Annotated in this window: 56 protein-coding genes and 1 tRNA gene (2 of these 57 cut by a window edge); 26 read left to right on the forward strand and 31 right to left on the reverse strand. The window is 69.8% G+C overall.

Translation table 11 applies throughout. The features are described 5' to 3' along the window. Together AB0I69_RS08280 and AB0I69_RS08285 are read left to right on the forward strand one after the other, a co-directional pair. Positions 1 to 400, forward strand: partial view of a GAF domain-containing protein gene (locus tag AB0I69_RS08280; protein ID WP_363094759.1) — the end only. 1286 nt of this gene lie to the left of the window's left edge; only the last 400 of its 1686 coding nucleotides appear in the window; the start codon falls outside the window, past its left edge; it ends in the stop codon at positions 398 to 400. Positions 401 to 515: 115 nt separating this feature from the next. Beyond that, positions 516 to 1559: a M23 family metallopeptidase gene (locus tag AB0I69_RS08285; protein WP_363094760.1), complete on the forward strand. Its 1044-nt coding sequence runs from the start codon at positions 516 to 518 to the stop codon at positions 1557 to 1559. Between the two features lie 59 nt (positions 1560 to 1618). Here the strand turns inward: AB0I69_RS08285 and AB0I69_RS08290 are convergent, their stop codons facing one another. The 8 genes from AB0I69_RS08290 to AB0I69_RS08325 all read right to left on the reverse strand — a co-directional run bounded on the left by AB0I69_RS08290 (position 1619) and on the right by AB0I69_RS08325 (position 9133). Next, the gene (locus AB0I69_RS08290) at positions 1619 to 2506 is read right to left on the reverse strand and encodes a Cof-type HAD-IIB family hydrolase (protein ID WP_363094761.1); all 888 of its coding nucleotides are present in this window, start codon (positions 2504 to 2506) and stop codon (positions 1619 to 1621) included. A gap of 96 nt (positions 2507 to 2602) precedes the next feature. Further along, positions 2603 to 3505, reverse strand: a complete 903-nt coding sequence (locus AB0I69_RS08295) for an LLM class flavin-dependent oxidoreductase (protein WP_363094762.1) — start codon at positions 3503 to 3505, stop codon at positions 2603 to 2605. Positions 3506 to 3547: 42 nt separating this feature from the next. Then, on the reverse strand, positions 3548 to 3994 hold the full coding sequence (locus AB0I69_RS08300) for a hypothetical protein (protein WP_363094764.1): 447 nt from the start codon (positions 3992 to 3994) through the stop codon (positions 3548 to 3550). A gap of 70 nt (positions 3995 to 4064) precedes the next feature. Continuing rightward, positions 4065 to 4613: an RNA 2'-phosphotransferase gene (locus tag AB0I69_RS08305; RefSeq protein ID WP_363094765.1), complete on the reverse strand. Its 549-nt coding sequence runs from the start codon at positions 4611 to 4613 to the stop codon at positions 4065 to 4067. Positions 4614 to 4735: 122 nt separating this feature from the next. Further along, positions 4736 to 5689 carry a MerR family transcriptional regulator gene (locus AB0I69_RS08310; RefSeq protein WP_363094766.1) on the reverse strand — a complete coding sequence of 318 codons (954 nt, stop codon included), beginning with the start codon at positions 5687 to 5689 and terminating at the stop codon, positions 4736 to 4738. Then, positions 5686 to 6540, reverse strand: coding sequence for a metal-dependent hydrolase (locus AB0I69_RS08315; RefSeq protein ID WP_363094767.1), 855 nt, complete (start codon positions 6538 to 6540; stop codon positions 5686 to 5688). The genes AB0I69_RS08310 and AB0I69_RS08315 overlap by 4 nt, the downstream gene beginning before the upstream one ends. Further along, a complete protein-coding gene (locus AB0I69_RS08320) occupies positions 6537 to 8294 on the reverse strand; it encodes an SDR family oxidoreductase (RefSeq protein ID WP_363094768.1) in 1758 nt (585 codons plus the stop codon). Before AB0I69_RS08320 ends, AB0I69_RS08315 begins: the two co-directional genes overlap by 4 nt. Then, complete coding sequence (locus AB0I69_RS08325) at positions 8291 to 9133, reverse strand: M24 family metallopeptidase (protein WP_363094769.1); 843 nt, start codon at positions 9131 to 9133, stop codon at positions 8291 to 8293. The genes AB0I69_RS08320 and AB0I69_RS08325 overlap by 4 nt, the downstream gene beginning before the upstream one ends. Positions 9134 to 9379: 246 nt before the next feature. On the opposite strand from AB0I69_RS08325, the gene AB0I69_RS08330 reads away from it, so the two are divergent. From AB0I69_RS08330 to AB0I69_RS08350, 5 genes are all read left to right on the forward strand, one after another. After that, positions 9380 to 10354: an ABC transporter ATP-binding protein gene (locus AB0I69_RS08330; RefSeq protein ID WP_363095034.1), complete on the forward strand. Its 975-nt coding sequence runs from the start codon at positions 9380 to 9382 to the stop codon at positions 10352 to 10354. Continuing rightward, a complete protein-coding gene (locus tag AB0I69_RS08335; RefSeq protein ID WP_363094770.1) occupies positions 10344 to 11252 on the forward strand; it encodes an ABC transporter permease in 909 nt (302 codons plus the stop codon). Before AB0I69_RS08330 ends, AB0I69_RS08335 begins: the two co-directional genes overlap by 11 nt. Then, the gene (locus AB0I69_RS08340) at positions 11249 to 12160 is read left to right on the forward strand and encodes an ABC transporter ATP-binding protein (protein ID WP_363094771.1); all 912 of its coding nucleotides are present in this window, start codon (positions 11249 to 11251) and stop codon (positions 12158 to 12160) included. The genes AB0I69_RS08335 and AB0I69_RS08340 overlap by 4 nt, the downstream gene beginning before the upstream one ends. 11 nt (positions 12161 to 12171) lie before the next feature. Further along, entirely contained in the window at positions 12172 to 12891 is a 720-nt protein-coding gene (locus AB0I69_RS08345) for an ABC transporter permease (RefSeq protein WP_363094772.1), read from the forward strand. A gap of 80 nt (positions 12892 to 12971) precedes the next feature. Then, positions 12972 to 13211, forward strand: a complete 240-nt coding sequence (locus AB0I69_RS08350; RefSeq protein WP_363094773.1) for a hypothetical protein — start codon at positions 12972 to 12974, stop codon at positions 13209 to 13211. A 310-nt stretch (positions 13212 to 13521) separates the two neighbouring features. Here the strand turns inward: AB0I69_RS08350 and AB0I69_RS08355 are convergent, their stop codons facing one another. The 9 genes from AB0I69_RS08355 to AB0I69_RS08395 all read right to left on the reverse strand — a co-directional run bounded on the left by AB0I69_RS08355 (position 13522) and on the right by AB0I69_RS08395 (position 23473). Then, positions 13522 to 14325, reverse strand: a complete 804-nt coding sequence (locus AB0I69_RS08355; protein ID WP_363094774.1) for an HAD family hydrolase — start codon at positions 14323 to 14325, stop codon at positions 13522 to 13524. Continuing rightward, on the reverse strand, positions 14322 to 15599 hold the full coding sequence (gene serS, locus AB0I69_RS08360; protein ID WP_363094776.1) for a serine--tRNA ligase: 1278 nt from the start codon (positions 15597 to 15599) through the stop codon (positions 14322 to 14324). Before serS ends, AB0I69_RS08355 begins: the two co-directional genes overlap by 4 nt. A gap of 562 nt (positions 15600 to 16161) precedes the next feature. Beyond that, complete coding sequence (pheA, locus tag AB0I69_RS08365) at positions 16162 to 17094, reverse strand: prephenate dehydratase (protein ID WP_363094777.1); 933 nt, start codon at positions 17092 to 17094, stop codon at positions 16162 to 16164. A 71-nt stretch (positions 17095 to 17165) separates the two neighbouring features. After that, complete coding sequence (gene efeB / locus AB0I69_RS08370; RefSeq protein ID WP_363094778.1) at positions 17166 to 18464, reverse strand: iron uptake transporter deferrochelatase/peroxidase subunit; 1299 nt, start codon at positions 18462 to 18464, stop codon at positions 17166 to 17168. An 8-nt stretch (positions 18465 to 18472) separates the two neighbouring features. Further along, entirely contained in the window at positions 18473 to 20536 is a 2064-nt protein-coding gene (locus AB0I69_RS08375) for a copper resistance protein CopC (protein WP_363094779.1), read from the reverse strand. A gap of 16 nt (positions 20537 to 20552) precedes the next feature. Beyond that, positions 20553 to 20999 carry a copper chaperone PCu(A)C gene (locus AB0I69_RS08380; protein WP_363094780.1) on the reverse strand — a complete coding sequence of 149 codons (447 nt, stop codon included), beginning with the start codon at positions 20997 to 20999 and terminating at the stop codon, positions 20553 to 20555. Beyond that, entirely contained in the window at positions 20996 to 21646 is a 651-nt protein-coding gene (locus AB0I69_RS08385; RefSeq protein ID WP_363094781.1) for an SCO family protein, read from the reverse strand. The genes AB0I69_RS08380 and AB0I69_RS08385 overlap by 4 nt, the downstream gene beginning before the upstream one ends. Before the next feature lie 93 nt (positions 21647 to 21739). Beyond that, positions 21740 to 22474, reverse strand: coding sequence for a YcnI family protein (locus AB0I69_RS08390; protein WP_363094782.1), 735 nt, complete (start codon positions 22472 to 22474; stop codon positions 21740 to 21742). 153 nt (positions 22475 to 22627) lie between these two features. Then, positions 22628 to 23473, reverse strand: a complete 846-nt coding sequence (locus AB0I69_RS08395) for a hypothetical protein (RefSeq protein ID WP_363094783.1) — start codon at positions 23471 to 23473, stop codon at positions 22628 to 22630. A 236-nt stretch (positions 23474 to 23709) separates the two neighbouring features. Between AB0I69_RS08395 and AB0I69_RS08400 the strand changes: the two genes are divergently transcribed. The 4 genes from AB0I69_RS08400 (at position 23710) to AB0I69_RS08415 (ending at position 26611) form a co-directional block, all read left to right on the forward strand. Next, on the forward strand, positions 23710 to 24156 hold the full coding sequence (locus AB0I69_RS08400) for an ATP-binding protein (protein ID WP_363094784.1): 447 nt from the start codon (positions 23710 to 23712) through the stop codon (positions 24154 to 24156). A gap of 55 nt (positions 24157 to 24211) precedes the next feature. Beyond that, positions 24212 to 24769: a GNAT family protein gene (locus AB0I69_RS08405; RefSeq protein ID WP_363094785.1), complete on the forward strand. Its 558-nt coding sequence runs from the start codon at positions 24212 to 24214 to the stop codon at positions 24767 to 24769. A 66-nt stretch (positions 24770 to 24835) separates the two neighbouring features. Beyond that, complete coding sequence (locus AB0I69_RS08410) at positions 24836 to 25768, forward strand: intradiol ring-cleavage dioxygenase (protein ID WP_363094786.1); 933 nt, start codon at positions 24836 to 24838, stop codon at positions 25766 to 25768. A 9-nt stretch (positions 25769 to 25777) separates the two neighbouring features. Beyond that, positions 25778 to 26611 carry a triphosphoribosyl-dephospho-CoA synthase gene (locus AB0I69_RS08415; protein ID WP_363094787.1) on the forward strand — a complete coding sequence of 278 codons (834 nt, stop codon included), beginning with the start codon at positions 25778 to 25780 and terminating at the stop codon, positions 26609 to 26611. Between the two features lie 57 nt (positions 26612 to 26668). On the opposite strand, the gene AB0I69_RS08420 is transcribed toward AB0I69_RS08415, so the two are convergent. From AB0I69_RS08420 to AB0I69_RS08435, 4 genes are all read right to left on the reverse strand, one after another. After that, positions 26669 to 27904, reverse strand: coding sequence for an MFS transporter (locus AB0I69_RS08420; RefSeq protein ID WP_363094788.1), 1236 nt, complete (start codon positions 27902 to 27904; stop codon positions 26669 to 26671). Positions 27905 to 28007: 103 nt separating this feature from the next. Continuing rightward, complete coding sequence (locus AB0I69_RS08425) at positions 28008 to 29375, reverse strand: PLP-dependent aminotransferase family protein (RefSeq protein ID WP_363094789.1); 1368 nt, start codon at positions 29373 to 29375, stop codon at positions 28008 to 28010. Positions 29376 to 29451: 76 nt separating this feature from the next. Then, positions 29452 to 30927 (reverse strand): aminopeptidase P family protein, encoded by a 1476-nt coding sequence (locus AB0I69_RS08430; RefSeq protein ID WP_363094790.1) that lies wholly within the window; start codon positions 30925 to 30927, stop codon positions 29452 to 29454. A gap of 93 nt (positions 30928 to 31020) precedes the next feature. Then, on the reverse strand, positions 31021 to 32448 hold the full coding sequence (locus AB0I69_RS08435) for a PP2C family protein-serine/threonine phosphatase (protein ID WP_363094791.1): 1428 nt from the start codon (positions 32446 to 32448) through the stop codon (positions 31021 to 31023). 577 nt (positions 32449 to 33025) lie between these two features. On the opposite strand from AB0I69_RS08435, the gene AB0I69_RS08440 reads away from it, so the two are divergent. Together AB0I69_RS08440 and AB0I69_RS08445 are read left to right on the forward strand one after the other, a co-directional pair. Continuing rightward, positions 33026 to 33691, forward strand: coding sequence for a bifunctional DNA primase/polymerase (locus tag AB0I69_RS08440; protein ID WP_363094792.1), 666 nt, complete (start codon positions 33026 to 33028; stop codon positions 33689 to 33691). A gap of 56 nt (positions 33692 to 33747) precedes the next feature. Then, complete coding sequence (locus tag AB0I69_RS08445) at positions 33748 to 34299, forward strand: hypothetical protein (protein WP_363094793.1); 552 nt, start codon at positions 33748 to 33750, stop codon at positions 34297 to 34299. Positions 34300 to 34543: 244 nt separating this feature from the next. Here the strand turns inward: AB0I69_RS08445 and AB0I69_RS08450 are convergent, their stop codons facing one another. From AB0I69_RS08450 to AB0I69_RS08460, 3 genes are all read right to left on the reverse strand, one after another. Beyond that, positions 34544 to 35509 (reverse strand): DUF5926 family protein, encoded by a 966-nt coding sequence (locus AB0I69_RS08450; protein WP_363094794.1) that lies wholly within the window; start codon positions 35507 to 35509, stop codon positions 34544 to 34546. Between the two features lie 150 nt (positions 35510 to 35659). Next, complete coding sequence (locus AB0I69_RS08455) at positions 35660 to 36169, reverse strand: ATP-binding protein (RefSeq protein WP_363095035.1); 510 nt, start codon at positions 36167 to 36169, stop codon at positions 35660 to 35662. A 272-nt stretch (positions 36170 to 36441) separates the two neighbouring features. Continuing rightward, complete coding sequence (locus AB0I69_RS08460; protein ID WP_363094795.1) at positions 36442 to 37287, reverse strand: glycerophosphodiester phosphodiesterase; 846 nt, start codon at positions 37285 to 37287, stop codon at positions 36442 to 36444. Positions 37288 to 37545: 258 nt separating this feature from the next. Between AB0I69_RS08460 and AB0I69_RS08465 the strand changes: the two genes are divergently transcribed. From AB0I69_RS08465 to AB0I69_RS08480, 4 genes are all read left to right on the forward strand, one after another. Beyond that, positions 37546 to 39081 carry a trypsin-like peptidase domain-containing protein gene (locus tag AB0I69_RS08465; RefSeq protein ID WP_363094796.1) on the forward strand — a complete coding sequence of 512 codons (1536 nt, stop codon included), beginning with the start codon at positions 37546 to 37548 and terminating at the stop codon, positions 39079 to 39081. 216 nt (positions 39082 to 39297) lie between these two features. Next, entirely contained in the window at positions 39298 to 39930 is a 633-nt protein-coding gene (locus AB0I69_RS08470; RefSeq protein ID WP_363094797.1) for an RNA polymerase sigma factor, read from the forward strand. Further along, a complete protein-coding gene (locus AB0I69_RS08475) occupies positions 39923 to 40903 on the forward strand; it encodes a CU044_5270 family protein (protein ID WP_363094798.1) in 981 nt (326 codons plus the stop codon). Before AB0I69_RS08470 ends, AB0I69_RS08475 begins: the two co-directional genes overlap by 8 nt. 102 nt (positions 40904 to 41005) lie before the next feature. Beyond that, the gene (locus AB0I69_RS08480) at positions 41006 to 41881 is read left to right on the forward strand and encodes a GNAT family N-acetyltransferase (RefSeq protein WP_363094799.1); all 876 of its coding nucleotides are present in this window, start codon (positions 41006 to 41008) and stop codon (positions 41879 to 41881) included. Positions 41882 to 41917: 36 nt separating this feature from the next. Here the strand turns inward: AB0I69_RS08480 and AB0I69_RS08485 are convergent, their stop codons facing one another. From AB0I69_RS08485 to AB0I69_RS08500, 4 genes are all read right to left on the reverse strand, one after another. After that, the gene (locus AB0I69_RS08485) at positions 41918 to 42748 is read right to left on the reverse strand and encodes a hypothetical protein (RefSeq protein WP_363094800.1); all 831 of its coding nucleotides are present in this window, start codon (positions 42746 to 42748) and stop codon (positions 41918 to 41920) included. Positions 42749 to 42878: 130 nt separating this feature from the next. Next, positions 42879 to 43724 (reverse strand): protein kinase, encoded by an 846-nt coding sequence (locus tag AB0I69_RS08490; protein WP_363094801.1) that lies wholly within the window; start codon positions 43722 to 43724, stop codon positions 42879 to 42881. A gap of 78 nt (positions 43725 to 43802) precedes the next feature. After that, positions 43803 to 44258 carry a hypothetical protein gene (locus AB0I69_RS08495; protein WP_363094802.1) on the reverse strand — a complete coding sequence of 152 codons (456 nt, stop codon included), beginning with the start codon at positions 44256 to 44258 and terminating at the stop codon, positions 43803 to 43805. 195 nt (positions 44259 to 44453) lie between these two features. Further along, positions 44454 to 44696 carry a hypothetical protein gene (locus tag AB0I69_RS08500; protein WP_363094803.1) on the reverse strand — a complete coding sequence of 81 codons (243 nt, stop codon included), beginning with the start codon at positions 44694 to 44696 and terminating at the stop codon, positions 44454 to 44456. Positions 44697 to 44809: 113 nt separating this feature from the next. Here AB0I69_RS08500 and AB0I69_RS08505 point away from each other — a divergent pair, with 113 nt between their 5' ends. Then, positions 44810 to 46150, forward strand: coding sequence for a hypothetical protein (locus AB0I69_RS08505; RefSeq protein WP_363094804.1), 1341 nt, complete (start codon positions 44810 to 44812; stop codon positions 46148 to 46150). On the opposite strand, the gene AB0I69_RS08510 is transcribed toward AB0I69_RS08505, so the two are convergent. Then, entirely contained in the window at positions 46128 to 46661 is a 534-nt protein-coding gene (locus tag AB0I69_RS08510) for an NUDIX hydrolase (RefSeq protein ID WP_363094805.1), read from the reverse strand. The two genes, AB0I69_RS08505 and AB0I69_RS08510, sit on opposite strands and share 23 nt — an antisense overlap. An 829-nt stretch (positions 46662 to 47490) precedes the next feature. Between AB0I69_RS08510 and AB0I69_RS08515 the strand changes: the two genes are divergently transcribed. Both AB0I69_RS08515 and AB0I69_RS08520 read left to right on the forward strand, forming a co-directional pair. Next, positions 47491 to 48342 carry a hypothetical protein gene (locus tag AB0I69_RS08515; RefSeq protein WP_363094806.1) on the forward strand — a complete coding sequence of 284 codons (852 nt, stop codon included), beginning with the start codon at positions 47491 to 47493 and terminating at the stop codon, positions 48340 to 48342. 321 nt (positions 48343 to 48663) lie between these two features. Next, positions 48664 to 48750, forward strand: a tRNA-Ser gene (locus AB0I69_RS08520). Positions 48751 to 48808: 58 nt separating this feature from the next. Here AB0I69_RS08520 and AB0I69_RS08525 read toward each other — a convergent pair. Both AB0I69_RS08525 and AB0I69_RS08530 read right to left on the reverse strand, forming a co-directional pair. Then, a complete protein-coding gene (locus tag AB0I69_RS08525; RefSeq protein ID WP_363094808.1) occupies positions 48809 to 49015 on the reverse strand; it encodes a hypothetical protein in 207 nt (68 codons plus the stop codon). A gap of 113 nt (positions 49016 to 49128) precedes the next feature. Further along, positions 49129 to 50031 carry a bifunctional DNA primase/polymerase gene (locus tag AB0I69_RS08530; protein WP_363094809.1) on the reverse strand — a complete coding sequence of 301 codons (903 nt, stop codon included), beginning with the start codon at positions 50029 to 50031 and terminating at the stop codon, positions 49129 to 49131. A 370-nt stretch (positions 50032 to 50401) separates the two neighbouring features. Between AB0I69_RS08530 and AB0I69_RS08535 the strand changes: the two genes are divergently transcribed. From AB0I69_RS08535 to AB0I69_RS08560, 6 genes are all read left to right on the forward strand, one after another. Then, positions 50402 to 50713, forward strand: coding sequence for a hypothetical protein (locus AB0I69_RS08535; RefSeq protein WP_033285529.1), 312 nt, complete (start codon positions 50402 to 50404; stop codon positions 50711 to 50713). Positions 50714 to 50969: 256 nt separating this feature from the next. Further along, positions 50970 to 52178: an acyl-CoA dehydrogenase family protein gene (locus tag AB0I69_RS08540; RefSeq protein WP_363094810.1), complete on the forward strand. Its 1209-nt coding sequence runs from the start codon at positions 50970 to 50972 to the stop codon at positions 52176 to 52178. Positions 52179 to 52189: 11 nt separating this feature from the next. Further along, entirely contained in the window at positions 52190 to 53155 is a 966-nt protein-coding gene (locus AB0I69_RS08545) for a bifunctional MaoC family dehydratase N-terminal/OB-fold nucleic acid binding domain-containing protein (protein ID WP_363095036.1), read from the forward strand. A 1-nt stretch (position 53156) separates the two neighbouring features. Next, on the forward strand, positions 53157 to 54269 hold the full coding sequence (locus AB0I69_RS08550; RefSeq protein WP_363094811.1) for an acyl-CoA dehydrogenase family protein: 1113 nt from the start codon (positions 53157 to 53159) through the stop codon (positions 54267 to 54269). Next, complete coding sequence (locus tag AB0I69_RS08555) at positions 54266 to 54658, forward strand: MaoC family dehydratase (RefSeq protein WP_363094812.1); 393 nt, start codon at positions 54266 to 54268, stop codon at positions 54656 to 54658. The genes AB0I69_RS08550 and AB0I69_RS08555 overlap by 4 nt, the downstream gene beginning before the upstream one ends. Further along, on the forward strand, positions 54655 to 55407 hold the 5' portion of the coding sequence (locus tag AB0I69_RS08560; RefSeq protein ID WP_363094813.1) for a lipid-transfer protein. Its footprint extends 423 nt past the window's final position; only the first 753 of its 1176 coding nucleotides appear in the window; its start codon is at positions 54655 to 54657; the stop codon falls past the right edge of the window. Before AB0I69_RS08555 ends, AB0I69_RS08560 begins: the two co-directional genes overlap by 4 nt.

Below are 55407 nucleotides of genomic sequence, written 5' to 3' on the forward strand. Positions count from 1 at the left end.
GCTGCGCACGCGGGTGCTGCGGGAGATCAACATGGCGGCCGTGCCGCTCGGTTTCAAGCCCGCGCACCGTTTCGTCGGCGCGGTCGACACGGCGGTCGGCGACCTCACCGGCAAGAACCTCATCGCGGCCCTGCGCGAGGCCCTCTCCAACGCGTTCCGGCATGCGGAGGCCGCCCGGATCGAGGTCGTCGTGGACGCGACGGTGATGCTGCCGGACGGCCGGCCGGGTGTACGGCTCACCGTCGCGGACGACGGAGTCGGCATCCCCGCGGGCGGCCGACGCAGCGGCCTGAAGAACCTCAAGCGCCGGGCCGAATCCCTGGGCGGCGACAGCTGGTACGGGCCGGGCATCGGCGAGGACGGCGGCGGTACGACGGTGGTGTGGCAGGCGCCCCACTGAGCCCTGTGGAGGCCTTGCCTGCTGTGCCTTCCGCTGAGCCGTTCGCAGCAACGCGTCCCCCATGCGTACGACTTGAACAGGGCCCCTGTCCACCGCTCGGGTCACGATCGCTGACATGGGCTCATCTCGCCGTCATCCGCTGCTCGTTCCGGTGCTGCTGTGTGCGCTCGCCGTGCTGGCGGCCAGGCCCGGCGACGACGACACCCATGCCTCCTCCGGTGCCGGCGCGGAGGTGGCGCGGCTGTACCAGGACGCGGCCGTCGCGGCGCAGCGGTACGAGGCGGGCCGGCAGCAGGCCGACGCGCAACGGGCCCGCGCCCAGCAGGTAGAGGGGCAACTGGACCGTGAACGGCGGGAAATCGCACGGCTGCACGAGGACCTGGGCCGGATCGCCCGCGCCCAGTACCGCAGCGGCGGCGGTATCCCGATGGCGGCCCGGATCATCCTCGCGGACAGCCCCGAGGACCTGATGCGCGATCAGCACGTCTTCTCCCAGGCGGACCTGGCCGTCGGCAACGCGATCGGCAGGAGCCACCGGGCCGAGGTACGGCTCGCCGCCGACGAGGCGAAGGCCACGTGGGCGTGGCGGACACTGGAGAAACGGAACGCCGAACTCGCCGACCTGAAACAGGGCATCCAGCGGAAACTCGACGAGGCGCGCGGCCAGTTGCAGGGCCAGGCGGACGCCTCGGTCGCGGCGGGCAGTTGCCGGGGCGCCGTCCGCCTCGACCAGCCGCCGACCCAGGTCACCGCCCCGTGGGTCGCGCCGGTGGAGAACGTCGAGCTGTCCGCCGGATTCGGCAGCGGCGGTTCCCGCTGGGCGAACCGGCACACCGGCCAGGACTTCGCGGTGCCCATCGGCACGCCGGTCCGGGCGGCCGGAGCGGGCCGGGTGGTGCGGGTGTCGTGCGGAGGAGCCTTCGGCATCGAGATCGTGATCGAGCACCCGGGCGGCTACTACACGCAGTACGCCCACCGCGCCGCCGTCACTGTCGACCAGGGGGACCGCGTGACCACCGGCCAGTGGATCGCCCAGTCCGGCACGACCGGCAACTCCACCGGCCCACACCTGCACTTCGAGGCGCGGGTCACCCCGGACATGGGATCGGCGGTCGATCCGGTGCCCTGGCTGGCACAGCGAGGAGTCCCGCTCGACTGAGGGCACTCGTCGTGTAAGGGGCGTGCTCCAGGACGACGCCCGTTACTACCCGGCCGTCGTTACCGCCGCTCCGCCAGCATCCGCTCGATCACGACGGCCACGCCGTCCTCGTTGTTGTCGACGGTCCGCCCCGAGGCCGCGGCGAGCACGTCGGGGTGCGCGTTGCCCATCGCGTACGACTGCCCTGCCCAGGTGAGCATCTCGACGTCGTTCGGCATGTCACCGAAGGCGACGACCTCCTCGGGCGCGATACCCCGCTCGGCGCAGCACAGGGCGAGGGTGCTGGCCTTGGAGACGCCGGGCCCGCTGATCTCCAGCAGGGCGCTGGGGCTGGAGCGGGTGACGTTCGCCCGGTCGCCCAGGGCGAGGCGGGCGCTGGTCAGGAAGGCGTCCGGGTCGAGCTCGGGGTGGTACGCGAGGATCTTCAGCACCGGTTCATCGGCCCCCGGGGCGTCCGGCGCCAGGAGCTTCTCGGCGGGCGCGAGGTTGTCCGGGATCTCCATGTGCAGCTTCGGATACGCCGGCTCCTGGTAGAAGCCGTAGGTCTGCTCGATCGCGTACACCGTCCCGGGCGCCGCCTCGCGCACCAGCCGTACGGCGTCGAGGGCGTTCTCCCGGGCCAGCTCGCGGACCTTCACGAAGCGGTGGGCGCCGGGGCCGCCGTGCAGGTCGACCACGGCGGCGCCGTTGCCGCAGATCGCCAGACCGTGGCCGTGGACGTGGTCGCTGACCACGTCCATCCAGCGGGCCGGGCGGCCGGTGACGAAGAAGACCTCGATACCTGCCTCCTCGGCTGCCGCCAGGGCCGCCACCGTGCGGGGGGACACCGACTTGTCGTCGCGCAGCAGAGTGCCGTCCAGGTCGGTGGCGATCAGCCGTGGCGGGACGGCGGAGGCCGGGGTCTCGGGCTGTCGAGTCGCTGAGGTCACCGGGCCATTCTCCCGCATATGCCCGCACGGCCGTGCGGGAGTGCGCACAGGTGAGTGGTTACCGCCCCTATCAGGGCCGTTGCACTCCCGGTCCAGGCGAGCCGGGGCTCCGACTCAGCGGAGCTGCGTCGGAGCCTCCATGGCGATCTGCTCGAAGATCTTCTCGTCGGCGGCGAAGTCGGAGTCCGGGATGGGCCAGTGGATCACGATGTCGGTGAAGCCCACTTCCTGGTGCCGGCCCGCGAAGTCGACGAAGGCGCCGAGGGACTCCAGCGGACGGCCGCGGTCCGGGGTGAAACCGGTGAGCAGGATCTTGTCGATCCCAGCCGCGTCCCGGCCGATCGCCGCACAGGCGTCGCCCAGCTTCTCGACCTGCCCACGAATGGCGTGAACCGACTGCTCAGGGGTGCCGTTCTCGAACAGCTTGGGGTCGCCGGTGGTCACCCAGGCCTGTCCGTACCGGGCGGCGAGCCGCAGCCCGCGCGGACCGGTGGCCGCCACCGCGAAGGGCAGCCGGGGCCGCTGCACACAGCCCGGGATGTTGCGCGCCTCGTGCGCCGAGTAGAAGTCGCCCTTGTACGACACCGAGTCCTCGGTGAGCAGCCGGTCCAGCAGCGGAACGAACTCTCCGAACCGGTCGGCCCGCTCACGCGGGGTCCATGGTTCCTGCCCGAGCGCGGTGGCGTCGAAGCCGGTGCCGCCCGCGCCGATGCCGAGGGTGACACGGCCGTCGGAGACGTCGTCGAGGGAGATGAGGTCCTTGGCGAGGGTCACCGGGTGCCGGAAATTCGGCGAGGTGACGAGGGTGCCCAGACGCATCCGATCGGTGACGGCAGCGGCGGCGGTCAGCGTCGGGACGGCACCAAACCACGGGCCGTCCCGGAAGGTGCGCCAGGACAGATGGTCGTAGGTGTACGCCGTGTGGAAGCCGAGCTGCTCCGCGCGCTGCCAGGCTTCGCGGCTCCCCTCGTTCCAGCGGCGGTACGGGAGGATCACGGTGCTCAGACGCAGACTCATGATTCCCAGGCTATGTCGCCGCCCGTGTTTCACGTGAAACCGTCACTGTATGCGGCTGTTGAGCCACGGCGTGAGGACGATCATCGAGATCCACTCCTTGTGCGCGCGGTCGCCGGGCAGCGGGACGACCAGGTTGCATCCGGGTGGGAAACGGCGGGCCTTGACGTAGGCGAAGCCGTCGAAGACGGAGCGGAGGAAGGCGGGGACGTCGTCGCGGGCGATGTCGGGGCAGTCGATGCCCTCGACCGTGATCAGCGCGTCGTCATCGGGATAGAGCCGCACGCTCACCCGCGGCAGTCCGCCGAACTCGATGAAGGCCTCGTGCGGGAGTGAACCGTCCGGGTCGGTGGTGACGCCGAAGCCCGCGGAGGTGCGGCGTGAGGTCTGGTCGGCGCCGATGGCATGGGTGACCTCGATCTCACGCGCGTACTCGGCCGCGATGGCGCGGAGGGCGGTGACGGCGGCCTCGGTGGTGGGGAAGTGGTCCATACCACTGATGATGGCGGGGGTGGTGCGGTCGAGGCCATACCGGGGGCGGTACTCCTCGGGGCGTGCGAGGTCAGTGGGGCGCGGGGAACCGCAGGTAACGCACGGGTACCGCCTCCGTGAGCCACACCCCGTTCTCGCTGATCCGGAAGACGTGGCCGTCCTGCTGCATGGCGTCGGCGTCCACGGAGAGCACGACCGGCCGTCCGCGACGGGCGCCCACGCGGGTCGCGGTCTCACGGTCGGCGGAGAGGTGCACGGCGTGGCGGTTCATGGGCTTGAGCCCCTCGGCCCGGATCGCGTCCAGGTTGCGTGCCACCGTGCCGTGGAACAGGTACGGCGGCGGGGTGGCCGGCGGCAGTCCGAGATCTACCTCGATGCTGTGGCCCTGACTGGCGCGGATACGGGTGCCCTCGATCGCGAAGCGGCGCTTGTCGTTCGTGGCCACCACGTGGTCGAGCTCTTCGCGGTTGAACCGGAACCCGTGTGCGGCACAGGCGGCGATCAGCGTGTCGATCTCGACCCAGCCGGCCTCGTCGAGGGTGAGCCCGATCCGCTCGGGCTGGTGGCGCAGATGCTTGGAGAGGTACTTCGACACCTTCACGGTGCGTCTTTCATCCATCCACTCAGCATGACGCGCGAGACGTGGATCACGCATTTAATTTTGCGGCCGATGTTTGATCCACAACCAACTGTAGTTATCCACAGGGGAATTGGCGTTTCTGTGGATAACTCCCTGTCATGTCACACCTGTTCGTCAAGATCAGCTGGGGGCCCATCACTTGGCATGAGCGCATCCAACGCCCTTGCCCGCAGCTCCCGTTCAGCCGCCAGCGCGATGAACTCGGCCGCCCTAGCAGGCCCAACCAACCCCTCCACACCCCGCATTGTCGTCTCGGGAACGGCCACGGAACGTGACGAAGACACCGGCTGCGAAGGATCGGCCGTCCCGAGGTGCTGACGCAGCGAACGGTTGGCGAACAGGCGCATCGCGCGCGCGAGTTCGGCGTCCACGGTCTGCTGGGCGAGCGGGCGCAGCCGTCGTACGAGTGAGGCCGCTTCGGTCGCGTCCGCGTCCGTCGGGCGGTGCGGGCCGTCGAGGTAGCGGGCGAAGACGTGCTCGGTGGTGAACTCCAGGAAACGGGAGGCGATGTGCTCGACCTGGACCCTCAACTCCCGCAGATGGGACGAGATCGCGGACAGCGGGACCCCGGAGGCGTACAACTCGACGGCCACCGCCAGCTCTTGAGGGCTCGGCACGAGGAAGGTGTCGGCGTCTCCGGGGACCGGCTCCAGCACGCCGAGCTCGACGGCCTCGGCGACGGCCGCGTCGTCCGGGCCGCCGCCGAACCGCTGCTCCAGTTCGGCGCGCGAGATCCGGGCCGCCTCCTCGTCGGTCCACGGTCCGTCGACCTCGGCGACCAGCCCGAGCACCCCGCCCAGGCCCCGGCCCGCGTCCCAGGCCTCCAGGAGTTCCTTGATGGAGGCCAGGGTGTAGCCGCGGTCGAGCAGGTCCGCGATCTGGCGGAGACGGGCGAGATGCACGTCCGCGTACACGTTGGCCCGGCCGCGGCGCTCGGGGCGGGGGAGCAGGCCGCGGTCCTGGTAGGCGCGGATGGTGCGGACGGTGGCCCCGCTGAGATGCGCGAGGTCCTCGATCCGGTAGCTGGTCCCACCGGACCCGGTCCCGGAGCTCACGCAGCACCCGCCCGCGCCGCCGGTGACCGTCTCAGGTACTCCACCGCACGGCTCAGTGATCCCTCTCGCGACGGATGGTAGGAGCGCCGCAGATAGCGCGGGACGGCCGCGCCGAGGGACTGCCAGGTGGGCAACAGGCCTTTGCGTACGGCCTTGTTGTGCTCGGCGAGCGAGTAGCGGACGCGCCCGGCGAGTTGGGGGTCGTGGAGTATTTGTTGGGCGGCGCCCCCGCGTCTACAGGTGTAGCTCCGGTGACGCGGGGACCGCCCTGCCCGTGAACCGCCGGGCGTGCGGGGGCAATTCATTGCCCTGCTGGGGCCTCCTGGCCCATGAACCGTTCCTTGGCGGTGGCAGACGCGAGTCTGGTCTCCGGCGCACTCCGAACGGTCTTGAGTGCGCTGGTCGCCCGCTTTCGCAGCCGCGCAGCGACACGGATCCTGTCCGTGGTCCGCTTTCGACCGGGCGGGGTCCCTTACAACCGGGTTTGCTGCACACGGCCAGTAGCGCTTGGGAAGCCCTGAACCATCACTCTGGTGGGAGAGGGGCCCGAACGCCGGCGTCGTGTTCGGCCGATCCGATCGCATGAGCGACGCTAGCTGAACGTGACCCCCGCCCTGCAAGCCGACTATCCGATGTTCACTCCAACGTGGCAATGGCTGCGTTGGTGTTGACGGCAGGCCCTCCTTGAAGACCTTCACGAACCACCGCTCCCCCGCCGGCAGCAGCAGATGCAGCACGTTGATGACATGGGTGGCGGTCGGCTCGTCGGGAATCCAGTGCAGGGGTGTGTGCGACCAGTCGAAGGAGACCCGGCGCGGGACGATCGCGTGGTGCTCGCTCGCGGAGGTCACAGCGGCGGCTCCAGGCGGGCCATCGCCCGCAACGCGCGCGGGGCGAACCGGGACATCAGATGGGCGCCGCGTGCCTCCGGGGTGACCGGTACGACGGCCTCGTTGCGTACGACCGCCCGCACGATCGCGTCGGCGACCTTCTCCGGCGGGTAGTTCCGCAGCCCGTACAGCCGCGCCGACCTCTTCTGGCGCCGTTTCTCCTCGTCGGCGTCGACCCCGGCGAAGTGCGCGGTCGAGGTGATGTTGGTGTTGACGAGGCCCGGGCAGATCGCCGAGACGCCGATCCCGTGCCCGGACAGCTCCGCGCGCAGGCACTCGCTGAGCATCAGCACGGCCGCCTTGGACGTGCTGTAGGCGGGCAGCACCTTGGAGGGCTGGAACGCCGCCGCCGAGGCCGTGTTGACGATGTGGCCGCCCTGGCCGCGCTCGGCCATCTGTTTCCCGAAGAGGCGGCAGCCGTGGATCACGCCCCACAGGTTGACGTCCAGGACCTTCTTCCAGTCCTCCGGGGTGGTGTCGAAGAAGGAACCGGAGAGTCCGATTCCGGCGTTGTTCACCAGGACGTCCACCACGCCGTACTCGGTGGCGACCTTCTGGGCGAGCTTCTCCATGGCCTGCCCGTCGGAGACGTCGACGGTCTCCGCCCAGGCCTCGGGGGCGCCGATCAGCCGGGCCAGCTCGGCGGTGCGGGCCGCGCTCTCCGCGTCCCGGTCGACGGCCACCACGCGTGCGCCGGACTCGGCGAACGCGAACGCCGTGGCCCGCCCGATGCCGCTGCCCGCGCCCGTGACCAGCACGAGCTGCCCGCCGAACCGCTCGGCGTACTTGCCGGTCGCCGGCGTCGACCTGGGTCGCTCGCCCTCATGGGTGGTCACGAACTCCGTGATCCAGGACGCCAGTTGATCGGGGCGTGTGCGCGGGATCCAGTGCTTGGCGGGCAGCGTGTGGCGCACTGCCCCCGGCGCCCACAGCTCCAGTTCGTCGTAGAGCCGCTCCGACAGGAACGCGTCCCCCAGGGGCGTGACGAGCTGCACGGGCGCGTGCGCGTACGCGTCGGGGCGTGGCCTGCGCAGCCGGGCCCGGATGTTGTCCCGGTACAGCCAGGCGCCGTGGGCCGCGTCCTGGGGCAGTGACGAGGTCGGGTAGTCGCCGCTCGGGACCTTCTCGACGCGTTCCAGGATCTTCGGCCACCGCTTGCCGAGGGGGCCGCGCCAGGCGAGTTCGGGCAGCACGGGCGTGTGCAGCAGGTACACGTACCAGGACTTGGCGCCCTGGCCCAGGAGTTGACCGACACGGCGCGGGGTGGGCCGGGTCAGGCGCTTGTTGATCCAGTGGCCGAAGTGGTCGAGGGACGGCCCGGACATCGACGTGAAGGAGGCGATACGGCCCACCGTGCGCTCGACGGTGACGAACTCCCAGGACTGCACCGAGCCCCAGTCGTGCCCCACCAGGTGCACCGGCCGGTCCGGGCTGACCGCGTCCGCGACCGCCAGGAAGTCGTCCGTGAGCTTCTCCAGGGTGAACCCGCCCCGCAACGGCTGCGGGGCGGTGGACCGGCCGTGGCCCCGGACGTCGTAGAGGACGACATGGAAGCGGTCGGCGAGGCGGCCGGCCACCTCCGACCAGACCTCCTTGCTGTCGGGATAGCCGTGCACCAGGACGACCGTGGGGCGCGAAGGGTCCCCCAACTCGGCCACGCACAGCTCGACTCCGCCGGTCCGCACCCAGCGCTCCCGCGCACCCTCAAGCGTCACTTGTCCTCCGCCCAGCGCCGCACGTGCGGCAGATCGTCGTCCAGCCAGAAGGCGCTCTGTTCGGGGTCCTTGGAGTCCGTGACGACCAGGATCTCCTCGAACTTGGCGCCCGTGCCCCGGAATCCGAGATGTGGTTCGACCGCCCACAGGCCCGGGTGCGGCGGGTGGTCGGAGAAGCGGTACGGCGACCAGAGCGGGGACCAGCCGTCGCGGTGGCCGTGCAGCGCGTCGCCGGCGAGACTCTTCAGGGACTGGGTGCCGAACCCGAACAGTCGTGGGGACCAAGGGCGTTCGGCGACCCGGTCGACCTTGTGCGCGATCACGCCGAAGGGATACGCGCGATGCCGGTTGGCGTACCCCTGGTGGACCATGAGGCGGTCCACGTCCTCGTAGATCTCGCGCAGCGGGCGCCGCTCGCGCACCTCACGGAGGAGCAGCTCGCGATGCGCCTCCAGGTCGGCCATCAGCCGGTCCTGCACCGGGTTGTCGCCCAGGGAGCCCGAATATCCGATGTCGGCCGTGAAGCCCTTGTACACCGGGGCCATGTCCAGGATGAACGGCATCCCCGGCTCAAGGCGGCGGCCGGTCGGGAAGAACTGCAGCGGCACCCGGAAGTTCGTGAACGCCGTGCGGTCGCCGAACCAGGCGAAGGGCAGATGGAACCAGTCCCGTACTCCCCGCGCGCGGAGCCACGACCGCTGCATCCGCGCCGCGTCGCGCTCTGTCACCCCGGGCTCCAGCCGGGCCGCGACGGCCTCGGCGCAATCGTACGCCAGCCGCTGGACCTCCCTGAACCCCCGCAGTTCCGCGGAGAGTTCGCGTGTCACCGCCGTAGTCATGCCACCGCCCCACCTGTCCACACCGACTGCGGTACGTGCTCGCAACTTGACACTGGTGAATGTGACAGTTGTTAGAGGCTGCGTCAATAGCCTTGATCTCTACCTGTGGATAAGTGCGCGGGCCGGTCGCGTAGCTCTCAAGTAGGGGCATCCCCTACGGACCCGTACGCCTGGAGTCTGACGCGAGGACAGCTCTGCGGGGTGACGACCGGAGTGGCCCGGGTCACTACCTTCGAAGACGTGACTGTGATCGCGACCGAAAGCCTGAGCAAGCGGTTCCCACGGGTGACCGCGCTTGACCGGCTCTCCGTGGACGTCGGCCCCGGTGTGACGGGGCTCGTCGGTGCCAACGGAGCCGGCAAGTCGACCTTGATCAAGATCCTGCTGGGTCTGTCCCCCGCCTCCGAGGGCCGAGCCGAAGTGCTCGGACTCGATGTCGCCACCAAGGGTGCCGACATCCGTGAGCGCGTCGGGTACATGCCGGAGCACGACTGTCTGCCGCCCGACGTCTCGGCCACCGAGTTCGTCGTCCACATGGCGCGCATGTCCGGACTGCCGCCCACCGCGGCACGCGAGCGCACCGCGGACACGCTGCGCCATGTCGGCCTGTACGAGGAGCGCTACCGCCCCATCGGCGGCTACTCGACGGGCATGAAGCAGCGCGTCAAGCTCGCGCAGGCCCTCGTCCACGACCCGCAGCTGGTCTTCCTGGACGAGCCGACCAACGGCCTCGACCCGGTCGGCCGCGACGAGATGCTCGGCCTCATCCGCCGCATCTACACGGACTTCGGCATCTCGGTGCTGGTGACCTCGCACCTGCTGGGCGAACTGGAGCGCACCTGCGACCACGTCATCGTGGTCGACGGCGGCAAGCTCCTGCGCTCCAGCTCCACCACGGACTTCACCCAGACCACGACCACCCTGGCGATCGAGGTCACCGACACCGACGACCACCCGGACGGCACCCGCGCGGTGCGCGACGCGCTCCACGCGCGCGGGATGGACACCCACGACAGCAGCGGCCTGCCGGGCGCGGGCCACGTCCTCCTCCTCACGGCCACGGGCGACGAGACGTACGACCTGGTCCGGGACGTGATCGCGGACCTCGGCCTCGGACTGGTGCGCATGGAGCAGCGCAGGCACCACATCGCCGAGGTCTTCACCGACACCGGTACCGACAGCGACGCAGAGCGGAAGGAGGCCGTAGGCCATGGCAATTGACCAGCCCCTGGTCCCCCAGCCGGGCGACCAGACCCGTATCCACAACATCGGCTACCGCAACTACAACGGCCCCCGCCTGGGCCGCGCCTACGCCCGCCGCTCGCTCTACTCGCAGTCCCTGCGCGGCTCCTACGGCCTCGGCCGCTCGGTGAAGTCCAAGGTGCTGCCGATGCTGCTGTTCGTGGTCATGTGCGTGCCCGCGGCCATCATGGTGGCCGTCGCGGTCGCCACGAAGGCGCACGACCTGCCGGTGTCCTACACCCGCTACGCGATCATCATGCAGGCCGTCATCAGCCTGTACGTCGCCTCGCAGGCACCCCAGTCCGTCTCGCGCGACCTGCGCTTCAAGACCGTACCGCTGTACTTCTCACGGCCGATCGAGACCGCCGACTACGTGAGGGCCAAGTTCGCGGCCCTGGCCTCGGCCATGTTCATCCTGACCGCGGCCCCCCTGATCGTGCTCTACGTAGGCGCCCTGCTCGCCAAGCTGGACTTCGCCGACCAGACCAAGGGCTTCGCCCAGGGACTCGTCTCCGTGACCCTCCTCTCCCTGCTCTTCGCCGGCATCGGCCTGGTCATCGCCGCGGTCACCCCGCGCCGCGGCTTCGGCATCGCGGCCGTCATCGCCGTACTGACCATCTCCTACGGCGCGGTCTCCACCCTCCAGGCCATCGCCGACGCGCAGGACGCCACGAGCGCGATCCCCTGGATCGGCCTCTTCTCGCCCGTCACGCTCATCGACGGTCTGCAGTCGGCGTTCCTGGGCGCGACGTCGGCGTTCCCCGGAGGCGTCGGCCCCACCCACGGAGAAGGCGTCGTCTACGTCCTCGCCGTCCTGGGCCTCATCGCCGCTACCTACGGCCTCCTGATCCGCCGCTACCGGAAGGTGGGCCTGTGACCACGCTCTCCATCGACCACGTCTCCCGCTGGTTCGGCAACGTGGTCGCCGTCAACGACATCACGATGAACGTCGGCCCCGGCGTCACCGGACTCCTCGGCCCCAACGGCGCCGGAAAGTCCACCCTCATCAACATGATGGGCGGCTTCCTCGCCCCCTCCACCGGCACCGTCACCCTCGACGGCCAGCAGGTGTGGCGCAACGAGCAGATCTACAAGCACATCGGCATCGTCCCCGAGCGCGAGGGGATGTACGACTTCCTCACCGGACGCGAATTCGTCGTCGCCAACGCCGAGTTGCACGGCCTCGGCGCCAAGGCGGCCCAAAAAGCCCTGGCCACGGTCGAGATGGAGTACGCGCAGGACCGCAAGATCTCCACGTACTCCAAGGGCATGCGCCAGCGCGTGAAGATGGCCAGCGCCCTGGTCCACGACCCGTCGCTGCTCCTGCTCGACGAGCCCTTCAACGGCATGGACCCGCGCCAGCGCATGCAACTCATGGACCTGCTGCGGCGGATGGGCGACGAGGGCCGCACGGTGCTGTTCTCGTCCCACATCCTCGAAGAGGTCGAGCAACTCGCCTGGCACATCGAGGTGGTGGTGGCCGGACGGCACGCGGCCAGCGGCGACTTCCGCAAGATCCGCCGCCTGATGACCGACCGCCCGCACCGCTACCTGGTCCGCTCCAGCGACGACCGCGCCCTCGCGGCCGCACTGATCGCCGACCCGTCGACGTCCGGCATCGAGGTCGACCTGGCCGAGGGCGCGCTGCGCATCCAGGCCGTGGACTTCGCCCGGTTCACGGTCCTGCTGCCCCGGGTGGCCAAGGACCACGGCATCCGGCTGCTCACGGTCTCGCCCTCCGACGAGTCACTTGAGTCCGTCTTCTCGTATCTCGTCGCGGCGTAGGAGGCCAAGAGATGTACGACCCCACAGTCGCCCGACTCACCTACCGGGCCCTGCTCGGCCGGCGCCGGGCCCTCATCCTGGGCGCCCTGCCCTTCCTGCTGATCGCGATCTCCGTGGTGGTGCGGGGCCTCGCCGGCGCCGACGACCAGACCGCGGTGGACGTCCTGGGCGGGCTCGGCCTCGCCACGATGGTGCCGATCATCGGCGTCATCGCGGGCACCGGCGCGATCGGACCGGAGATCGACGACGGCTCCGTGGTGTACCTGCTGTCCAAGCCGCTCAAGCGGCCCACGATCATCTTCACCAAGCTGATCGTGGCGGTCGGCGTCACCATGGTGTTCTCGGCGGTCCCCATGCTGATCGCCGGCCTCATCCTGAACGGCAACGGCCAGCAGATCGCCGTCGCCTACACGGTGGCCGCCCTGGTCGCCTCCATCGCCTACGCGGCACTCTTCCTGCTGCTCGGCACGGTCTCCCGGCACGCGGTGGTCTTCGGACTCGTCTACGCCCTCGTCTGGGAAGCCCTGTTCGGCTCCCTGGTCGCAGGCGCCCGCACGCTGAGCGTCCAGCAATGGTCCCTGGCCGTCGCCCACAAGGTGGCCGGCGGAGACCTGGTGACCTCGGACGTCGGACTGACCACGGCGACGGTGTTCCTGGTCGGGGTCACCATCGGAGCCACCTGGTACGCCGGACAGAAGCTGCGCTCGCTGAAGCTCGCCGGCGAGGAATGACAGGTCCTGATCTTGACGGGGGCTTCATCTCTGTCCGGGCACACTGGGCAAACGGGGACGCACGGCTAGGAGGAACGGGGATGGCCGGAGAGGCAGCGTACGGCGGCGGTCAGGCCGAGTCGGGGGACGGCTGGGACAAGTTGGTCCTGGACGACGACTTCATACGGTCCGCCGAGACGGCCGAGCCGTCCGCCCGCGCCCGGATGCTCGCGGCGCGCTGGCGCAACGAATCGCCCGAGCCACAGCCCTGGCGCTCGGACGAGCCGCCGGCGGGGTGGTTCTTCAGCAAGGCACGCAGGCGCAGGTGGCGCCGGCGTTAGCCGTCACGCGGCTGCCCTTTTATTCGGTGGCGTCCAACTCGGCGTACAGGCACAGTTGTTCTGTCGACGCCGGATCAGCCGGCGCCACTGACTGGGAGAGGAGCTGGACGATGTCGATGCACGACAGTACGTCCAACTCCCTTCAGGGCAGCCCGCGGCGGTCTCCGGAGTAGTTACCCTCCGTCGAGTCGCCCACCACGGGGAGCTGCCCGGGGCGGCCGCTTCGAGCACGCGACTCATTATCGCGTGGGCCGCCTTCCCTTTCGCCCCCGCTGCCGGGGGCATTCTGCGCTGGGGCGGTTGCCCACACCTACGCGAGCAACCGCTCCAGCACCACAGCGATCCCGTCCTCCTCGTTCGACGACGTCACCTCGTCCGCCACCGCCTTGAGTTCCTCATGCGCGTTGGCCATCGCCACCCCGTGGGACGCCCACGCGAACATCGCGATGTCGTTGGGCATGTCGCCGAAGGCAATCGTGTCGGCGGCCTTCAGGCCCAGGCGGCGTGCCGCGAGGGACAGCCCCGTGGCCTTGGACAGGCCGAGCGGGAGCAGCTCGACGATGCCCGCGCCGGCCATCGCGACCGAGACGAAACCTCCTGCGGCCAGCCTCGCCGCCTCGGCGAGTTCGTCGTCCGTGAGGGTCGGGTGCTGGATGTAGATCTTGTTCAGGGGTGCGGTCCACAGGTCGGACGCGTCCGTGAACGGGGTCGCGGGGAGCTTGCCCGTGACCGCGTACCCGGGACCGACCAGCACCTCGCCGTCCAGGCCGTCCCGGCTCGCCGCGAGGTACAGCGGGCCGACCTCCGACTCGATCTTGGCGAGGGCCACACCGGCCAGTTGACGGTCCAGCGTGACCGAGGTCAGCAGGCGGTGCTCCCCGGCGTCGTAGACCTGGGCGCCCTGGGCGCAGACCGCGAGGCCCTCGTAGCCGAGGTCGTCGAGGATGTGCCGGGTCCAGGGGGCCGCGCGGCCCGTCACGACGATGTGTGCCGCGCCCGCCGCGGTGGCCGCGGCGAGGGCGTCACGGGTACGCGACGAGATCGACTCGTCGGAGCGCAGGAGCGTTCCGTCGAGGTCGGTCGCGATCAGCCGGTAAGGGAAGTCGGCCGTCACTTGGCGACCGGCGTCAGGACCTCACGGCCGCCCAGGTACGGACGCAGCACCTCGGGTACGCGCACGGAACCGTCGGGCAGCTGGTGGTTCTCCAGGATCGCCACGATCGTGCGCGGTACGGCGCACAGCGTGCCGTTGAGCGTCGCCAGCGGCTGGACCTTCTTGCCGTCGCGCAGGCGCACGGAGAGGCGGCGGGCCTGGAAGCTGTCGCAGTTGGAGGCCGAGGTCAGCTCGCGGTACTTGCCCTGGGTCGGGATCCACGCCTCGCAGTCGAACTTGCGGGACGCCGACGAGCCGAGGTCGCCGGAGGCCACGTCGATGACCTGGAAGGGCAGTTCGAGGGCGGTCAGCCACTGCTTCTCCCAGTCCAGGAGCCGCTGGTGCTCGTTCTCCGCGTCCTCGGGGAGGACGTACGAGAACATCTCGACCTTGTCGAACTGGTGCACGCGGAAGATGCCACGCGTGTCCTTGCCGTACGTGCCGGCCTCGCGGCGGAAGCACGGGGAGAAGCCCGCGTAGCGCAGCGGCAGCTTGTCCGCGTCGAGGATCTCGTCCATGTGGTACGCCGCGAGGGGGACCTCGGAGGTGCCGACGAGATAGAAGTCGTCCTTCTCCAGGTGGTACACGTTCTCCGCGGCCTGGCCGAGGAAGCCGGTGCCCTCCATGGCGCGCGGGCGGACCAGCGCCGGGGTCAGCATCGGGATGAAGCCGGCCTCCGTGGCCTGCGCGATCGCCGCGTTCACGAGCGCCAGCTCCAGGAGGGCGCCGACGCCGGTGAGGTAGTAGAAACGCGAGCCGGACACCTTGGCGCCGCGCTCGACGTCGATGGCGCCCAGCGCCTCGCCGAGCTCCAGGTGGTCCTTGGGCTCGAAGCCCTCGGCGGCGAAGTCGCGGATCGTGCCGTGCGTCTCCAGGACGACGAAGTCCTCCTCGCCGCCGACGGGCACGTCGGGGTGCACGAGGTTGCCGAGCTGGAGCGCGAGGCGCTTGGTCTCCTCGTCCGCCTCGTGCTGCTCGGCGTCGGCCGCCTTGACGTCGGCGGCGAGCTGGCCCGTCTTCTTGAGCAGCTCGGCCTTCTCGTCGCCGGAGGCCTTGGGGATGAGCTTGCCGAGCGCCTTCTGCTCGGAACGCAGCTCGTCGAAGCGGACGCCGGACGACCTGCGCCGCTCGTCGGCGGACAGGAGAGCGTCGACGAGCGCGACGTCCTCTCCACGGGCGCGCTGGGACGCGCGCACACGGTCGGGGTCCTCACGGAGCAGGCGAAGGTCAATCACGCGGAACAGGCTACCGGTGCCGAGTTCCGGCTCACGACTCGGTATTCCGAACTGCGGCTTACATATAGTTATGGGGCATTTGCGGAGAGTGTTCCTATGTGGCGGCGCGTGTCAATGAAAAAGCGTCCCGCTCCCTGGAACGGGGCAGGCGCGAGGCGGCCTGTTGACCCGAATCCCTTGTGGCAAACGGGACTTGAGGCCGCGGTTGTCCACAGGAATCCACATCCCGGAAGAGTTATCCACAGGGTGTGCGAAAGATCTGTGGACACTGGAAATGATCATTTCCAAAGGGTTTCCCGAGGTGGGCGATTCCTGTCCCAAACGCGCTTCCTGCTCACTTTCGGGTGGAAATGCGTCGCTCCATAGGATTGCCTGAGGGAAACAGGTGGACGAAGAGTGACCTACGCGCCGGTGGACGCGTCGACGGCCTGTAGGGAGATTTGTCGACTGGATCGCACTTTGTTGTCGACTTGTCCCCAGGTCGAGAAGCGGACCTGTGGATAACTTCTGTGGATAACGAAGATACGCAGGTAGTACCGGGACGCTACACAGGTACCACCGGTCAGAAACGGCCGTCCTGGCAGTGCGCGACCCAGTCGGCCGCGGCCAGGAAATCCTCGTCCGAGGTGGCCGGGAACAGCGGCCGTACCCCGTCCACGCCGACGTCCGCGCGCGGGTACGAACCGAGGAAACGCACCTGGAGACAGATCCGCTTGAGCCCCGTCAGGGCCTCGGCCACCCGGCGGTCGGAGATGTGTCCCTCGGCGTCGATGCAGAAGCAGTAGTTGCCGATGCCGGCGCCGGTCGGGCGGGACTGCAGCAACATGAGGTTGATGCCCCGGGTGGCGAACTCGCCCAGCAGGTCGCGCAGTCCGCCGGGGTGGTCGTCGCGCTGCCAGATCACGACCGACGTCTTGTCCGCGCCGGTCGGAGCCGCGGGCCGGGCGGGCCTGCCCACCAGCACGAACCGGGTCTGCGCGTTCTCCGCGTCGTGGATCTCGGTCTCCAGCGCTTCGAGACCGTACCGGGCGGCGGCGAACTCACCGGCGAAGGCGGCGTCGTAGCGGCCCTCCTGGACCAGGCGGGCGGCGTCCGCGTTCGAGGCCGCCGACTCCCAGAGGGCGTCCGGGAGGTTCGCCTTCATCCAGTTGCGGACCTGCGGCTGGGCGGCGGGGTGCGCGGAGACCGTCTTGATGTCGGAGATCTTCGTGCCCGGCCTGACCAGCAGCGCGAAGGTGATCGACAGCAGCACCTCGCGGTAGATCATCAGCGGCGCACCCGCGACCAGCTCGTCCAGGGTGGTGGTGATGCCGCCCTCGACGGAGTTCTCGATCGGCACGAACGCGGCCTCGGCCTCGCCGCTGCGCACCGCGTCCAGGGCGGACTGCACCGACACGTACGGGATCAGCTCCCGGGTGGCCGCCTCGGGCAGCGTCCGCAGGGCGACTTCGGTGAAGGTGCCCTCAGGGCCGAGATACGCGTAGCTGGCTGGCATGACTTCACCCTAATGGGCCTTGCGAGACCCGGGGCACGCTTCCTGGCCCACCACTCCATAGGGCGACGGGCTCACCCCTCCAGCAACCGCTGCCCCACGTACTCGCCCTCCGCCGCCCCGCCCGGCACCGCGAACAGGCCGCTCGCCTCGTGCCGGATGTACGTCGACAGGGCATCACCGCGGTCGAGTTTCCGCTGCACGGTGACGAAGCCACGCAGCGGGTCCGCCTGCCAGCACACGAAGAGGAGCCCGGCGTCCGGGGTGCCGTCGGCGGCGATGCCGTCGTGGTACGAGAAGGGGCGCCGCAGCATCGCCGCGCCGCCGTTCTGGTCGGGCCGGGCGATGCGGGCGTGCGCGTTGATGGGGACGACCAGGGCGCCCTTCGCGTCGGTCTTCTCCAGGTCCATCGCGGTCGTCTCACCGCCCCCGGACAGGGGCGCCCCAGTGGACTTGCGGCGCCCGACGACGTTCTCCTGGGTGCCGTTCGAGAGCTTCTCCCAGTCGTCGAGGAGCATGCGGATCCGGCGTACGACGGCGTAGGAGCCGTTCGCCATCCACGCCGGGTCGCTCGAACCGGACGCCGGCACGAAGATCCGCTTGTCGAAGTCGGACTCGGTCGGCTTGGGGTTGCGGGTGCCGTCGAGCTGGCCCATCAGATTGCGGGCCGTCATCTTGTGGGCCGTCGCACCCGGCGTCCGGTTGAAGCCGTTCATCTGCCAGCGGACCTTGGCCGCGCTGCCCGCGTCCTGCTGGATCGTGCGCAGGGCGTGGAAGGCGACCAGCGCGTCATTGGCACCGATCTGCACCCACAGGTCGCCGTTGCTGCGCGCCTTGTCGAGGTGGTCGGAGGAGAAGTCGGGGAGCGGGTCGAGGGAGGCGGGGCGCTGCTTCTCCAGACCCGTACGGGAGAAGAAGGAGTTGCCGAAGCCGAAGGTGATCGTCAGGGAGGAGGGGCCCGCGTCCCGGGCGACATCCGTGTCGTCCTGCGCCGCCGACTCGCCGGCCATCAGCCGCTGGGCGGTCGTCGACCAGCGGCGCAGCAGGGCAGCGGCCTCCTTACGGCTCGCGCCCGCCGCCAGGTCGAAGGCGACGAGGTGGCCGCGCGCCTGAAGGCCCTCGGTGATGCCTGGCTGATGTTTCCCGTGAAACATTGCCATGTCCTCGCCCAGCGAGGTGAGCGGTGTGGCACCGGCGGGTGCGGACGCGTACCCCACGGCTGCGCCCGCCGCACCGAGCACGAGCCCGGTGGCACCGGCCGTACCGAGGAGCCGTCGACGGGAAATGCCCTCCCTGGGGGAGGTGTTTTCGGAAACGGCCTCCCCGGGGGACGCCTCTGCGTTGCGGGCCTCGGGAATGGACTGGTCAGGCATGGCGTGGTTCAGCCGATCTGCGCGTTCTTGTCGACGGTCGTCTGGTCGATGTCGGAGGTCCGCACGGTCACCGAGATCTTCCAGTCGCCCGCCATGGGGATCTGGATTCCGTTCGCGGCCCAGTGCCCGGTGGTGATCCGGTCGGGTGTCACGGGCAGCGGGCCGATCTTCTTGGCGGCGAGGGTGAAGGCGACCTTGACCTCGGGCACGTCGAAGGCCCGGCCGTTGGGGCGCTGCACATAGACGTGCATCTCGTTGCCGCCGACCCGCGCGGGGTCTAGGTCGAGGCGTATGACGCCCTTGCCGTCCGTGCCGCCGGTGTCGAACGACATGTCCAGGGTCAGGGCGCCGGCGGACGACGAAGAGGACGACGAGGAGGAGGCCTTGGCCGCCTTGGCGTCCTCCTCCGTGCGGCCCGGTTCGGTGGTCGTCAGGGCCGTGGTGACGGCGAGGACGACGACGGCGACGGCGGCCTCGGCGAGCACCGAGCGGCGCAGTCCGAAGCGGATCGGGTCGGCGTCCCGCAGGCGCTTCTGCCGGGTGGTGTCCACGGCGGCCTGCTGGCGGGCGAGTTGGGCGGCGCGCTTGGAGCCGCCGACCGCCTCGCAATCGGCGCTCTTGGCTGCCGCGGTCACATCGGACACATCGGAGTCGGCCTCGGCGGGCGCGGTGGCGCCGGCGACACTGGCCTTGGCGGAGGTCGTAGCGCCGGCGACACTGGCCACGGCGGACGCCGTAGCGCTGGAGTCGGCGGTCTTCGTGGACGCGGAGACGTGTGCCTTCTCCTTCTCCGGCTCACGTTCCTCGACGTCCTCGGCGACCGTCCCGGCCACCACAGCCGTGTTGTCCGCCAGCCGTGCCGTCCAGCGCCGCGAGATCGACGCGATGCCGATGAGCAGCGCCACGAGGCCGATCTTCACGAGCAGCAGCTGCCCGTAGCCGGTGTCGGTGAACGCCGACCAGGAGCCGAGCTGGCGCCACGACTGGTAGATGCCGGTCGCGACGAGCGCGAGGACGCTGCCGAACGCGATGCGCGAGAAGTTCTGTACGGCCGTCCGCCCGACCAGGTTGTCGGAGGGCGCCCGGTAGAGCGCGACGAGGAGGGCGGAGAGGCCGCCGAGCCAGGTCGCCACAGCCAGCAGGTGGACGACGTCGACGGGCATCGCGATGCCGGGCTGGAGCCCGGTCGAGGCGTGCTCGGCCATCGCCCAGCTCGCGGCGAGCCCGGCGGCGACCACACCGCCGCCGATCGCGAGACCGAAGGTGAGGTCTCGCTTCTCCTCGTCCTCCCGCTTGTCGTAGGCCCCGAAGAGCACGGCGATGAACAGCGCGGCGGCGGCGAGGAGCAGTAGCCGGGAGACGAGCGCGGCGCCCGTCTTGGTCTGGAGGACCTGGCCGAGGAGGTTCAGGTCGAAGATGTCGCCGAACTTCCCGCTGGTCGTGTACGAGCCGCGCAGGAGCAGCAGCCAGAGGGTGGCCGCGGTGAGCGAGACCCAGCCGGAGACGACCAGCCGCTGGAGGGCGCGCACTCCGGCGCCGCGCTGCCAGCAGGCCAGGATGAAGGCGGCGCCGCCGACCATGACGATGAAGCCGGCGTACGACATGTAGCGCCCGAAGCCGTACAGCCCGCCGACGAGCCCGCCGCCCACGTCCTGGTCGGAGACCGAGACGGTGGTCTTGGAGGGGGCGCCGACAGAGAAGGTGAAGGCGCCGGCGACGGGGTGGCTGTCGGCCGACACGACCTGCCAGGCCACCGTGTAGGTGCCGTCGGGCAGTCCGCTGCGGACCTGGATGGCGTACGTCGTACCGCTGATGTTGGACGGTTTGCCGACGTCGACGCGCTTGCCCTTGGGGTTGAGGACGCGCAGCGAGTCGTTGTTCGTCGAGACCTTCTCGGAGAAGGTGAGCGAGATCTGCGTCGGAGCCTTGTCGACCACCACCCCCGAACTGGGGTCGCTGCCGGTCAGCGCGGCGTGCGCGGAGGCCGTGCCCGCCCCGGCGAAGAGCATGCCGATGACAGCCAGGAGCAGCAGCACCAGGTTGCGGACGCGGGGGGTGATGGTCGTCTTCAAGGTGGGGGTCCCTCCCTCAGTGCCCGGTCGTGGGGTTGTACGTGGCCGACTTCACCGGCATCTCAACCGTGAGGGGGCCGGACTTGGCAAAGTGCAGCTTCACGGTCACGCTGTCGCCCTGCTTGAGCGTGTGCTTCAGCTTGTCGAACATCAGGTGGTTGCCCCCGCTCCTGAACACGAGTTGACCGTGTGCGGGCACATCGAGGGACTTCACCTCCTCCATCGACTGGCCGACCGTCTCGTGCACGCTGACGGGGCCGAGGTCGCTGGTGACGGAGGTCAACTCGTCCTTCGCGCCGCCCTTGTTGGCGATGTCCAGGAAGCCCGCCGCCATGTCCGAGACCGGCTGGGGCATATAGGCGGAGCTGACGGAGAGCTGGGCCTTCGCGTCGTCCGAGCCGCCGCAGCCGGTGAGGACCAGCGCGCCGGTCAGTACCGCGACGGGTGCGGCGAACTGCCTCACGGCGTCTCCCCCTTGACGATCTTGGGGAGGTCCTTGGTGTAGTCGTCGACGGTGGTGTCCTGGCCGTAGAGCAGGTATCCGCCGTTGGTCTTCGGGGAGAAGGCGACGACCTGGGTGCCGTGGACGGAGACCAGCTTGCCGTTCTTGTCCTTCGAGGTCGGCTCGATGGAGATGCCGATCGAGCGGGCGCCGGCCTGGATGGTCGCGAAGTCGCCGGTCAGGCCGACGAACTGGGTGTCGATGCCCTTGAGCCACTTGCCGAGCTCGGAGGGGGTGTCCCGGGACGGGTCGGTGGTGACGAACACGACCAGCAGCTTGTCCTGTTCGGCCTTGGGCAGCGCCTTCTTGGCGACGGCGATGTTGTTCATCGTCAGCGGGCAGATGTCGGGGCAGTGGGTGTAGCCGAAGTAGATCAGCGTCGGCCGGCCCTTGGTCTCCGCCCGGAAGTCGTACTTCTTGCCGTGCGTGTCCGTGAGGACCAGGTCCGGCTTCTCGAACGGGGTGTCGAGCACGGTGGCGGCCTGTGTCGCGGTGTCCTCGGAGACCACGGAGACGGGGCTCTTGCCGTCGTCGCCGCTGCCGCAGGCGGAGAGCGTCAGGGTGGCGGCGGTGAGCAGAACAGCCGCCGCGAACGTCTTCTTGCGCATAGAGAAATGTCCCAGTTGTGAGAGCTCCGGCGCGCACCGGGGTCGTACGAAAGAGTCGCACGGACCCCTGTGCGCACCATGAGCGGACGGGCCTCAGACGGTCGTACGCCGTCGGCCGGCGAGAACGCCGTACGCCACGCCCGCGGCGCCGACGGCGATGCCGACCACGCCGAGGACGCGGGCGGTGGTGTCGGAGGAGCCGGCGGACGACGACGTGGAGTCGGCGGCGGTGGTCTCGGTCTTCGCGGCCTTGTCGGAGGCGTCCTCGGCGGTCGCGCCGGAGGCCGAGGCGGAGGCGGAGGTCAGCGTGAGCGTCGGCGCCGGGTTCTCGGGCTCCTCTTCGCCGTCCTTCTGCACCTCGATCCAGCGCACGACGTCCTTGTCGGAGTACGTCTGGAGGGCCTTGAAGACGAGCTGGTCGGCGTCCGTGGGCAGCATGCCGACGGAGACCGGGAACTTCTGGAAGTAGCCGGGCTCGACGCCCTTGCCGGTCGCGGTCCAGGTGACCTTGGTGACGGCCTCGGTGATCGTCTCGCCGTGCATCTCGGCCGGCTTGGCCAGCTTCGACTTGGTGACCTTGACGGTCCAGCCGCTGATCGGCTCCGGCATCACGGAGGCCAGCGGGTGCTCGGTCGGGAAGGCGACTTCCAGCTTGGTGGTCGAGGCGTCGTCACGCTCGTTCGGGACCTTGAAGTCGACGACCGCGTAGCCGCCCTTGACGGCCGCCCCCTCCGGCTGCACGGAGACGTGCGCGAAGGCGGGGGAGGACAGGACGAGCACGGCCGAGCCGGCGACGGCAGCGGCGGCGGCGATACGAGAGGTCTTCATGGAAAGGAGCACTCCACTTCGAGTTCGAGTGAGTTCCGGTGGTGAAGAGGGGCGCGTGGTTCCCCGGCTGAAAAAGACGGGCACGCGCGCGTGCCGCACGACGGCGGCCTCTTCACGCACAGGAGGGAGTGCGGGGTCGGTGGTCGCGTCGCGTCAGGCGGCGAGGGCGTGTGCGGCGGCGGCCGGCGGGCCGCGGCGGATCACCGAGTGCTGGAGTGCGGTGGTGTGCGGCGCGGGCGGTGCGGAGAAGGCGGTACGGCGCAGCCTCGGGCCCGCCTCGGGCGCCCCCGGCAGCCCGGCCCGCAGGGCGCGCACCAGGACGAGCGCTCCGCGCAGGGACCGTACGAGCGCCCCTTCCGCGACTCCGTGCGCCGACAGTTCCATCAGGCGCAGCAGCGCCAGGTCACCGCGCCGCAGCAGCCAGCCCGCGGCGAGCGCCGCGAGGACGTGCCCGAGCAGCATGGACAGGGACGGGAACAGCGACATCGAGGAGCCGCCGGAGGCGGACATGGCGTCCGCCGGGTGGTGCATCGACCCCATGCCGCTCATCGCGCTCATCGAACTCGTCGAGCCCGAAGTCGGCAGGAGCCGCGCGTTGGTGAGGATCTGGTGGGCCTGCGCCGGGCTGATCGCCGCCGCGGTGGTCCCGCACAGCAGATGCGCGGCCCGCGCGACCAGCGAGTGGTCGGACGCCGACAAGGTGCTGTCGGCCGACGTGCCGGCGGTCTGACCGAGCCCGAACAGCGTGTGCAGCGCGGTCTGTCCGACCGCGAGCAGCGCCGCGATGCCCGGCAGCGAGCGCTCGCGCCCGGCGAGCGGTGCCACGACCAGGAACGTCGCGAGGAAGCCCGCGCCCACCGTCCACAGCGGAACGGTCGCGCAGGAGGCGAGCGCATGACCGGCCGCGGCCAGCACGACACAGACCGCGGCGAACACCGCGGCCCGCAGGACCCGGAGTTCACCTCGGGAGCGCGTCGTACGTGGGTGGGGGGCAGTCATGGCGGGCTCATCATCGCACCGGCCTTATCGCCGCTATACGGCAGGTCCGCAACATCGGGGCCATAGTGTGTCGTAGGTCACAAGGATCACTCTCCGACGTGAGCTACCTCCGGATACACCAATTACGTTTGGGACACATCCCCCATATGGGCGGCATCACGTCAACTCCGTGCTTACACAGGGGCACTGGCGGCAATAGGTATCACTATGTCGAGCCGCGGCCGGGAGGCTGGAGCATGAGCATCTGGTGGTCACTCCATCTGAGGCGCGAGGCCGCGAGCGTTCCGCTCGCCCGGCGGCTTCTCCTCGGCACGATGGAGACCGCGGGCGTCGACCCGGACATCTCCTACGACCTCTCCGTCGCCCTCAGCGAGGCCTGCGCCAACGCCGTGGAGCACGGCGGCGACACGGCGCACGGCATGCCCTCGGGGGCGTACCGGGTCACCGCGTACCTCGACGGCGAGAAGTGCCGTATCGAGGTCGCCGACTCGGGCCCCGGCTTCGCCCGCACCCACTCCGTCCGCCCGGCCCCGAGCGAGGCCGAGAACGGCCGTGGCCTGTGTCTCATCCAGGAGCTCGCCGACCACGTCCACATCGGCAACAAGCCGGGCGTGGGCGGCGCGGTGGTGAGCTTCGACAAGATCCTGAAGTGGCGGAAGGACGCGCCGCTGATGGCGGTGTGAGGGTGCGGGCGAGGCGGGTGAGCTCTGCCCGCCGGCCCGGCGGCAGAATCGGCGGATGGACATCCGACCCGAACAACTGGCCGACGGCGTGACCCTGCGGATCGCCGAGCGGGACGACGCCCCGGCCCTCGCCGCCGCCTTTGTCGAGAACCGCGGCCCCTGGGAGCCGTACCGTCCGGAGTCCTTCTTCACTGCCGAGGGGCAGCGGGCGCGCCTGGAGGCGCAGGCCCGGGAGTACGCGGAGGGCCGTCTTGTGCCCTGGCTCCTCGTGTCCGGCGGACGGATCGCCGGGGCCGTCACGCTGTCCGGGGTCGTGCTCGGCCCTTTCCGCAGCGCCTGGCTCGGCTACTGGATCGCAGCCGACCGGCAGGGGCGCGGCCTGGCCACCGCCGCTGTCGAGCGGGTGTGCCGGATCGCGCGGGAGACGGTCGGGCTGCACCGGCTGGAGGCGAGCACGCGGCCCGACAACCTGGCCTCCCAACGCGTCCTGGAAAAGAGCGGGTTCGAGCCGATCGGCATGGCTCCGCGCTATCTGCACATCGGCGGGGAGTGGCGGGACCATCGGTTGTTCCAGCGGATCCTGCACGACGACGACCCGACTTCAGCTTTCTGAGGATTCTTACCTCGCGCACAGCCCAGGCCCATGCCCCTGACGGCTGCCGTCCCTAGCTTCGCGATCATGACGGGAAACCACAGAGAAAAAACGATCAGTCGGCGCCGCGCCATCGCGGTGACCGGCGGGACGGTCGCGGCGGGCGGGCTGGTGGCGGCCGGGTTCCAGTCGGCGTTCGCCGACACCTCCGACACGACGACCGACGCGGACGCGACGGCCTCGGCCAGTTCGACCAGTAGCGAGTGCATGACGCTGATGACGAGCGTCACGGAGGGCCCCTACTACCTCGACGGTGCCTTGGTGCGCAAGGACATCACCGAGGGCAAGGCGGGCGTCCCGCTCACCCTGCGCCTGACCGTGGTCGACGCCACGGACGGCTGCACCCCGGTCTCCGGCGCGGCCGTGGAGATCTGGCACTGCGACGCCTGGGGCTACTACTCCGGCTACACCACCGCCAACCCCGGCGGCTCGGCCCCCGCGGAGAGCGAGGAGGGCGACTCCGCCAACGACCTGACGTACCTGCGGGGTTACCAGGTCGCCAACGCCAACGGGGTCGTCAAGTTCGAGACGATCTTCCCGGGCTGGTACACGCCCCGCACCTGCCACATCCACGTCAAGGTGCACACCGGCGGCGAGAAGGCGGACGGCACCTACGAGGGCGGCAAGGTCAACTACACCGGCCAGCTGTTCTTCGCCGACGACATCGCCGAGGAGATCTTCACCCTCGACCCGTACGCCAAGCACACGGGCTCGTACACCGTCCTCGCCGACGACATGGTCTACGACGGCGGCGGCGCGACCAGCGGCCTGCTCACCCTCAAGGCCGTGCACAAGAAGGACCCGTCCAAGGGCTACAAGGGGTCCCTGACGCTCGGCGTCGACCCGGACGCCGAGAGCACGGGCGCGGGCAGCGGCGGAGGCGGTACGCCCCCGAGCGACGCCCCGACGGGCACGCCGCCCAGCGACAGCCCCTCCCCTTCGGCCTCCGCCTCCTCGTAAGGTACGACGATGCAGAGCCGCGAGGACGAGGCACTGGCGCGGGCGGCCGTGGACGCGCTCACCGGGCAACTGGCGCTGGCTCCCAAGCCGGGCCTGCCCGATCCGCGTGACCTCGATGCCCGCACGACCCGGGTGGACCACCGCGCCCTGCGCTGGTCGGCCAAGGCGCTGATCCCCGGCCTCGCGGCGATGGCGGCGGCAGCCCGCCGCACAGGTGAGGCAACTCCCGTGCTCCGCGCGGAACTCGGCGCGATCGGCCGCTGCACCGAGCACTCGGTGGCGCTCGCCGGCGGCGGCCACCGCGGCGCCCTGTGGGCGCTCGGCCTGTTGGTCGCGGCGGCGGCCCTGGACCCCGATGCCGGGGCGAAGGACGTCGCGGCGACCGCGAAGCGCATCGCCGCCCACCCCGACCGCCGCGCCCCGCGCAGGCCCTCGCGCGGCTCGTCGATCTCGGCGAAGTACGGGGCGGCCGGCGCCCGGGGCGAGGCGAAGGCCGGATTCCCGCACGTACGGCGGGCGTTGGACACCCTCGCCACGACCCGCGCGGTCGGCGCCACCGAGACCCAGGCCCGCCTCGACGCCCTGCTCACCGTGATGTCCACCCTCCAGGACACCGAACTCCTGCACACCGCGGGCCCGTTCGGCCTCCGGCACGTCCAGGCGGGCGCCCGCGGCGTCCTGGAGGCGGGCGGTGCGTCGACGGAGCCCGGTGCGGAGGCGCTGGCCGCCCTGGACGCCGACCTGCACGCACGCGCGTGGAGCCCGCGCGGAAGTGCGGGGCTCCTGGCGGGCGCGCTGTTCCTGGATTCGTTGCCGGCCCGCTCGCCGGCGTCGGCCACCTGATCCCTCGCCGGGCGGGCGGCGTGCTGCCGGCGGCTGCGCTGTCCGGCTCGCTGCCGGTCAACTCACCAGCGCCGGCGGCCTGATCGCCTCGTCCGCCTCCGCGGCGCGGCCCGCGGCCCGCCGCGCCGCCGGGCCCATCGCGTACGACGCCACCAGGGTCGCCCCGCCCAGCAGCAGCCAGCCCGGCGTCCCCCACTCCAGCAACAGGGACGTCAGCACCAGGGGACCCATCGTCCTCGCCACGGTTACCCCCGTCCCGAAGAAGCCCTGGTACTCGCCCACCCGGTCGGCCGGAGCCAGGTCGAAGGACAGCTGCCAGGAACCCGCCGACTGGCCCATCTCGGCGGCGACCTGGAGCACCGCGCCCACCACCAGCGCCCCCACGGCCACCCATGGGGACGCGCCCGCCGACAGCGCGAACACCGCGCAGGCCGCCAGCATCACCCAGCCCGACCGTCGCACCGCGCGCGTGGCCGACGCGAGCCCCGTGACCCCGCGGGCCGTCCGCACCTGGAAGACCATCACCGCACCGGTGTTGAGGACGAACAGCGCGGAGACCAGCCAGGTCGGCGCGTCGGTCCGCTCGGCGATCCACAGCGGCAGCCCGAGGCTGAGCAACGGCATCCGCAGCAGCAGCACGGTGTTGAGCAGCGTGACGACGACGTACGGCCGGTCCCGCAGGACACCGAGCGCATCGGCCTTCCGCGCCTGGGCGCGCCGTACCGACGGCAGCCGCGCCAGCAACCCCGCGCACACCAGGAAGCTCACCGCGTCCAGCGCGAACACCCCGAGGTACGCCGACCGCGTCCCCGCGCGCAGCGCGAGCCCGCCGAGGCCCGCGCCCACCGCGAGCCCGGCGTTCAGCGTCGACTGCAGATGAGCCAGCAGCCCGGTCCGCTCCCCGGCCGACACCAGCCCCGCCAGCAGCGCCTGCCGGGCCGCCGCGAGCCCCGACTGCGCGGACGCGTAGGCGCACGCGGCGATCACGAACGGCACGAATCCCCGTACGACGAGGAAGGACGCCACCGCGAGCCCCGTCGCCAGCGCCAGCAGCACCGCCGTACCGCGCGGCCCCCGCCGGTCGGCCAGCCGCCCCAGCGGCACCCCCACCAGCGAACCGACGGCCCACGCGAGGGTGAGCCCTAGGCCCACGCGCGCGGGGGCGAGACCGACGACGTGGGTGAAGTACAGCGCCGAGGTCACGTAGTAGGCGCCGTCGCCCACGGCGTTGGTCAACTGGGCCAGCGCGAGGGTGCGTTGCGGGCCCGCGGGCGGGACGAGCGAGTTCGTCATGGGTACGACGTTAGAAGCTCGGTGGGCCTGTGGTGAGGCCCAATAGTCGCTCCTTTCGTTGGTCCAATCACGGCCCCTTCAGGACCTGTCTCACCGGTCGCCTTCAGGACCCGTCCAGCACCCGGCCCAACGCTTCCAACACCTCCGGGTAGACCCGTTCCCTGGGCGTCCCGTACCCCACGACCAGCCCCTGCGGGCGCCCCTCGCCCGCCGTATGCCAGTGCTCCCCGAGCCGCCCCACCGCGAGCCCCTCCTTCTCGGCCCGCGCCAGCACGGCCTCCTCGTCCGCGACCTCGACCAGCGCGTGCAGCCCCGCCGCGATGCCGTAAACGTTTGCGTGCGCTCCCAGCCGGTCGAGGAGCTGGTCGCGGCGGCGCCGGTAGCGCAGTCGGCACGCGCGCACGTGACGGTCGTAGGCGTGGCTGTCGATCAGTTCGGCGAGCGCCAACTGGCCGATGGTCTCGGTGTGGTGGTCGCTGTGCAGCTTGGCGTCGGCGACCGCGTCGACCAGGTGGGGCGGCAGCACCATCCAGCCGAGCCGCAGCGCCGGCCCGAGCGTCTTGGAGGCGGTGCCCAGGTACACGACCTGGCCCGGTGCCATCCCCTGGAGGGCGCCCACGGGCTGCCGGTCGTAGCGGAACTCCCCGTCGTAGTCGTCCTCGATGATCAGCCCCCCACGCGCGCGTGCCCAGTCGGTCAGCGCCCGTCTGCGCTCGGGGTGCAGGGTCACACCGGTCGGGTACTGGTGGGCCGGTGTGACCACCACGGCCGCCGCGGCCCCCAAGTCCTCGGCGCAGACGCCCCGTTCGTCCACCCGTACCGGCACCACGTGCCCGCCGTTGTGCCGCACCACCTCCCGGTGGAAAGGCAGTCCGGGGTCCTCCATGGCCACCTTGGAACCGTCGAGCACGCGCGTGAGGAGCGCGAGTCCCTGCACGTACCCGGAGGTGATCACGATCCGCTCCGGCGGCGCGATCACCCCGCGGGCCCGCCCCAGGTACCCCGACAGCGCGGTGCGCAGTTCGATCCGGCCGCGTGGATCGCCGTAGTCGTACGCCAGGGAGGGCGCCGTCGCGATGGCCCGGCGCAGCGCCCGCAGCCAGGCCGCCGCCGGGAACGCGCCGACGTCGGGGCTGCCCGGCCGCAGGTCGAAACGGGGTATACGCGCGCGTGCCGCCGCGCCCGGTGCCTCCGCGTCGACGGAGGGCAGCAGCGCGACCTGCGTGCCGGAGCCCTGGCGTGCGGTCAGATACCCCTCGGCGACGAGCTGGTCGTAGGCCGCCTTCGCGGTGCCCCGGGAGACGCCCAGCTCGGTCGCGAGGCGCCGGGTCGCCGGGAGCCGCGTCCCGGGCGACAGCCGTCCGTCGCGTACGGCGTCCCGCAGCGCGCGTTCGAGACCGACCCGGCGGCCTCCCTCCGGGTCGGGCTCCAGATGCAGGTCGACCCCGACGCCGGACCAGAAGTCGTTCACGAGAAAAGCCCTCCCCCTAGGCATACGACTGGCCGGGCACCGTACGTGTGCCCGGCCATCAGTCTTCTATCAGCAGTCAGCCCTTGAGGGACGCCATCCACAGCTCGACCTCGGACGAGGTCCGGGGCAGCGCGTCGGACAGGTTCCGGTTGCCGTCCTCGGTGACGAGGATGTCGTCCTCGATGCGGACGCCGATGCCGCGGTACTCCTCGGGGACGGTCAGGTCGTCCGCCTGGAAGTACAGGCCCGGCTCCACCGTGAGGACCATGCCCGACTCCAGGGTGCCCTCCACATACGTCTCGGTCCGCGCGGCGGCGCAGTCGTGGACGTCCATGCCGAGCATGTGGCCCGTGCCGTGCAGCGTCCACCGGCGCTGGAGGCCCAGCTCCAGGACACGCTCCACGGGGCCCTCGACGAGCCCCCACTCGACGACCTTCTCGGCCAGCACGCGCTGCGCCGCGTCGTGGAAGTCGCGGTACTTGCCGCCCGGCTGCACCGCCGCGATACCGGCCTCCTGGGCCTCGTACACGGCGTCGTAGACCTGCTTCTGGATCTCGCTGAAGCGGCCGTTGATCGGCAGGGTGCGGGTGACGTCGGCGGTGTACAGGGTGTGCGTCTCGACGCCGGCGTCCAGGAGGAGCAGGTCGCCGGAGCGGACCGGGCCGTCGTTGCGCACCCAGTGCAGGGTGGTGGCGTGCGGGCCCGCGGCGCAGATGGAGCCGTAGCCGATGTCGTTGCCCTCCACGCGCGCGCGGAGGAAGAACGTGCCCTCGATGTAGCGCTCGCTCGTGGCCTCGGCCTTGTCGAGGACCTTCACCACGTCCTCGAAGCCGCGGACCGTGGAGTCGACGGCCTTCTGCAGCTCGGCGACCTCGAACTCGTCCTTGACCAGGCGTGCTTCGGAGAGGAAGACCCGCAGTTCCTCGTCGCGCTCGGCGGTGACCTTGTCGGTCAGCGCGGCCTCGATGCCGGCGTCGTAGCCACGCACGACGCGGACGGGGCCGGTGGCCTCGCGCAGGGCGGCGGGCAGTTCGCGGACGTCGGAGGCGGGGATGCCGTAGAGCTTCTCGGCCTCGGTGAGGGAGTGGCGGCGGCCGACCCACAGCTCGCCCTGGCCGGAGAGCCAGAACTCGCCGTTCTCGCGGTCGGAGCGCGGCAGGAGGTAGATCGTCGCCTTGTGGCCGTCGGCGGTGGGCTCCAGGACGAGGACGCCGTCCTCGGTGAGGTTGCCCGTCAGGTACGCGTACTCGACCGACGCCCGGAAGGGGTACTCGGTGTCGTTCGAGCGGGTCTTGAGGTTGCCGGCGGGGATCACCAGGCGCTCGCCCGGGAAGCGCGCGGAGAGCGCGGTACGGCGGCGGGCGGTGTGCTCAGCCTGCTCGACAGGCCGCAGGTCGTGCAGCTCGGTGTCGGCCCAGCCGGACTTCATGCTGTCTGCGAGTTCGTCGGACACGCCCGGGTACAGACCGTTCTTCCGCTTCTTGATGGGCTCTTCAGGCTGCTCAGGCTCCGCTTCCGGGGTCTCCGGATTGAGCTCGTCGGCCACGGTCATCCTCCTAGATACGGCACTGGACCCCGTCCATCGTACGGTCGTACGGAAGGGGGTCCAGGGCCGTATGGCCTGTTACACATGGCTTCGCGGCGACTACTCGAAGCGAGCCGCCAGCAGGACGACGTCCTCGTCGCTGTCGGCCGTGTCTAGGCCGTCCGGCAGCACGGTCCGCAGCACGTGGTCGGCGAGGGCGACGGGGTCGCCGCGCAGTGCCCTGGGGACGCTCGCCGCCGCCGCGTGGAGCCGGGCGAAGGCGCGGTCCATGGGCTCGCCGGTGCGGTGCAGCAGCCCGTCCGTGTAGAGCAGCACCGTCTCGCCGGGCTCCGCCTCCAGCTCCACGCTCGGTGCCTCCCAGCAGGCGAGCATGCCCAGCGGCGCGGACACGGAGGTCTCCACGAACTCCGTGCGCCGCTCGCCGACCAGGAGCGGCGGGCTGTGCCCGGCACCGGCCAGGGTGATCTTGCGCAGCGCGGGCTCGCAGTACGCGAACAGGGCGGTGGCCGAGCGGGCGGGTTCGGTGAGCCTGAGGAGCAGTTCGAGGTCGGACAGGACCGCGACCGGGTCCTCGCCCTCCATCACCGCGTACGCCCGCAGGGACGCGCGCAGTCGGCCCATCGCGGCGATGGCGCTCGGCCCGGAGCCGGTCACCGAGCCGACGGCGAGGCCGAGCGCGGCGTCCGGCAGCGGCAGCGCGTCGTACCAGTCGCCGCCGCCGCGCGGACCCGTGCGGTGCAGTGCGGCGAGCTGCACACCGGCCACGCGGGGGAGCCGGGACGGCAGCAGCTCCTCGGAGATGGTCGCCATGCACGCGCGCGTGCGCTCGACTTCGAGGACCCGGGCGAGGTGCTCGGTGGCGTAGCGGGCGTACAGGCCGACGAGATGGCGCTGCCGCTCGACCGGTTCGGCGGGCTCGTCGTACAGCCACACGGCGGCGCCCAGCCGCCCGGCCGCGTCGGTCGCCAGGGGCAGCGCGTAACTGGCCGCGTAGCCCAGGCGTACGGCGACCTCGCGGTGGCGTGGGTCGAGGCCGTCCTCCGCGAACAGGTCGGGGTGGACGATCTCGCCGCCCTCGCCGCCGGGAACTCCGTCGAGAATCTGGCCGTAGGACATCGCTCCGCGCGGGACGGTCTCGATGTGGCCGAGGTCGGAGCGGGCCAGGCCCAGGCCGATGGTGGTGTCGGGGCCGAGGCCGTCGCCGGGTTCCAGGACGACGAGTCCGCGCCGGGCGCCCACCAGGGCGGCTCCGGCGCGCAGCAGCTCCTGGAGCGCTTCGTCGAGTGCGTCCGTGCGTGCCAGCCGCTCCGTGAGTTCATGGAGGGTCGTGAGATCGGACACCCAGCCGGCGAGCCGGTCCTGGAGCAGGGCACCTGGCGCGTTCAGAGCGGTATCTGGCGTGTTCTGGGTGTTCGAAGAGGGGGCCGGAGGGGTACCGGTGGCGGCAGGCGCGGGCGCGACAGTGTGTGCGGGCGAGGGAACCGTTGAATCGATTCCAGCCACTTTCGGAGGGTGAGGGGCGTTCATGGCGTCCGGCTTTCCGACCGGTGCGTATTGCTCAAAAGCATCGCAAACCCCCATGTCATTCTGCGCCGCTAGCAGTGTCTCCACATGTACACGCACTCGTTAGGGGATGTCCAGCATTGTCCTGCTGGGATTCCTGGTGTCCATGGGTTGCACGGGGGCATTTCGCTCTCCCCTTGCGGATTGGCAAAGTTGGCTTGAAACTGCATCAGGGGACGGTCCATTGCGGTCGACTGGGCTTGCTCGACGGAGCGTCACAGCGGTCGTGATGGGTACGTACTCGGAGAAGGCCAGGGGTGGCTGGGGGCCACCCGGAACCTGGTGCGGGACCCGGGCGTCTTAACCACCGACGATCGTGACCCATCCTCCCGTGGCGGAGGCGGAGAGAAATACGCGGGACGGCAAAACGCCAGACTTCGCCACCCCCACGCCACGCCCATGCTTTTCATGCACGCACGGGTTCCCCCTGCCAGAGGCAGGGGTGTGATGCGCCAACAGGTACGCACAGTGAAGTGATCGACACATGGTGTGATGTGGTCCTCGGTGTTGCCAGCGGTGCAACGGAAAGGAACGAGCGCTCATGCGCGAGATCCTCGGAAAGCGACGCAGGCTCCTGTCCAGGCGAGACAACAGGAGGTCTGAGATGCTCAGCGCGGCCCTGACCTTCGCGACAGAATGGCAATGGCCCGTACTCCCGGGCGTGGCACCGGATCCCGAGGGGCGTGCTCTCTGCGGCTGCCCGGATCCGGACTGCTCCGTGCCCGGTGCACACCCCTTCGACCCCGGCCTCCTCGCGGCCACCACCGACGCCCGCATGGTGCGCTGGTGGTGGGGCAACCGGCCCGCCGCGCCGATCGTCCTGGCCACCGGCGGCAAGGCTCCCTGCGCGGTCAGCCTGCCCGCCCTCGCGGCCTCCCGGGCCCTCGCCGCGCTCGACCTCCAGGGCATGCGCCTGGGCCCGGTCGTCGCCGCGCCGACCCGCTGGTCGCTGCTCGTCAAGCCGTACTCCCTGGAGCAGTTGGGCGAACTGCTCTACGCCAAGGACCACGTTCCCGGCTCCCTCCGCTTCCACGGCGAGGGCGGCTACCTCGCCCTGCCGCCCACCGAGACCGGCCAGGGCCAGATCCGCTGGGAGCGCGCCCCGCTGCCCGGCTCGTCCTCGCCCTGGGTCCCCGATGTCGAGGCCGTGGTGGACGCCGTGGTCGAGGCCCTCACTCGTACGGGTGTGAGCGCCCCCGAGTTGTAGGGGTGTCGGGCGCGCGCGGAACGTGGCGCCCGTGGTTGGTCGTTATCTTCCGCTGTATGAACCTTCGTCTGCTCGCCCTCGCGGGCGTCGCGGTGTGCGCGGTCGCGCTGCCGCTGGCCGTGGCGTCCGCGGGACCCGTACGCGACGAGGGTCACGCGGTCGTACGGTCCCTGTCCCGCGGCTCCTTCGACGACGACCCGAAGGCACCGTCGGCCGCGCCTTCTCCGGCCCGCTCCCCGCGGACGCTCGGCCTGGGGCTGGCGACGGCGGCCCGTTGCGGACCCGAACTCTCCTCACCCGACGGCATCGAGGCGCAGACCTGTGTCATGACGCAGGGTGAGGACACCTGGGCGCGCACGTACTACCGCAACGCGACCGGCGACGACCTGGATTCGGTGCTGAGCCTCATGGGTCCGGCGGACCGCACGGTGCAGATGCACTGCGCCGTGAGCGCCGAGGACGAGCCCTCGCTGTGCGAGACACCCCGGGAGCGCACACAGGGCGGACTGGCGGCCTACACGGCCGTCGCGGAGTTCGCCGGGCGGAGCGGGAACGGGCCGCTGTTGCTGCGCTCGGGGAGCAACTCCTCGGCGCCTACGGCGAGTTGACGGACGGCATCGTTCCGTACACGCGGGCCGGGCATGAAAAGACCCGGTTGCTGGCGACGGGGGATGCACCAGCAACCGGGCTACTCGAACGGTAACAAGAGATCGGCGGTTCGCAAATTCGATCTCGGCTATTCGGACACCGACTTCCCTTTCACAACGGGGAGTTGTGACAGGAGTCACCGGAGTGAACAGGCCTGTTGCGACTGAACGGTCGGTCAGTCGAACCCCTGCCCCCTTCCGTCCGTCAGCTGAGCGTGACCTGGCGGTTGGTGAGGCCGCCCCGCGCGCGGCGCTCGTCCGCGGTGAGCGGCGCGTCCGCGGCCAGTGCGGCGGTGAGGCGCTCGGCGAACTCGGCGGCGGGCTTCTCGATGTCGTCCGCGCCGACCCCGCTCGGCAGGTCCCAGACCGGCACGGTCAGCCCGTGAGCACGGAAGGATCCCACGAGGCGGGTGCCCTCACCGAGACCGGAGCGGCCCGCGGCGTGCAGCCGTGCCAGAGCGTCCAGAAGCTGCTCCTCCGGGTACGGCATGACCCAGCGCAGATGGTTCTTGTCCGGCGTCTCGCACCAGTACGCGGCGTCCACGCCCTGGAGCTTCACGGTCGGGATGGCGGCGGCGTTGGCACGCTCCAGGGAGGCGGTCACCTCGGGCGCCGCGTTCTCCGCCTCGGGGACCCAGAATTCGAAGCCCGGGTGCACAACTGGCTCGAACGCGCCTTCCGGGTCGAGCAGTTCCTGCAGTCGCGGACCGTCGGCCGGGGCCCGGCGGGCCTGCACCGGAGTGCCCGGATCGGCGACCAGCGCGCGCTGGAGGGTATCGGCGAGGTCGCGGCTGATGTCGCCGGACGCCGTGTCGTTCTGCAGGCCGAGCAGCACCGAGCCGTCGTCGCGGCGCAGGGCCGGCCAGGCCATCGGCAGCACCGTGGCGAGCATGACCGACGGGACGCCCTCGGGGAGGCCGCCCTTCAGGGGCAGTGCGACCGTGGCGGCGGGCACCAGCTCGCGCAGCGCCACCCAGTCGCCCTCGCCGGGCAGTCCCTCGAAGGGGCGCTGCACCAGCTCGGTGGCCGCGTGCGCGGCGGCCCGGCCGTGGCAGGCCTTGTAGCGTCGGCCGCTGCCGCAGGGGCAGGGCTCGCGGGCACCGACGACCGCGACCTCTCCGTCGCTGAGCTGCGGCCGCTTGGCCGTGGTCTGGGGGCGCTTCTTGGCCATCGTGGGTGTCTCCCGGTTACGGCTCGTCTCGTACGGGCGGGAGCCTAGCCGTTCACGCCATGACCGACGGGAGCCTGTGGACAACCCGGCAGGTGTGGACGGCGGCCTGTGGACATCGCCGCCGGCGCCGGACAGGTGCCGACCGGTGTGTCAGTCCAGGTCGTCGAACGCGTCCGCGAACTCCAGCCGGGAGACCGCGGAGACCGTGGGGGCGGTGACGCGCGTAGCGAAGTCGTCGCGCCGGTGCGCCGCTTCCGGATCATCGACGACGTCGTGCACGACGACCCACACCGTGACCTCGCCCCGGGTGTCGTCCCGCACGCCCCAGTCGTCGGCCAGCGCCGTGATGATGTTCAGCCCGCGCCCGCCGTGCGCCGTCACCGACGGGGTGGCCGGAGCCGGGCGCGTCGGGCCGCCGCCGTCCGTCACCTCGACCGTGAGCCGTCCGCCCGTGTCCACGCGCCAGGCGCACCGGACGTCACCGTCACCGGCCAGGGCGTCGCCCAAGGGCCGGCCGTGTTTGCACGCATTGCTCAGAAGTTCGGAAAGGATCAGTACGGCATCGTCGATGACCGCTTCCGACACACCGCCCGTGCGCAACTGATCGCGCATGCAGTGTCTTGCTTCCCCCACGCCCGCAGGGCCATGGGTTACGGCCATGCTCGACGACGTGGGCACCTCCTGTGCCACCACCAACGCCACCCCCGAGACCTCCTTCGCCCCACGCCACGGTGTGGATGCCCCATGGGCCTGTACCGGAAACCGGCCAATCCACGTTCAGTGACGCATTCGCAACGATCGAACACGGACCGAACGCGCCGGAGCACTCCCTGTAATCGGGTGGCTTGTTTTCGATGGTGTGGCCGAGTTCGGAGGATGGTGCAGGTGAGGTGCCCGGGTCAAGGGGTGTTTGGTGGTCTTTATGAGGTTCTTTACTGTCCGCGGCCGAGCTGGCTCAGAACGGCCCGCGGCCGGTTGGTGATGATGGCGTCAATGCCCAGGTCAACGCAGAGATCGACGTCCTCGGGCTCGTTGACGGTCCACACGTGCACCTGATGACCGGCGTTTTTCAGCCGCTCGATGTACGCAGGGTGATTGCGCACGATCCGGATCGAGGGGCCCGCGATCCGGACACCGGCCGGAAGTCGCCCGTCCCTCAGTCGGGGCGAGAGGAACTGCAGCAGGTAGACCGTCGGCAAGGTCGGGGATGCGGCCCGCACCCGGTGCAGCGAGCGTGCCGAGAAACTCATGACCCGTACCGGGGAGTCGGCGGCGGAGGCCGGGGCGTCCAGCCCGAACCGCTTCAGGAGCACCAGCAGCCGTTCCTCGACCTGCCCGGCCCAGCGCGTCGGATGCTTCGTCTCGATGGCCAGCTCCACCCGGCGGCCCGCGTCCGCGACGAGTTCGAGCAGCCGCTCCAGGGTGAGCACGGAGGTGTCCTCGTGGTCCTCCGGAAGGTGCTCCCAGTCCGGCTCCTCGTCCCGCGTCTTCCAGGAGTCGCGGGACAGGTCGCGGCCCTTCCAGGAGCCGAAGTCGAGGGCGGCCAGATCGGCCAACTCCAGTGCGGAGACCGCGCCGCGCCCGTTCGACGTACGGTTGACGCGGCGGTCGTGGACACAGACGAGATGGCCGTCGGCGGTCAGCCGTACATCGCACTCAAGGGCGTCCGCGCCGTCCTCGATCGCCTTCTTGTACGCGGCGAGGGTGTGCTCGGGGGCCTCCTCGGAGGCTCCGCGGTGGGCGACGACTTGGATCCGGTGCTGCCGTGCGTGGGTCACCGCGTCATGGTGCCACCGCAAAGGGGTGCACGTGGAACCGGGAAGGTGTAGGTATATGCCTTTTTGGTGTTAATGACCACTTATAAAGGATCGCCATGAACCCACAGGCACCGCTTATGGTGCCCTGACGTCCGGTGGGAAAAGCTGACGGCATACAAAAGCACCTGCACAGCTGTTTCGCGCCGGACCGTCGACAAGCGTGAACGAGTGTGACCGCATGCTTCCGAGAACAACAGCCGTGGACCGAGGAGAAGAGCTGTGAGCACCGAGAACGAGGGCACTGAGGTACCCCCGGCCCCGTCTGCACCTCCTGTGCCGGTGGAATCTCCAGCAGCTTCCCCGCAGGCAGCCGCGCCCGAAGGGGGCGCGCACACGACGCCGCTCCCCCCGGTGCCTCCGAGCGCCCCGCAGGACACGCTGCACGCCGGCCCCGCACCGGCCTACGCCGCCGCGTCCCAGGCGCCCGGACCGGAGGGCACGGGCTCTGCTCCCGACGCCGCCTGGCCGCCCCCGCCGCCCGCCACACCGTCGTACGCCGACGGCGGCGCGGGCGCGGGCGCGTACGGCGGCGAGGGCGTGGGTGGATACGGCGGTGGCTACGGAGGTGACGGCGCCGCCGGTGCGGGTGGCTGGGGCACCCCGTACCAGCAGCCCGAGCCCAAGAAGCCCGGCAGCGGACGCGGCGGGCTGATCGCCGCGGTCCTGATCGCCGCGCTGGTCGCCGGCGGCCTGGGCGGTGGCCTCGGCTACACCCTGGCCAAGAACCACGACGACAACACCAACTCCACCACCGTCTCCGCCGACACCGGCAGCGCCTCCGTGAAGCGCTCCCCGGGCACGATCGCCGCGGTCGCCGCCAAGTCCCTGCCCAGCACGGTCACCATCGAGGCCGAGAGCACCAGCGGCGAGGGCGGCACCGGCACCGGGTTCGTGTTCGACACCCAGGGCCACATCGTCACCAACAACCACGTCGTCGCCGACGCGGTCGACGGCGGCAAGCTCACGGCGACCTTCCCGGACGGCAAGAAGTACGACGCCGAGATCGTCGGCCACGCCCAGGGCTACGACGTCGCGGTGATCAAGCTCAAGGACGCCCCCAGCAACCTGAAGCCGCTCGCCCTCGGCGACTCGGACAAGATCGCCGTCGGCGACGAGACGATCGCCATCGGCGCCCCCTTCGGCCTGTCCAACACGGTGACCACGGGCATCATCAGCGCCAAGAACCGCCCGGTCGCCTCCAGCGACGGCAGCTCCACCAGCAAGGCGTCCTACATGAGCGCCCTGCAGACCGACGCCTCGATCAACCCCGGCAACTCGGGCGGCCCGCTGCTCGACGCCCAGGGCTCGGTCATCGGCATCAACTCCGCGATCCAGTCGACCAGCAGCGGCGGCCTCAGCGGCAGCAGCCAGTCCGGCTCGATCGGCCTGGGCTTCGCCATCCCGATCAACCAGGCGAAGTACGTCGCCCAGCAGCTGATCAAGACCGGCAAGCCGGTCTACGCCAAGATCGGCGCCTCCGTCTCGCTGGAGGACAGCACCGCGGGCGCGACGATCACCGCCGAGGGCGCCAGCGGCACCTCCTCGGTCGAGGCCGGCGGCCCCGCGGCCAAGGCGGGCCTCAAGGCCGGCGACGTCATCACCAAGCTCGACGACTCGGTGATCGACAGCGGCCCGACCCTCATCGGCGAGATCTGGACCCACAAGCCGGGCGACAAGGTCAAGATCACCTACAAGCGCGGCGGCACGGAGCACACGACCGACCTGACCCTCGGGTCGAGGGTCGGCGACAGCTGACGTAGCACCAGGCGACAGCTGACGTAGCACCAAGCGATCGAGCGAGCGAACGAACGACCAACAGGCGGGCCGGGCAAGGGTTTCCTTGCCCGGCCCGCCTGTTTTCCCCTCGGCACGCGTGCGTGGACAGCGCGGGAACCGGATTCCTCCCTGCGGCGAAGTACGGGTGAAAGCCCAATCTTCAGCAGTGTGTTCGCATGGACGAGAGGAGCCCCGATGACCGTCGAACCAGGCGTCAGGGTGGGGCAGGACAGTGACGCCTCGGTGAGCGATGCCTCGGTGATCGAACGGTCTTGGGACGAGCCCGAGGCATTCGCCGTGCTCTTCGACCGCCATGCCGACTCGGTGCACCGTTACGCGGCGCGCCGGCTCGGCACGGAGGTCGCCGAGGACCTGATGGCAGAGACGTTCACCATCGCGTTCCAGCAGCGCTTCCGGTACAACACCGAACTGGCCGACGCCCGCCCGTGGTTGTTCGGCATCGCGACCAACCTCATGGGCCGTCACCGGCGTGCTGAGGCCCGACGGTTCAAGGCGATCGGACGGCTGCCGTCGACCGCCCCCGCCGACAGGTCCGAGGACACGGTCGCCGACCGGGTGGCCGCGCGGGTCAGCGCACAGGCCGTACGCGGCGAACTGGCCCTGGCCATGGCCCGGTTGCCCGCCCGGCACCGGGACGTGCTGCTGCTGGTCGCCTGGGCCGACCTCGGCTACGAGGAGGTCGCACGCGCCCTGGAGGTACCGGTGGGGACGGTCCGGTCACGGCTGCACAGGGCTCGCAGAAAACTTCGCGACGCGTTGGGCGGATCCGATCCGACAGCCTTCCGAGAGGAATCCGGCGATGAATGAAATGAATGAGCTGAATGAACTGATGCGTGAACTCGATCTCCTGAGGGAGTGGGACGCGGACACGCCCCCGCTCACCGATCAGGCACGCGCGCGTGCCCGCTTCCGCCTCCACCAGGCGATGCTCTCTCCTACCACCCTCGCCCCCGCGACCGTACGACGCCGTCCGGTCCTGCGGATGGCGATGGCGGGCGTCGCGGCGGCGGCCGTAGCGACGAGTGTGGTGGTCGCCGAGAACAACGAGTCCTCGCCCCGCACCCAGCCGGTGAGCGCGACCACCGTCCTGCACGGCGCGGCGATCGAGGAACGCAGGACCGAGAGGCCGATCGCTCCGCGCGACGACCAGTTCCTCTACACCAAGGAGATCATCAAGGAGATCCCGGCCGGGGGCGGCGGCCCGACCCGGACGTACGTCGACGAGAGCTGGAACTCGGTCGACGGCTCCAAGAAGTCCTACGTCAGTGAACTGGGCCGTAAGCAGTGGGTTCCGGTGTACGGGCCGGGCCAGGGCACCTGGCCGCCCAGCAAGTGGACCGAGCTGAAGCTGCTGCCGACCGACCCGCGCAAGCTGGCGATCGTCCTGCGGGACATGGGCGGAAAGCCGGACTACAGCAAGCCGATGAAGGCCGGCGACTGGCCGATGACCCAGTACTTCCTCTCCGGCCTGCTCCGCAGGCCCGTCCTGCCCAACGGGCTGCGCTCCGCCGCCTACGAGGCGCTCGCCACCGTCCCCGGCATCGAGGTCGTGCCCAACCAGAAGGACGCCGACGGCCGCGCGGGCATCGGCATCCGCTTCGTGCCGATCGGCTCCGGAACAGTCCGGTCCCACCCCCGCCCACCGCTCCTGGTCTTCGATGCGAAGACGTACCGGTACCTCGGCATGCGCGATCAGCGGACGGCGGGCGGGAAGACGTACGAACAGTGGTCGTACGTCGCGGCGAGTGCTGTGGTGGATCGGGTGATGCAGCGCCCGTAGTGAGGTGAGGTGACGTGAAGGTCGGAAGGGGGGCGCTCACCGGGCGGCGCCCCTGTTCCGTCTTCCGCGGACGTGGGCCCGAGGCATGGGAAATCATGAAGCATGCGACCGGACGACTGGACCCTCACCGAAGACCTGGACGACTTCCTCGCCCGAGGCGGCGACTTCCTGAGCTCGCGCCCCGCTCCGCACACCATGCACCTGACGGTGATCGAGAAACTGCGCACGCGCGGGTCGGCCGAATACGGCACCCAGGCCCCCGTGTTCGGCCGACTGGAAGAGGCGGGCAAGGTCCACGCCACCTTCTACCGCCTTCCCTCCCGCGGCCTGGTCCCCACCCCCCTCACCCCCGAACAGGCCGACACCCTCGCCGCCCACCTGGCGGGCCTCGGGCACTCGCTTCCCTACGTCAGCGCGGACGAGAGCACCGCCGCCGCTTTCGCCGAGGCATGGCAACGGCACACCGGCGCGACGTCGACCTTCCGTACCCGGCTTCACCTGTACCGACTCGGCACACTCACCCCACCACAGCCGTTCCCGGAGGGCCGGGGCCGAGTCGCGGGCGAGGAGGATCATGAGCAAGTCGTCCACTGGTGCAAGGAGTTCGCCACCGCCGTCGACGAAGTCCTCCCCGACTCCTGGGCGGACACCCGCTTCGCCGACAAGCACTTCACGTTCTGGGAGACCCCGGACGGCACTCCGGTCTCCATCGCGGGCACGACATCGAACATCGGCGGCATGGTCCGCGTGGACCCCGTCTACACCCCGGCCCACCTCCGGGGTCGCGGCTACGCCGCCGCGGTGACGACCGAGGTGAGCAGAGCGGCGCTGGCCACGGGCGCGAAGGAAGTCGTCCTGTTCACGGACCCGGCCAACCTCACGAGTAACGCCCTGTACCGGCGCCTGGGGTATGTCCGGCTCGCGGACTGGGCTGTGTACGACTTCTCCGCACCGCACGGCACCGGAAGGCCTCTGTAATGCCGGCCCGATGAGCCACGTCAGCGATGAGCCGTGTCAGCAGTGACAGTGGACCCGGACGAGGATCGTGTCGCCGGGAAGGTTCGCGAGATACGCCTCGCTGCCCGGCCATTTCGCGGGCAGTGGAGAGTCGTGCGGACACAACTCAGGCTCGCAGAAGGCGTGGACGGCCGCCATGCTGTGCTCGTACCCCTCCAGCCACCAGCCGTCCATTGTGAGTACGTCCGTATTCGGTGTTCTTGTCGACGGCGGGGTGAGATATCGGATGTACTCGGCACGGGTTCCCTCGTAGCCGATGACGGGATGCTCCCGAAGCTCGGTGTCGCCCAGGAAGCCCTCGTACCAGAGGCCAAGGCTGAAAGGGTGGTCGAGGTAGGCCTCGATCAGCGGCTGGGCCCGGTAGGCGGAGAACATGGCGTCTCCGTACCGGTCACCGGGAAACGCGTCGGGATCGTTGTGCCAGCGCTCCACGAAGTCCGAGAGGGGAGCTGCCGCAGGGTGCACGGCGGACAGGCTCTGCCACAGATCCCACGACGCGCCAGCGGCACGCTCGGAAGCAAGATGCGGCTCGGAGAAATCGAGCAGGGCACGCGGCCCTCCGGCACAGACGCCCGGGACACTGGGGCGGGGCGTGCCGTCGAACGCAGGGTCATCATGGATGAGCCGGGGATCCTCTTCATGTCCGCCGACGACGGCGAACCCCCGGCCGTTGCTGCCGCCGTGAATGCGACGGGAGTCCCACATGCCACGATCGACAGGGTTGTCTCCGGAGTCGGAGTCGAAGGGAGCGAGAGCCTTCGTAAGAGCCCCTTCGACATCGCCCGCGGCCTCGGCCGGCAGACAGACCGTCACTGTTACGCCAGCCATCACCCCTCCTTGTCGTTGTTGTTGAACTTGTTGTCCTTGTCGTTTCGGCGAACAGGATGATTGCACGAAGGGACTACCGGTCTATTCGACGTGAATGCTGGGCGACCTCATTTCGCTGTCCGATAGGCGCTCAGCAGTCGCAGTTCAGGGTTTTGCCCGCCTCGTAGATGGTGGGTCGGTCTTCTGGTGCGTGGCTGAGCATCGCGTCGATCAGTTCGCCCAGTTCACCGCGTACCTTCACCGGCCGACGCCGGCCATTCGCCACTGCCTCTCTCTGCACCGAGCGGGGAGCGTCGTCCGGGTACTCCATCGCCCGCCAGCCGGTGGCGGAGATGAGCAGGGAGGCGCCGAGGGCGTAGATGTCGGCTTCCTCGGTCGGCTCGGCTTCTCCGGTGGCGAGTACGCTCTGGGCGATCTCCGGTGCCTCGTAGTGGACGAGGCAGCCGCGGAACGGGAAGTCGTAGCCCTCGGGCACGTTGCCGCCTCGGGCAAGGGCGAGGTCGATGAGGCGGGTTCGCTCCGGCCCGACGATGAAGTGGGCGGGCTGCACATCACCGTGCACCCAGCCCTTGGCGTGGAGTTCGGCCAACGCCTGGACGCAACTCGCCGCCACAGTGGTACGCGGTGCGATGGACGAGCCGGGTCGACGGTACGGCTCCCACAGTTGGTACAGGTCCGGTCCTTCGTGCCACGGCTGGAAGTTCCAAGTCCCTTGCTCCCACTCGCCGTACGCGAAGTCGACGAAGCCGAGGCGATGCAGCACGGCGCCCTCGCGGGCGGGTGCGAGGGCGGTCCAGGGCTGGGCGGACCAGTCGGCAGTGGCCTCGATCGGATAGCCGACCTTCACGGCGTAGTGGCCCCGATGGCTCTGCACCTCCCAGACCATGGAGCCCCGGCGGTTGAGCACCAGGCGCTGGGTCGTGGGCATCAGCGCGTCGAGCACCACGATCGGCAGTTCAGGGGGTGACGCGGACAACGTCTGTTCTCCTTCCCGGTTCCCGGCGAACGCGGCCGACCACGAGTGAGGCCGGCCGTGTCGCTGATGTGGTGGGTGCTATGCCTGACCGTACGGTCGGCCGCAGTCTGAGTCGCACTGCGCGAGGTTCCTTCCGCCTACGGTCCACAGGTCGTCGAAGACCATGAACCCGGCCGCCTTCATCGCGCGTGCCGAGGTGACCACTTTCTCCGGGTCACGGCCCCCGCCGCCCGGCTTCGGGTTGTGGTGCAGGAAGCGGCCTGCGTACCGGTCGCACAGCTTCGCGTACTCCTTCGTGTGCAAGATCAGCGCATGCAGGCCGAGGTCGACGTCGTCCGACGGGACCATGGGGACGGTGGCTGTGGCTGCGGTGACCAGGAAGGCGACCGCCTGGTCCGCGATCCGCTCGGCACGCTGGGGCGGCTGGCCGTTGTGGACGACCACGAAGTGGGCGAGGCTCTTGAACAGCTCCTCACCAGCTACTGCGCGACCGGTCTTCCGATCGTTCGCCGTTGCCGTTGCCGCTGTCGTCATGCGAGTACTCCTTGTGTGTGGCGGTGCGTGGGTTGGATGGCCCACCCCGAACGGGCAGGGGGTAACAGGGAGTTGGCGCCCGTTCGGGGCGGCCGGTCTACTGGCCCATGGCGAGAGTCACACCGATCACCAGGCCGCACGAGCCGCTGATCAAGATGACGAACAGGACTCCTGCGTATCGGCTGAGCGCGCGCATCACAGCCCGTCCCGACTGTTGCCGTTCTTGATAGCCAGACGTGCGCTGAGTTCCTCTCGTGGACTCGGCGCCACCACGTTGTCCGGCATGGCATCCCATTCCGTGCCGCCGCCGATCGGCCTTATCTGCACCCGACCGCCGACTTCACCCATGACGACGCCGATCCGGTCTCGGGCGCTGTCCTTCGCCAGTTCACCGATGCCTGGTCTGGTCTGATGGTTGCTCGCCATGTGAAGGAGCATCGCGATCAGAGGGCCCGCGCCAAAAGGTCAGGCTGATTACCCAACTTGGGTAATATTGCGGGCAGTAGAGAAGTAGCGACGTTGCGTAGCCCTCGCAGTGTGGGAGCTTGCCAATGCCCGATGCAGACCGGCCGCAGGAACTGCCCGCCAGGCTGCTCACCGATCCCGAGATGATCAATGCCTGCCGGGTGCGGGACTTCGCCAGGGTCTTCCGGCTGGTGAAGACCAAGGCGGGCATCTACCCGTCGATGATCGCGAGGCGCTGTGACCTGACACCCAGTCGTGTCGGCGAAGTGATCGCGGGGCAACGCCAGTTGCAGCACATGGACGTCATCGAGCGCATCGCGGACGGTTTGCGCATCCCGGGGCACATGCTGGGGCTTGCGCGTCGCGAGTGGGAGACGCCTCAAGCTCTCGTGGTCACGGAGCGAGAACCTCCCCAAGCACCGGAGCCCGAGCAGCAGACCCCCGCGTCTCTACCCGGCCCTGATGTGGACAGCATCTTGGCGCTGGCCACGCGAACGAGCTTGAGCGCGGCCACACTTGAAGCTTTTCGCTCGTCCATCGAGGACTACTGGCGACGGGACGACCAGCACGGAGGCGAGGCGCTAAGGCCGGCCATTGTCGGCCAACTCCGCCATGTGGTCGGGCTCTTGAAGGAGGACCGCCCGCCGTCCATCCAGCAGGGCCTGTACGGAATCGCGGCCGAGTTGGCCCGCCTCACCGGATGGACCTACTTCGACGCCCGCCAGTACAACCAGGCCCGCGCGTACTTCACCGAGGCACTGCAACTGGCCAAGGAGATCGACGACCGCCAGTTCATGGCCAACGTGCTTGCCTGCATGAGCTTGCAAGGCACCTACCAGGACAAACCTGCGGACTCTCTGGCCCTCGTGACCGCCGCCCAGGACCAGGCCCGCTCAGCGCTCGACACCACCCCACGGGTCCAGTCCATGCTGTCGATGCGCGAGGCCTTCGCTCACGCCATGCTCGGCAACCGGGACTCCACACACCGGGCGATCGGGGAAGCGCACCACCATTTCGAGCAGATCCAGGCCAGCAACCCGGACCCGTCATGGGTGACGTACTTCGACGAGACGAAGCTGATCGTGGACACGGGGATCGCTCACGGCCGACTGGGCGAAGCCGCGACTGCGGAACCGTTGATCGCGGACGCGTTGCGGCGCGAGGCCCACACCAACCAACGCGGCCGGGCATTTCACTCGTTCTGGCTGGCTCGCACGCAGTTGGACCAGGGCAAGCTTGAACAGGCGTGCCACACCGCCACACAAGCGCTGGAACCTGCTTCGGCAGTGGGCTCCGAGCGAGTCTCGGGCCATCTCAGGGAGTTCTACGACCAGTTGGCCCCACACAGGCAGGAGCCCGTAGCCCTGGCCTTCGAGGCACGGCTACGGGAACTCCTCCCGCCGGTCAGCGGATCGCTTCGTCCATGAGTAGGTAGAGCAGGCCGACGAGAGAACCACTGCTTACGACTTCGCGGCGATCGATCATGCCCCGCACCTCCGAGAGAGGAATCCACTCGATGCGGTCGGACTCGTTCTTCTCCGTGGGCGGTCCGGCGTAAGTCGCGCCGTCCGCACGGAAGACGTGATGCTGCGAGTCGGTGATGCCGTTGGCCGGCTCCGCGTAGATCAGAGGCTTGATGGGACCAGGCCGCCAGCCGGTTTCCTCCAGGACTTCGCGGGCCGCGGCCTGCTCCGGAGTCTCGTTCTCCTCGACCAGGCCCATAGGCAACTCCCAGGCCCACGAGTCCGTGATGAAGCGGTGCCGCCACATCATCAGGACCTCTTGGCGGTCGTTCACCACGGCGGCCACGGCCAAGTGGCGGAGGCGAACGACGTGGTACTCCCACCGGCGCCCGTCAGGTTGCTGGACGTCGACCAGACACAGATTCACCCACTTGTTGGTGTAGATCTGTCGCTCGCCATGGGTCTTCCACTGCATGAACGCCGCCCCTCTCACACGATGCACCCAGCATCTCAGACCAAGCCGGAGCCGGGCACAATGTTAGCGTCAAGGCGACGAAATGTTCAGGCGGAGCGTCCAGGTCGCAACTGGTTGTCTATAACGCAGGGAGAGTGGCTCCGGGGTCGGGCTGTGGTCTAACGCATCGTCGGCTCGGACGAGGAAGATCCCGAACTCCAGTACTTCAGACCAGACTTGGATGCTTTCGTAGACGCAAGCAGGCCCGTTGGCGCTCGTGTACGAGCTGCGGCGAACTCGATGGGCAGCGCGGCGACATCGACAAGGAACATCACCACGTCGATACGCCTGCGTGCCGCCTCGATGCGAACAACTCCCTTGGAGCTGTGCTGGGCGAGATTCACACGGGTCGCCGCGGCGATGCGTTACCTCACTCGCGGACGGCTGGCTTGCCCACGGGACAGTCTCGCTATTCTTCTCAGATTCGTCACCGCGCGTCCCACCTCTCCGATGTAAGTACCGTACGACTACGCGCGCCAGCCGCTAATGTTCCTATTGTCGACGCATGCGAGGGGGAGATGTGAGGGACGCTGCAGTATTAGACCTCCGTCAGATGGTCTGCTCTCTCCACCACCTGGATGCAACGCGAACTGAATGGGTTTCTAGCCTCATTTGGGGTGGGCTCCGAGTTCGAGCTGAGAGGAAAACAGAAGCCCGTAAGCAATGCCTTCCTGAATTTATAATTCACCAAACATTACTCTCGCCAGGCAGATTCTGGCCAGCGTGGATCCATGAGTCTTGGCTAGTAAGGCACCATCCGCTCCCAATTAGATTCTCGCAGGAAACTCGCATGCACCCCGAGGATATCCTGCCGGGATCAAATTTGATTGAAGTTATCCCTGGAAGCGTGCGTGGCGGCCAGACGGGCACAGTCAGCTTCAGGGTCTTCCACCCAATGGTCACCGCTTGGTTTGTCGACTACTCGCGCCTTGGCGGTAGAGGGCAGGCGCTCTTGGCCTCGCAGGCGGGCAAGGTAAAGGTATTTTTCCTTCATGAACATATAGGGGTTCAGCGTCCAAATTTGATGCCTGGACTCTGTGCAGAGAAATGCAGCCGGGCTCTCGTTGCGGACAAGATGGCAGAGATCCTAGCCGTCGGCGGGAATGAGGTTTCTAGGTCCACATACAAAAACCTGGCGTCCAGCACGTCTCGCCAAGACAGATTGCTAACGGAGGCTGTGAGGGCAGGTCATACGTGGAGTCTATTTTCGGTTGAGCCTCAGGGCACGATCCTGACAGTGGGGGGTCACGTATACCGTGACGCCCTCAGGCGCCTGCAAGGGCAAAAAATCCCGGGCAAGGATCGAGAAGTAGCCATGTCATACGACTTCCGCAACGCAAAGATCAACAATCTTCAACAGGGTGGGGTTAATCTCGGATCTCAAACCTTTAACGACAATGGATCGGCTCGGCCAACACTTGAGCAGGCCGCGGAACTCGTTCGGCTGGTACTCGATGAAGCTCCGTCCTTGCTCGCCCAGGCCACCGTGGTGCATGGCGAACTGAGGCGAGCGCAGGAAGTAGGGGACAGAGCCGACCGCGCACGCATCGGAGCCGCTCTTGCCAATATCACGGCGGGGCTAAGTGCAGGTAGTTCAGCACTCGCGTTGGCCGAGGGGATTAGAGGTGCTCTGGGCTTCTGACGGAAGACGTTCCTTTCCAGATGCGTCCGGCAGCATCCTCTCTACGTCTGCCCGTGGGCGTCAGCGAGGCAGGGCAAGCGGGCTCCTGCACTGCTCGCTGACGCCAACAACGACCAAAGATGCCGATGGTCACGACCGTCAGCGATCAGTTTGAAGAGTAGTTGGGCCGCGACAGGAGAGGTTGCCTGATCCTAGGGATCAGAAGGTCGCAGGTCTTCGAGCGGAAAACAGAGCCCGTGGACCCCGTGTGGACCACGAACCCCGCACGAGCCCCGAGCCCGGTACGCTGTACCCGCTCCGTCCCTGGTGGGCGTGTGCGCAGGTGGGTTGCCCGAGCGGCCTAAGGGAACGGTCTTGAAAACCGTCGTCGCAGCGATGTGACCGTGGGTTCAAATCCCACACCCACCGCAGACGGACGAGCGGCCCTTGACCGGGTACATCGGTCAGGGGCCGCTCGTTGTCGGTCCTACAGTTCTTCGTCGCGCTCCAGGATCAGGCTGACCGAGCCGTCCTTGAGGTTGATACCGGGCTCAAGGTGTACGTGGTAGCCGTCCCGGTGTTCGGGATCGGCGAGGCCGATGAGCGTTTCGCCGAGATTCCGCAGGCCGGCGGCGTTGCCTGTCACGGTGATCTCGGTGTCTGAGCCGTGCACCTTGATGCGAGGTTCTTCCATGCGGTCACGCTATAGCCGGAGTTCGCGCGTCCCACCGGAGCCCCGACCGACAACAACCGGCAACTGGCAGCCGACATCCGGCGACCCACAACTGGCAACTGACGGGGCCGCCCTCACCCCCGCCGCCCCGTCATCCGAGCCGCCGAAGCGATAGTCGCCCGCGCTTCCCTCTCGGAGAGACCCGTGCCAAGGGCCGCCTCCACCAGGGGCTCGACAAGTGCCGGCCCGATGTCGTTCTCGTAGGCGCGGCAAGCCGCCCAGAAGAGGCGGGTGTTGCGTTGGCCTTCGTGGGCCGCGAGGACGAACTGGACCAGGCCCTGGCCGTGTTGGCCGGTTGAGGTGGGGGTGGGGTGGTTGGTGCGGGGCGGCGGGAGGAGTAGGCGCAGGAGGGACGGTGGGCAGGGTGCCGGTGCGAGGTGGGCGGTGGCGGGGGCGGCGCCGTACAGGCCGTGTTCCGTGCGGGAGCCGGGGCCGACGAGGTAGCCGCCGGCGCCTCGGATGTCGATGCCGGGGGCGAGGCGGCTCGCGGAGTTGGGGATGACGACGTCCGGCGGGCCGGTGAGCCAGAGGTGGCGGCCGCCGCTGGGGGTCAGGACGACCACGGTCTCGGGGATCGTGAACAGGTGGCGGAGGGCCAGTTCGCGTAGGGCGGCGGACGAGTCCGTACCGGATTTGGTGTCTAGATCGATGCCGATCAGGTGGTGCGGGGGCAGTCCGCACGCGATGCCGTAGCCGGTGGCCCAGGGTGCGGCGGCGAACAGTTCGCGGATGCGCGCCGGGTCGGCGGAGGCGTCGTACACCCCGTGGCCCAGGAGTCCGCACTCGCCATGGCAGGGCGCGCCCACCGGGCCCGCTGGGGCTGTCGAGCCCGTCTCGCTCGACGGGTCGGCGTGGTGCGGGGAGCGCAGGGCAGGGAGCTTCGTCCGGGACAGGGGGATCACGGCCAGTCCGCGTTCGGCGGCTGACAGGGCGTGTGCGAGGGCCAGCGTCGTGGCCTGCCGGTCGGTGGTGGCCATGTTTCTATGTTCGTACGGGTGTTCGAAAAAGGGAAGAGGGGGTGGCTCCGACTCGCCCGGGTCGGGGGGATTGGCTGGGAATGTGACGTAACGCTTCGCCCCTTGGGGCGCCTGGGACGAGCTGTCCGTACTGCCCTGAACTGCGGCTTCCAGGCGGCCAAAGGGGTTTATCGACTTGTCATCACGCTTCAGGGGGAATAACCGCTTCCGGTCTGGTTCGCCGGGGATTCGGTGGGCAACTCTGGTTCCGCGACGTCGTGCACAACACCGAGGCGGTCGGCCAACTGCCCTGGTAGCAGCAGTACTTGAAGCCGTACTTCATATGCGTCCGGTTACCAAGCCGGTACGTACCTTGTTCTGGAGGAACAACATGGCAAGCATCCGTACCGCCCGCGTCATCGCCGCCGTCTCCGCCCTCCCGCTGGCAGCCGCCCTCTTCACCGGCGTCGCGGCGGCGGACAACGGCGCCATCGCGGGCAACGGATCGAACGCGGGTGTGGCGACCGTCAGCGGCAGCGGGGTGGGGCACGACAACAAGGGCAACTCGTCCACCACACAGCAGCAGGCGGTCGGTTCCGGGGCCTCGAACCAGAGCAACACCGCCCAGGTCAACGGATCCGCGTTCACCGCCATCAACCAGGGGAACTCGAACGTCGCCGTCAACTTCGCCAACTTCTGGTAGCCGCGCCCGACTCCCGCGCGGGGATGCGTGGGGGTGCCTGAGGGCGTGTGAGGTGTGCTCTGTGGGGTCGTAACGCGTCTGCGCGGTGGTGCTTCGGTGCCGCCGCGCAGGCGTTTTTCGTGCGCCACGCGTGCGTGCCCGGGCGGCAGGGCTCCTGTGCGGTGACGACCTTGACAGTGCACGGCATCTGACGGACAGTCAGAAATCCTCGTCCGTACGACTGAGACGACTACGACGCCCCCGGAGGTCCGCCGTCGTGCACCTCGCCCCCACCGAACGCCAGCGGCGGTTGCGCGCCGAGCTCCGTGCGTACTTCGCCGCTCTGATGCCGGACGGGCCACCTGGTGCGGACGACCCCCGCGGCCAACGGGCCCTGCTGCGCCGGATCGGCGCCGACGGTTGGCTCGGGCTCGGCTGGCCGGTCGAGTACGGCGGTCAAGGGCGGGGCGCCGACGAGCAGTTCGTGTTCTTCGACGAGGCCTACCGGGCGAACGCGCCCGTCTCGATGGTCACTCTGAACACCGTGGGGCCGACGCTGATGAAGTACGGCAGCGAGGAGCAGAAGGCCGCTCTTCTGCCGGGCATCCTGCGCGGCGAACTCGTCTTCGCGATCGGCTACAGCGAACCGTCGGCGGGCACGGATCTGGCGTCGCTGCGGACGCGGGCGGTGCGGCAACGAACAGGGGCGGAAGCGGAAGGAGATGAGGGCGGCTGGCTGATCGACGGGCAGAAGATCTTCACCTCCAACGCCCACAACGCCGACTGGATCTGGCTCGCCTGCCGCACCGACCCCGAGGCCCCCAAGCACCGCGGCATCTCCATCCTCCTCGTCCCGACCGACGCGCCCGGCTTCTCGTGGACCCCGATCGAGACGGTGGGCGGGCAGCGGACGACGGCCACGTACTACGACGGGGTCCGCGTCCCGGCGGGCAACCTCGTCGGCGCGGAGAACGAGGGCTGGTCCCTCATCACCAACCAGCTCAACCACGAGCGGGTCGCGCTCGCCGCGATCGGAATGCAGGCCGAGGACTTCTACGCCGCGGCGCTCACCGCCGCCCGCACGCCCGATCCGGTGACGGGGCGGCGCAGGGTTGACGAGCCGTGGGTGCGGGCGCGGCTGGCCGAGGCGCATGCCCGGCTGGCGGCAACACGCCTGCTCAACTGGCGTTTGGTGGGCGATGTGGGGGCGGGCCGGCTGGCGCCCGGCGACGCGAGCGGCGTGAAAGTCGTGGGAACCGAATCGACGGTGGCGGTGTACCGAATATGTCAGCACGTCGCCGGGACGGACGGGTCGACGGGGCTGGCAGGGCTGGTGCGTTCGGGATCGCCGGGTGTTGTCGGGGACGGCGAGCTGGAGCGGTTGAACAGGGCGGCGCAGATCAACACGTTCGGGGGCGGGGTGAGCGAGGTGCAGCGGGAGATCGTCGCGACGATGCGGCTCGGGATGACGAGGGGGCGGAGGTGACAGGCGAGTTGATGGTGAGCGATGAGCTGGGGGCGCGGCTCAAGGCGTACGAGGGGCGGGCGGCCGCCGTCGCGGGCGTGGGGAAGGATCCCGTCAACGAGCCGATGATCCGGCACTGGTGCGAGGCGATGGGCGACACCGATCCGGCGTACGCGGGCCCGGACGCGGTCGCCCCGCCCACCATGCTCCAGGCATGGACCATGGGAGGCCTCTCCGGGCACACGGGGCACACGGGACGCACGGGGGCCTACGACGAGCTGTTCGACCTCCTCGACGAGGCGGGCTGCACCTCGGTGGTCGCCACCGACTGTGAGCAGGAGTACCTACGGCCCCTGCGGCCGGGGGACGAGGTCACCTTCGACGCGGTGATCGAGTCGGTGTCGGACCGCAAGACGACGAAGCTGGGCACGGGGTACTTCGTCACGACGCGCATGGACGTGCGGGTGGGCCAGGACCTCGTCGGCACCCACCGCTTCCGCATCCTCAAGTACGCCCCCGCACGCCAGAAGGGGAAGAGCCCGCGCGCCAGGCGTCCCCGCCCCGTGGTCAACCGGGACAACGCCGGCTTCTGGGAGGGCGTGGAGCGGCACCGACTCCTCATCCAGCGCTGCACGAGCTGCGGGACGCTGCGCCACCCCTGGCTGCCGGGCTGCAACGCCTGCGGCGGCCTGGACTGGGACACGGTCGAGGCGAGCGGCGAGGGGACGGTCTACTCGTACGTGGTGATGCACCACCCGCCCTTCCCGGCCTTCACGCAGTCCGATCAAGCCACTGACGCGGCGGGTCCCTATGCCGTCGGGCTGATCGAACTGGCCGAGGGCGTGCGGATCGTGAGCAATGTGGTGGGGGTGCCGTACGACAAGGTCCGCATCGGGCTGCCGGTACGGCTCGAATTCCGGCGGTACGACGACGAGGACGGCGCGTTGGTCCTCCCCGTGTTCCAGGTGCAGGAAGGCCGAGAGGGCGGGGTGGGCTGACATGGACTTCACGCCCACGGAGGAGCAGGCGGCGGCCCGTGACCTGGCCGCCCGGATCTTCGGCGACCTCGCGACACCCGAGCGGCTCACGGCGGCCGGGACGGACAGCGATCCCGAGCTGTGGAAGGCCCTGTGCGCCGCCGGACTGGTGGGCGCCGTCAAGGAGTTGGGCCTGCTCGGCCTGGTTCTCCTCCTGGAGGAGCAGGGGCGGACGACGGCCCAGGTGCCCTTCGCGTCGACCTGCGTGTACGGGCTGCTGGCGGTGGCGACCCACGGTTCGCCCGAGCAGCGGGAGCGGCTGCTGCCGGGCATCGGGGACGGCTCGGTGGTGGTGTGCGGGGCGATTCCCGCGCAGGGGGGTGTGCGGGCGAGAGGTGTACCGGATGAAGGTGCACGGGATGAAGGTGCACGGGGTGAAGGCGTACGCGGTGAAGGTGAACCGGCTTCCAGGCAGGGCGAGTTGACCGGGACGGTCCCCGTCGTCCCCTGGCTGCGCGACGCCACGCATGTCCTTGTCGCCGACGACCGGCGCAGGCTGTGGCTGACGCCGGTCACGGAGGCCACGCGCGTCGAGCCGGTCGAGCTGACGGCGCCCTGGCAGGCGGGGCGACTGACGCTCCACGGCACGGCAGCGGAGCGGATCGGTGCCGCAGAGGCCCATGCCGACGTCCTCGCCACCGCCCGCACCGCCTTCGCCGGGCTCCAGGCCGGGGTCTGCGCGGGTTCGCTGGCTCGGGCCGTGGCGCACGTCAACACGCGGGAGCAGTTCGGGCGTCCGCTGGCCACCCGGCAGGCGGTCCAACTCCGGGCCGCCGACGCGCACATGGACATCGAGGCGATACGCGTGACGGCGTACGAGGCGGCCTGGCGGCGCGATGCGGGGCTGCCGTTCGCCACCCACGCGCTGACCGCGGCCTGGTGGGCGTCCGAGGCCGGTCAGCGGGTCGTCCACACGGGGCAGCATCTGCACGGCGGCGCGGGAGCCGACCTGGACCATCCGGTCCACCGGCACTTCCTCTGGGGCCGTCAGTTGGACGCGTACCTGGGCTGCGGGGACGAAGTACTGCAAGAACTGGGGGAGTTGATCGTCAGTGAGGAGGAGGTGCAGCCATGAGGGCAGGTGAGGAGTTGCCCCCGCTCGAAATCGAGATCACCCGCACCCTGATCGTCGCCGGGGCCATCGCCTCCCGTGACTACCAGGACGTGCACCACGACGCGGAGGCGGCACGGCAGAAGGGCTCCCCCGACATCTTCATGAACATCCTGACGACGAACGGCCTGGTCGGCCGTTACGTCACGGACCACTTCGGCCCGGGAGCGACCCTCCGCAAGGTGGCCATACGGCTCGGCGCCCCCAACTACCCGGGCGACACGATGGTGTTGACCGGCAGGGTCGAGGAGACGGACGGCGACACGGCGACGGTGCGCGTGCTCGGCGCGAACGGCATCGGCAGACACGTGACAGGCACCGTGACGGTGACCGTACCGAGGGAGGCCGGATGAGTGTCCGTACCCGCGACACCCTCGGTGGGCAGGCGGCGATCGTCGGTATCGGGGCGACGGAGTTCTCCAAGGACTCCGGGCGCAGTGAGCTGCGGCTCGCCGTGGAGGCGGTGCGGGCCGCGCTGGACGACGCGGGGCTGACGCCGGCGGACGTGGACGGGATGGTCACGTTCACGATGGACACCAACCCGGAGATCACCGTGGCCCAGGCCTGCGGGATCGGCGAGCTGTCCTTCTTCTCCCGGGTCCACTACGGCGGCGGCGCGGCCTGCGCGACCGTCCAGCAGGCGGCGCTGGCGGTGGCGGCGGGAGTCGCGGAGGTGGTGGTCTGCTACCGCGCCTTCAACGAGCGGTCGGGGCGCAGATTCGGCTCGGGCGTGACGCACCGGGAGCCGTCGGCGGAGGGCGCGGCGCTCGGCTGGGCGCTGCCGTTCGGGCTGCTCACGCCGGCGTCGTGGGTGGCGATGGCGGCGCAGCGGTATCTGCACACGTACGGGCTGACTCCGGAGGCGTTCGGGCAGGTGGCCGTCGTGGACCGGAAGTACGCGGCGACGAACCCGGCGGCGTACTTCCACGGCAGACCGATCACGCTCGCCGAGCATGCGGCCTCGCGCTGGATCGTGGAGCCGCTCAGGCTGCTGGACTGCTGTCAGGAGACGGACGGCGCCCAGGCGATCGTCGTCACGTCGGTGGAGCGGGCCCGCGACCTGCCGCGTCCGCCCGTTGTCATAGCGGCGGCGGCGCAGGGG

The organism is Streptomyces sp. NPDC050508 (assembly GCF_040655155.1).
Taxonomy (GTDB): Bacteria; Actinomycetota; Actinomycetes; order Streptomycetales; family Streptomycetaceae; genus Streptomyces.

Excerpts from the sequence above, each read along its gene's own strand:
- efeB (WP_363094778.1), bottom strand. The coding sequence starts at position 18,464 with ATGCCTGACCAGTCCATTCCCGAGGCCCGCAACGCAGAGGCGTCCCCC.
- AB0I69_RS08395 (WP_363094783.1), bottom strand. The coding sequence starts at position 23,473 with ATGACTGCCCCCCACCCACGTACGACGCGCTCCCGAGGTGAACTCCGG.
- AB0I69_RS08345 (WP_363094772.1), top strand. The coding sequence starts at position 12,172 with ATGTACGACCCCACAGTCGCCCGACTCACCTACCGGGCCCTGCTCGGC.
- AB0I69_RS08485 (WP_363094800.1), bottom strand. The coding sequence starts at position 42,748 with ATGGCTGGCGTAACAGTGACGGTCTGTCTGCCGGCCGAGGCCGCGGGC.
- AB0I69_RS08290 (WP_363094761.1), bottom strand. The coding sequence starts at position 2,506 with ATGCGGGAGAATGGCCCGGTGACCTCAGCGACTCGACAGCCCGAGACC.
- AB0I69_RS08435 (WP_363094791.1), bottom strand. The coding sequence starts at position 32,448 with ATGAACGCCCCTCACCCTCCGAAAGTGGCTGGAATCGATTCAACGGTT.
- AB0I69_RS08335 (WP_363094770.1), top strand. The coding sequence starts at position 10,344 with ATGGCAATTGACCAGCCCCTGGTCCCCCAGCCGGGCGACCAGACCCGT.
- AB0I69_RS08405 (WP_363094785.1), top strand. The coding sequence starts at position 24,212 with ATGGACATCCGACCCGAACAACTGGCCGACGGCGTGACCCTGCGGATC.
- AB0I69_RS08475 (WP_363094798.1), top strand. The coding sequence starts at position 39,923 with ATGAATGAAATGAATGAGCTGAATGAACTGATGCGTGAACTCGATCTC.
- AB0I69_RS08450 (WP_363094794.1), bottom strand. The coding sequence starts at position 35,509 with ATGGCCAAGAAGCGCCCCCAGACCACGGCCAAGCGGCCGCAGCTCAGC.
- AB0I69_RS08445 (WP_363094793.1), top strand. The coding sequence starts at position 33,748 with ATGAACCTTCGTCTGCTCGCCCTCGCGGGCGTCGCGGTGTGCGCGGTC.
- AB0I69_RS08510 (WP_363094805.1), bottom strand. The coding sequence starts at position 46,661 with ATGCAGTGGAAGACCCATGGCGAGCGACAGATCTACACCAACAAGTGG.
- AB0I69_RS08495 (WP_363094802.1), bottom strand. The coding sequence starts at position 44,258 with ATGACGACAGCGGCAACGGCAACGGCGAACGATCGGAAGACCGGTCGC.
- AB0I69_RS08285 (WP_363094760.1), top strand. The coding sequence starts at position 516 with ATGGGCTCATCTCGCCGTCATCCGCTGCTCGTTCCGGTGCTGCTGTGT.
- AB0I69_RS08530 (WP_363094809.1), bottom strand. The coding sequence starts at position 50,031 with ATGGCCACCACCGACCGGCAGGCCACGACGCTGGCCCTCGCACACGCC.
- AB0I69_RS08385 (WP_363094781.1), bottom strand. The coding sequence starts at position 21,646 with ATGCGCAAGAAGACGTTCGCGGCGGCTGTTCTGCTCACCGCCGCCACC.
- pheA (WP_363094777.1), bottom strand. The coding sequence starts at position 17,094 with ATGCCAGCCAGCTACGCGTATCTCGGCCCTGAGGGCACCTTCACCGAA.
- AB0I69_RS08525 (WP_363094808.1), bottom strand. The coding sequence starts at position 49,015 with ATGGAAGAACCTCGCATCAAGGTGCACGGCTCAGACACCGAGATCACC.
- AB0I69_RS08350 (WP_363094773.1), top strand. The coding sequence starts at position 12,972 with ATGGCCGGAGAGGCAGCGTACGGCGGCGGTCAGGCCGAGTCGGGGGAC.
- AB0I69_RS08400 (WP_363094784.1), top strand. The coding sequence starts at position 23,710 with ATGAGCATCTGGTGGTCACTCCATCTGAGGCGCGAGGCCGCGAGCGTT.
- AB0I69_RS08410 (WP_363094786.1), top strand. The coding sequence starts at position 24,836 with ATGACGGGAAACCACAGAGAAAAAACGATCAGTCGGCGCCGCGCCATC.
- AB0I69_RS08295 (WP_363094762.1), bottom strand. The coding sequence starts at position 3,505 with ATGAGTCTGCGTCTGAGCACCGTGATCCTCCCGTACCGCCGCTGGAAC.
- AB0I69_RS08300 (WP_363094764.1), bottom strand. The coding sequence starts at position 3,994 with ATGGACCACTTCCCCACCACCGAGGCCGCCGTCACCGCCCTCCGCGCC.
- AB0I69_RS08500 (WP_363094803.1), bottom strand. The coding sequence starts at position 44,696 with ATGCTCCTTCACATGGCGAGCAACCATCAGACCAGACCAGGCATCGGT.
- AB0I69_RS08515 (WP_363094806.1), top strand. The coding sequence starts at position 47,491 with ATGCACCCCGAGGATATCCTGCCGGGATCAAATTTGATTGAAGTTATC.
- AB0I69_RS08430 (WP_363094790.1), bottom strand. The coding sequence starts at position 30,927 with ATGACCGTGGCCGACGAGCTCAATCCGGAGACCCCGGAAGCGGAGCCT.
- AB0I69_RS08555 (WP_363094812.1), top strand. The coding sequence starts at position 54,266 with ATGAGGGCAGGTGAGGAGTTGCCCCCGCTCGAAATCGAGATCACCCGC.
- AB0I69_RS08470 (WP_363094797.1), top strand. The coding sequence starts at position 39,298 with ATGACCGTCGAACCAGGCGTCAGGGTGGGGCAGGACAGTGACGCCTCG.
- AB0I69_RS08545 (WP_363095036.1), top strand. The coding sequence starts at position 52,190 with ATGGTGAGCGATGAGCTGGGGGCGCGGCTCAAGGCGTACGAGGGGCGG.
- AB0I69_RS08390 (WP_363094782.1), bottom strand. The coding sequence starts at position 22,474 with ATGAAGACCTCTCGTATCGCCGCCGCCGCTGCCGTCGCCGGCTCGGCC.
- AB0I69_RS08505 (WP_363094804.1), top strand. The coding sequence starts at position 44,810 with ATGCCCGATGCAGACCGGCCGCAGGAACTGCCCGCCAGGCTGCTCACC.
- AB0I69_RS08305 (WP_363094765.1), bottom strand. The coding sequence starts at position 4,613 with ATGGATGAAAGACGCACCGTGAAGGTGTCGAAGTACCTCTCCAAGCAT.
- AB0I69_RS08420 (WP_363094788.1), bottom strand. The coding sequence starts at position 27,904 with ATGACGAACTCGCTCGTCCCGCCCGCGGGCCCGCAACGCACCCTCGCG.
- AB0I69_RS08535 (WP_033285529.1), top strand. The coding sequence starts at position 50,402 with ATGGCAAGCATCCGTACCGCCCGCGTCATCGCCGCCGTCTCCGCCCTC.
- AB0I69_RS08415 (WP_363094787.1), top strand. The coding sequence starts at position 25,778 with ATGCAGAGCCGCGAGGACGAGGCACTGGCGCGGGCGGCCGTGGACGCG.
- AB0I69_RS08440 (WP_363094792.1), top strand. The coding sequence starts at position 33,026 with ATGCGCGAGATCCTCGGAAAGCGACGCAGGCTCCTGTCCAGGCGAGAC.
- AB0I69_RS08550 (WP_363094811.1), top strand. The coding sequence starts at position 53,157 with ATGGACTTCACGCCCACGGAGGAGCAGGCGGCGGCCCGTGACCTGGCC.
- AB0I69_RS08325 (WP_363094769.1), bottom strand. The coding sequence starts at position 9,133 with ATGACTACGGCGGTGACACGCGAACTCTCCGCGGAACTGCGGGGGTTC.
- AB0I69_RS08480 (WP_363094799.1), top strand. The coding sequence starts at position 41,006 with ATGCGACCGGACGACTGGACCCTCACCGAAGACCTGGACGACTTCCTC.
- AB0I69_RS08455 (WP_363095035.1), bottom strand. The coding sequence starts at position 36,169 with ATGGCCGTAACCCATGGCCCTGCGGGCGTGGGGGAAGCAAGACACTGC.